Raw genomic sequence first — 55,689 nt, forward strand, 5'->3', positions numbered from 1 at the left:
CGGTGGTCCAGGGCCGCACCACTTGCGTGGAGCCGAAAAACGCCAGGGTGAACAGCGCAATCACGATGTGCGCGCAAAACACCGCCAGCGCATGGCGGCCCAGCAACTCCAGCGCGTGCGGGCGCGGCAGCACCCGCACGAGCCACGGCCCTGCGGACACCAGCACCAGGAACACGCTGGCGAAGTTCAGCACCCGCATCGGGCCCAGCGACCACTTGTCGAGCAGCATGCCCACCGCCGGCAGCCACGGCAGCGGGTCCTGGCCGGCCATGTGCCGCCACAGCAACATGCCCAGCGCATACAGCGATGCCGGCAGCAGCACCCACAGCGGCACGCGCGGCAGCGGTTTCTGGCGCGTGCCCAGCCACAGGCCAACCACCCACAGCATCTGCCAGGCCAGCCAGTGGAAGGCGCCCATGTCCTTGTACGGAACCGGCAGCCCGGTCAGGGCCACGGCCTCGTCGTACAGCAGTTGCCCCAGGCCCCACTGCTGCCCGAGCCAGAGCAGGCCACTGACCGCGAGCACGCCGCGCCAGCCCTGCTGCAAGCCACGCCGCAGCAGCCAGGGGCTGGCCAGCATGAACACGATGTACATCGGCAAGATGTCCAGCAGGGGCGGGTTGTGCAGGAGCAGGGCGGCGCCCACCACCGCCGAGGCAGGATCAATAAAGAAGAACTCCAGCAAACCCGTGACGCCTCCCTGGCGGTTGTGCACGCCGAGCCAGGCAATCGCGGTAAAGGCCAGCAGCAACAGGCCCAGTTGGCAGACGTAGAGCTTGAGCGCCCGGGCATGGAAGGCCGTCTGCATGGCATCGAGGCCGTCGCGTCGGCCGCGCTGGCCGTACACGCGACCGGCCATGTAAGCCGAGAGGAACACAAAGCCCTCCGCGGCCGACACAAAGCCAAACGGCTGACCCGATGGCAACGAATACATCGTCGGCATGTGGGTCAGCGTCATCAGGACGAGCATGAGGCCCCGCAGGGCGTCGAGCTCCCAGCGGCGTTGCGGGGCGTGTGGCATAGGGTTAACCAGTAAAGGCCGCGATCATGCCAGAGCTGCACGCTCGCTGCCGCGTTGCCCCCGCAGCCCTGGCCTACACTCGTTGCATGCCCGAGACGCCCGCACCCGACGACGCCCATTTCATGCGCCTGGCGCTCGCCGAAGCACGGGCCGCCGCCCAGGCTGGAGAGGTGCCCGTGGGCGCGGTGGTGGTGAAAGAAGGCCGCGTGATTGCCACCGGCCGCAACGCCCCGATTGACGGCCACGACCCCACCGCGCACGCCGAAATCGTGGCCTTGCGCGCCGCCGCGCAGGCGCTGGGCAACTACCGGCTGGAGGGCTGCACGCTGTATGTGACGTTGGAGCCTTGCGCCATGTGCAGCGGCGCCATGCTGCATGCCCGCCTCTCGCGCGTGGTGTTTGGCGCACCCGACCCCAAGACCGGCGCCGCCGGCTCCGTGGTCGACCTCTTTGCCGTTCCGCAGATCAACCACCAGACCGCCGTGCAGGGCGGCGTGCTGGCCGACGAGGGCGCCGAGCTGCTGCGTGCCTTCTTCAAGCAGCGCCGCGTCAACCTCCACCCCCTCCGCGACGACGCCCTGCGCACGCCCGATGACCGTTTCGAGCAGCTGCCCGGCTACCCGTGGGCACCCCGCTACGTGAGCGATCTGCCTGCGCTGGCGGGCTGGCGCCTGCATTTTCTGGACGAAGGGCCGCGCGACGCGCTCGTGACCTGGCTGTGCCTGCACGGCAACCCGGCGTGGAGCTACCTCTACCGCCAGATGATCCCGACCTTCCTCGCCAGCGGCGCCCGTGTGGTCGCTCCCGACCTGATCGGCTTTGGCCGCAGCGACAAACCCAAGAAGGAGAGCGCCCACACGTTCACCTGGCACCGGCAAGTGCTGCTGGAATTCATCGAGCGCCTGAACTTGAACAACGTGGTGCTGGTGGTGCAGGACTGGGGTGGCCTGCTCGGCCTCACGCTGCCCATGGCCGCGCCCCAACGCTACCGCGGCTTGCTGGTGATGAACACGACGCTGGCCACTGGCGAGGCGGCGCTGTCGCCGGGTTTCCTGGCGTGGCGCAACATGTGTGCCCAGAACCCGGAATTCGACGTGGCACGGCTGTTTGCGCGCGGCAACCCGCACATGAGCGCCGAAGAATGCGCCGCGTACAACGCGCCCTTTCCCGATCGCGGGCACCGCGCGGCCTTGCGCGCGTTCCCGCCGCTGGTGCCGGAACACCTGCAAGACGACGGCGCGGCCATCAGCCGCCAGGCACGCGACTTCTGGTCGACGCGCTGGGAGGGGCAGAGCCTGATGGCCATCGGCCAGCAAGACCCCGTGCTGGGCGAGCCCGTCATGCGCGAACTGCACCGGCACATTCGCGGCTGCCCACCGCCGTTGTTGTTGCCGAAGGCCGGTCATTTCGTGCAGGAGCACGGACAGAGCGTGGCTCAGGCTGCGGTGAGCCATTTCGCTCGCGCCTCACACGGATAATCAAGCCCTTTTTGCATCGAAGAACATGAGCCAAGGTCACACCAGCAGTCCCTCCTGCAGCCACAGTCACGGTCCGAGGCACATCTACATTTACTCCCCCTCCAGCGCGGTGCGTGACAAGGCTGCGTTTCGCCGGGGCGTGGCACGGCTCAAGGCGCTGGGCCATGAGGTGGAGATCGACGAGGCAGCGCTCTTCAGCCACATGCGGTTTGCCGGCGATGACGCCACGCGGCTGGCGGCGATTGGCCGCGCCGCCGACAGCGGTGCCGACGTCGCGCTCATCTCACGCGGTGGCTACGGGCTCACCCGCATCGTGGGCGAGCTGCCCGTCAAAAAGATCGCCAAGGCCATCGAACGCGGGACGCAGTTCGTCGGCCTGAGCGACTTCACGGCGCTGCAGATGGCGGTGCTGGCCAAGACCGGTGCCACCACCTGGGCGGGCCCGGCGCTGGGTGAAGACTTCGGCGCTGAAACACCCGACGACATCATGGAAGCCTGCTTCGACGACCTTCTGGTGGGACACGGTGAAGGCGCTGGCTGGCGGTTGCCGGTGGGCGATGCCAGCGAGTTGTCAGCCTCTGGTGCCTTCAAGGTCAAGGGCGGCACGCTATGGGGCGGCAACCTGAACGTGATCTGCGCGCTGGTGGGCACGCCGTTTTTGCCGGCCATCAAAGGCGGCATCCTGTTTCTGGAGGATGCCAACGAGCATCCCTACCGGATCGAGCGGCAGCTCACGCAGCTGCTCAACGCCGGCATCATTGGCCAGCAGAAAGCGGTGTTGCTGGGCTCGTTCAACCGGTTCAAGCTGGTCCCCGGTTACGACCGTGGCTTCAACCTGAAAACGGTGGTGGAGTGGATGCGCTCGAAGACCAGGACGCCGGTGTTCACGGGCCTGCCTTTTGGCCACGTGCCGACCAAGGTGCTGTTGCCCGTGGGGCAGAAGGTCGAGTTGATGGTGGAAGGGCGCGATGCCCTGATCTACTGGGGCTGATGCGTCAATGCTGCAAGGCGGCGCTCAGCGGCGCATGCGGCAGGCGTCCACAAGGCTCTTGGGCACAAGACCCTGAAACACGGGAGAAAGGCTTTGCACACGGTGCACGGCCAGCGCCTCACCGTGCAACTGGCTCAGTACCGCCACCATCTCGGCGCGCGCAAACCACAGCGCGTGCGCGTCGTGCATGTATTTCAGCTTGCGGGTGAGTTGCGGATTGGCCTTGGCGCCGTCCTCTCCGAGCACTGCAAGCATGGCTTCGCGCACGGGCTCCAGGGACTCGGGCGAGTCCTTGCGCGCCTCAGGGCTGAGCAGTGCAGAAATGCTGTTGCGGATACCGGGTTTGAACCAGCGCATGGGAGTGGCCTCAACGACTTTGTATTAATTGGTTGCAGGATACGTCCCACATCCTTGCATTTGCAACCGGGAATGTTTGACAGAAGGCAAAAAACAACAAATAAATCATATGTTTACACGTGCTTTTTGAGCGAGCACCTGAGGTAAGTAGTACCTTTTTACGCTTTTGTTGACATTCTTGCGGTGGGTCCAACGACCACACGCACGCGGGCCGCGTGGCCTGGATGGCCGACGTGATGCGTCGTTCATGAAAAACAGGAGCTGTCGCGCTGCGAACAGCATGGCTTTTCACCGCGTCTGGATACCCCGGGTGGTGTGTTGTAATCCGGGCGATATTCCCTCTGTCCTATGGCCGAACTGACTATTGCTTTCGTGGATTTGACCGGCAGCGTCTCGGTGTTTGAAACACTGGGTAACGACCGTGCGACGAAGGCCGTGACCAAACTGACCCAGTGGATCGGCTCCATGGGGGTCGAAAACGGGGGGACGGTGGTGAAGATGCTGGGCGACGGCGTGTTGATGTCGTTTTCCAACAACCGCCATGCGGTCGACGCCATGGTCCTCATCCAGCAGGAACACGCCAAGCGCGTGATGCAATGGCCGGACCGCCTCAAGCTCATGATGCAGATCGGCATGGCGCGTGGGCAGGTGGTGGTGGTCGACGGCGATTGCTTCGGCGACGCGGTCAATGTGGCCTCTCGCTTGAGCGACCTTGCAGGTCCCGAGCAGATCATGGCCACCGACACGGTGATCCGCAAACTCGGCGCGCGCCATGGTGTGCGAAGCCGCAGCCTGGGGCCCATGCGCATCAAGGGCCGGGTCGAACCCTGCGAAGTGTTTCGGGTGGAGTGGCAGCCCGAGATGCTGTCCGAGTTCCTCACATTGCCTGCGGATCTGCACGCGCTGAGCCCGACGAAGGAGTCGGTGTTTGGCGGGTTCGAGCTCACCTGGCTCGACACCACCCACGCCTTCAGCCTGACCGATCTGCCCATGAAGATCGGCCGAGTCCCCGAGGCCGATTTCATCGTCAGCGACCCGCGCGTCTCGCGCATGCACGCCAGCATCGACATCCGCTCGGGCAACTACGTGCTCGAAGACATCAGCAGCTACGGCACGTGGGTGCGTTTCGGTGCGGGTGACAACGTCATCGCACTGCGTCGCCAGGAGTGTTTGTTGCACAGCGACGGTGAGATCGCCATGGGTGCGCCTTTCACCGACTTCACCACGCCCACCGTGAAGTTCAAGCTCGTTGAAGCGAACCTGTCGATCGGCGCGGGCGGCATCCGCAAATAGCGCCTGCGAGAGGGCAGAGGTGGCGTACCGGACGCATGCCTTGCCAGAGATAAAACCAACACCGGAGACCACACATCGTGCGCTGGATCAAACGACTTTTTGCCTTGCTGTCGCTCCTGCTGCTGGCCGCTGCGGCGCTCGCGGCCTTTTACGCGTACCGCAGCCTGCCCAAGATGAATGGCAGCCTTCAGATGGCGGGCTTGTCCGCTCCGGTGAAAGTGCATCGAGACGCCAGCGACGTGACGCACATCCTGGCCACGCAGCCGCGCGACGCCTGGATGGCCATGGGCTACGTGCACGCGCAGGAACGCGGCTGGCAAATGGAGTTCAACCGCCGGGTGATGCGCGGCACCTTGTCCGAGGTGCTGGGCCCCACCACACTGGAAACGGACAAACTCATGCGCACCCTGGGCTTGCGCGAAGCGGCGCGCCGACAGCTGCAAGGGTTGCCCGCCGACGCGCGCGAGGCGCTGCAGGCGTACAGCGATGGTGTGAACGCGTTCTTTGCGCATTCGGAGCAGCTGCTCACGCCAGAGTTTCTGCTGCTGGGCATTCGTCCTCAGGCGGAGGCCGCTGCCGGGCGCTACTGGGACCCGCTGGACAGCGTGGCCTGGTCGCTCATGATGGCGCTGGATCTGGGGGGCAACTGGGGCAATGAGTTTGCGCGCCTCTCCGCCCTGGAGGCCATCGACACCCCGGCGCTCTGGGAGTTGTTTCCGCCGTATCCCGGCGAGCAGCCGGCAGCCACGGCCGATCTGGCCAAGCTGTACCGCGAGTTGGGCGTGTACCGCGGCAAGACGGTTTCCTCATCGGCCGCGCCCCAGCCCGGCGGTCGCGATGGCCTCCTGGCCTCGGTGCGCGAGCAGATCGGAGCCGATCTTCAGCGCTGGGCCGACGAGCTGGGCAACATCGAAGGCAAGGGTTCGAACAACTGGGTGGTCAGTGGTGCTCGCAGCGCCACGGGTATGCCCTTGCTGGCCAACGATCCCCATCTGGGGTTGAGTGCACCGGCCATCTGGTACTTCGCGCGTCTGCAGGCGCCGGATGCGGGCAACACCAAAGGCATGGACGTGATCGGTGCCACGTTGCCGGGCACACCGTTTGTGGTGCTGGGCCGCACGCAGCAGGTCGCCTGGGGCTTCACCAACACCGGCCCCGACGTGCAAGACCTGTTTCTCGAGCAGATCAACCCGGCCAATCCGGCGCAGTACCGCGTGCCGTCCGCCAGCGATGAGCCCGCGTGGACGAACTTCGGCCTGCGCATGGAAACCATCCGTGTGAAAGGCCAGCCCGACATCAGCCACATGGTGCGCAGCACGCGCCACGGCCCGGTGCTCAGCGACGCGCAGGCGCGCCATGGCGAGGTGCTGGACACCAGCCGTTTTGTGCTCTCGCTGCGCTGGACCGCGCTCGACCAGGACAACCGCAACGTGGTGGCGACGATGGAGGCCAACCGGGCGCAAACGGTGGATGAGCTGCTGCGCGCCTTCCGCGACTTTCACTCCCCCATGCAGAGCGTGGTCATGGCCGACCGCAGCGGGCGCATTGCGTACAAGGCGGCAGGCAAGGTGCCGGTGCGATTGCCAGAGAACGACATTCGCGGCGTTGCCCCGGCACCGGGCTGGGACTTGCGCTACGACTGGGCTGGCTGGCTGCCCTACGAAGAAACCCCGCAGGACAGCGGCGCGCGCGGATGGATCGCCACCGCCAACCAGCGCATCCATGGCGCGGATTACCCGCATTTCTTGACGCAGGACTGGGCCGCGCCCTACCGGCAGGAGCGCATCGAAGCCATGCTGGCACAGACGCCCAAGCACACCCCCGACTCGTTTCGCGCCATGCACGCAGACCAGCAGTCGGCCGCCACGGTGCGACTCTTGCCGTTCCTGCAGAAGACCGCGTCCGATCACCCGCTGGCGGCCGCTGCCCAGGCGGCGCTGCGCGACTTCAATGGCGAGATGCGGCTCGGGTCTGCTGCGCCACTGATCTACAGCGCCTGGGTCGACGCATTCACGCGCCGCGTGATTGGCGAGCGCCTTGGGCAGGCGCGTTTTGAAGCCATGTACGGCAAGCGCCTGTTTCGCAACGCGGTGGAAGGCATCCTCGAGCGCAACGACACCAGTTGGTGCGGCGCGGCGGGCTGTGCTGCGGCCAGCAGCCTCGCACTGGCCGATGCGCTCAACCGCCTGAAGGCCGTGCATGGCGACGACGTGTCGACGTGGCGCTGGGGTGACGCCCACCCCGCCATTTCGATTCACCGGCCGTTCAGCAACGTGAAGCCGCTGGCCCGGTTCTTTGAAGTGCGCACGCCCACAGGTGGCGATCCGTTCACCGTCAACGTCGGCCAGTACCACCTCGACAAAGCGGATGCTCCCTACGCCAACCGCCATGCCGCTAGCCTGCGCGCGATCTACGACCTGGAAAACCTGGACAACTCCCGCTTCATCTACCAGACGGGGCAGAGCGGCAACGTGTTTTCCAGCCGTTACCGGGACATGAGCGAAGCCTGGGCTGCGGTGCAGTACCGCACGCTGACGATGAAGCCAGGGCAGTGGCGCTCGACCCTGGAGCTCAGGCCCTGAAGGGCTGCGGCCGCCGGCTACTTGAGGTTGCCGGAGAGGAACTGCGCCAGCCGCTCACTCTTGGGGCGCGCGAGCACTTCGGCGGGCACGCCCTGTTCTTCGATGCACCCCTTGTGCAGAAAGATGAGGTGGGACGACACCTCGCGCGCGAAACCCATTTCATGCGTCACCACGACCATGGTGCGGCCTTCCTCGGCCAGCAGCTTCATCACGCGCAACACCTCACCGACCAGTTCAGGGTCCAGTGCGCTGGTGGGTTCGTCGAACAGCATCACATCGGGCTCGACCGCGAGCGCCCGCGCAATCGCCACGCGCTGCTGTTGGCCGCCACTCATATGGGAGGGGTAGCGGTCTTCGACGCCGCGCAGGCCGACCCGCTCCAGGTAGCGGCGCGCTGTCTCCACCGCCTTGTCTTTGGGAATGCCCAGCACATTCACCGGCGCCTCGATGATGTTCTGCAGCACCGTCATGTGGGCCCACAGGTTGAAGTGCTGGAACACCATCGCCAGCTTGGTGCGCAGGCGTTGCAGCTGCGCGGCGTTCACCGCGCGCAGCTCGCCGTGCCGGTCGGCCTTGAGCTGCAGCTCTTCGCCAGCGAGCACGATGCGCCCGGCGTTCGGGTTCTCCAGCAGGTTGATGCAGCGCAGCAGGGTGCTCTTGCCGGAGCCGGAACTGCCGATCAGGCTGATCACGTCGCCTGCGCGGGCCTGCAGGGACACGCCTTTGAGCACTTCGTTGTTGCCAAAGCGCTTGTGGATGTCATGCACCTCCAGCAACGGGCGGCCGGGCGTTCGGGTGGCGGAGGATTCTGCGGTCATGGTTGTCAGTACCCGAAGAGATGGAAAGGTTCAGGCGCCCAGGAGGTCGCCGGACCGAAACGGGGTCGCGCCGGCGATCTTGCCGACTTCGCCGCCTGCCACGAGGTAGCGCTCGCGCACGGCGGCGTACAACACGCCCGCGACCTCAGCACGCACCGCGTGCACGCGCGCAGGGGCCGCGGTGGGGTCGATGACTTCCGCCACCACATCGCCCACGGACACGCTGTCGCCCGGCCGAGCCAGAAACACCAGCACACCCGGTACCGGCGAGCGCAAGGTTTGGGAGCCCGCCAGCGGCGTCGGTTCACAGGCCATGGGCGGCAGGGGGGTGGAGATCGCGCCACCGAGGGCGCCAACGTGCGCGAGGTACGCCTCGATCGCCTGGGCATCCTGGCGCGCGAGCCCGTGCGACACATCGGCTTCACCGCGCAGCTCCACGGTGGTGCTGGCGCAGGCCTGGGGCAGGGGGGCGTTCACGCCGGCGTCCTTGAGGGCCGCTGCCAGCTGCCACCACAGCCCCGAGAGGCGCTCGTCAAACGGACCGCCGCCCGATTCCCGGGCGAGCAGGACCGCGCGGCAACCCAGCAGACGCGCCAGCGGTTCGAACGGAGGCCAGCACGCTTCTTCACTGTAGAGATGCATCACCGCGTCGGTGTCGCAGTGCAGATCCAGCACCAGGTCGGCATCGTGCGAAAGCAGCAGCAGTTGTCGGCGCAGGCTTTCCAGTTCGGTGGCGGGTTGCCACTGGGTCAGCCACTGGCCCACCAGGCGTCTGACCGTTTCCACGTTGGCTCGTGCATCGGTGCCCATGAGAGGGAGCGCGTCTTCCACCACGGCCGCCGCCATATCGGGGTAGTGGCGGTTGAAGTTCTGGGCGGTGTCAAACTCGAAACGGCCCATGGCCCGATGGTTCAGCCGCTGCGCGAGGCCAACGGGATTGGCCGCGGGCACCAGAATGACTTCGCCGCGCAAGTGCCCAGACTGCTCCGCCGCTTCGAGGCGCTCGCGCAAGTGGTGGGCGACCAACATGCCTGGCAGTTCTTCAGCATGCAGGCTGGCCTGGATGTAGACCTTCGGTCGCGCGCCCTTCACGCCGAAATGAAAGGCCACAAGCGTCTTGTGGCTGCCCAGGCTCGGGCTCAGCAAGGGGTACTCGGTGCGTTGCATGGTCGGAATGCCGCGTTCGGGGTGCTCAGTGGCCGCGCGGCGCGAGGTGAGTCAGGAAGCGACGTTCAGCCAGTTTGAAGAGGCCCACGAGGCTGAAGGTGATCGTGAGGTAGATGGCCGCCGCGAAGATGTAAGCCTCAAAGGGCAGGTAGTAGTCGGAGTAGATGCGACTGGCTGCCGAGGTGACGTCGAGCATGGCGGGAACCGTGCTCGCCAGGCTGGTGGCGTGCAGCATCATCACCACCTCGTTGCTGTAGGCCGGCAACGTGCGGCGCATGGCACTGGGCAGCACGATGCGGCGCATGGCCTGCGCCGGGCTCATGCCCATGGCCTGCGCGGCCTCGATCTCGCCCGCCGATGTCTCGCGAATCGCGCCCGCAAGCATTTCCGCGGTGTACCCGGCGGTGTTCAGGCTGAAGGCGAGCAGGGCGCAGAAAAACGGTTCCTTGAAATGCGTCCATGGCCAGACGTCGTTCCAGCGCGCCTGGATCCAGTCGAGTTGCGCCAGGCCGTAATAAATCAGGTAAAGCTGAATCAGCAGCGGCGTGCCCCGGATCACATAGGTGTACGCCCCCACGATCCACCGCAGCGGCGCCACCGAGCTCGTGAGCGCGAGCGCAAACAGCACCGCCAGCACACTGCCCACCCCCACGGATGACAGCAACAGCCACAGCGTGGTGACCAGGCCCTCGCCGTACATGGCCAGCGTGCTGGGCTGAAAGATGATGTCCCACTTCATGCGCGATGCTCAGGCTTTGGCCCGCTTGACACCGAGGCTGAAACGCCGGTCGAGCCAGCGCAACGCCCACAGCGAGACGGTGGTGTACATCAGAAACAGTGCCGCAGCGAAGAGGAAAAAGGTGAACGGCTCACGTGTGGCCGCGCTGGCCTGCTTGGCCAGGTAGGTCATTTCCTGCAGGCCGATCAAGCTGACAAGGGCCGTGGCCTTGATGAGCACCAGCCAGTTGTTGGTGAAGCCGGGCAGGGCGTAGCGCACCATCTGGGGCGCCGTGATGCGAAAGAAGGTGCGCACAGGACCCATGCCGAAAGCCCAGGCGGCTTCCATCTGGCCCTTCGGAATCGACAAGATGGCGCCTCGGAACGTCTCGGTCATGTAGGCCCCATAGATGAAGCCGATGGTGAGCACGCCCGCCAGGAAGGGGTTGATGTCGGCCGAGGACTTGCTGCCCAGGGCCGCCAGCAGATGATTGAGCCCGATGGTGCCGCCATAAAAAATCAGCAGCATGAGCACCAGTTCGGGGATGCCTCGCACCAACGTGGTGTAGACAGTGGCCAGTCCCACCAGCGCGGGACGGCCTGAGAGCTTGGCCACAGCGCCCAGCAACCCCAGCACGATGGCCACCAGAAGGGCGGCCAGGGAAACGCCCACCGTGAGGAGGGCGCCCTGCAGGATCGAGGCGAAGTAGCCGGACAAAACGCAACGGCTTAGTTGCCGTACACGTCGAAGTCGAAGTACTTCTTGCTCACCGTTTCGTATACGCCGTTGGAGCGGATGGCCTTGATGGCCGCATTCAGCTCATCCTTGAGCGCGGTCTCGCCCTTGCGCAAGGCAACACCCACGCCGGTGCCGAAGTACTTGGCCTCGCTCAGCACGGGGCCAACGAAACCGTAGCCCGCGCCTTCGGGCTTGCTCAGGAAGCCGCCATTGACTTCCACCTGGTCTGCCACGGTGCCGTCCAGACGACCCGACTTGATGTCGAGGTAGACCTGGTCCTGGGCTTCGTAGGGCACCACGCTGGCGCCTGCGGGCTTGAGTTCGCCCATGGCGTACTTCTCTTGCGTGCTGCCCTTGAGCACGCCGATCTTCTTGCCCTTGAGCGAAGCCAGATCGGTGAACGGCGTGCCGGTCTTCACGACGATGCGGCTTGGGGTGAAGTAGTACTTGTCGGAGAAGTCCACCACCTGCTGACGCTCTTCGGTCACCGACATCGAACTGATGATCACGTCGTACTTCTTGGCCTGCAGGCCGGGGATCATGCTGTCCCAGACCTGTTCGACGTACACGCACTTGCGCTTGATTTCCTTGCAGAGCGCGTCGGCGATGTCCACATCGAAACCAGTGGGTTTGCCATCGGCGGTCTTGAAGGTGAAGGGCTCGTAGGTCGGGTCGATGGCCACTTTGAGCTCGGGCATTTCGGCAGGTGCCGGCGCCGCGGCGGGCGCGGGTGCAGCAGGTGCTGCGGCCGTGGGAGGTGCTTCTGTTTTGCCGCAGCCCATCAGGGTGGCCGCGCCGATCAGGCTCAAGGACAAGAGAACATTTTTCATGAACACATCTTTCGTTGGAATGCCGCGTCGTTCGCGGCCATGGACAGGCGTTGCATTGTAAATCTCGGCCCCACCGCTCAAGGGACAGGGATGATGGTGTTTCCCCTATAGGCCATAGCAACATTTGCGCCGGGAGAGGTGGCTGATGGTGCGCCCAATCGTTCTTCTCTCTTAGTTCAATACTTTACATAATATACATCGTGGAAGGTCAAGGCAAGGCGGATCAACACCAGCCGGGACCGCGATCACCGGGCGTCAATAGCCCAGAAATTCAAATCGACCTATGCCAGCCTGGGTCTTTCTGTGGACGACGTGGCGAAGCTTCTTCGCGTGACACCTCGAACCCTACATAACTGGAATTCAGGGCGGCACGACATTCCGTATTCGGCCTACAAGCTGCTGCGAGTGCTGTTGCGCCACGAATTACCCGGTGATGAATGGGTGGGCTGGCATTTCCACCGGGGCAAGTTGTACACGCCAGAGGGCTACGCGATCGCAGCTCACGAGTCGGCTTGGTGGTCGCTGCTGATCCGCAAAGCGCACATGTTCACCACTTTGTACGCCGCCTTCCACGATCTCCAAGACACCCGAAAGGCCGGACGGGGTGTGACGCCAGCGGATGGCGGGGTGCGCAGCGCCTCCCAGCCGCAGGCGGCGCAGACCGGTCCGACCGACGCAGTCGGGCGGGCGGCGAAGCCGCCCGGCCTAGATTTATCCAATAAACACTTTAGAACCATGAGCACGGAAAAGGGCCCTTCTCATAGGGAAGCCGCTGACCTCCTCCAGCCACCCTCTTTCGTTAGTGGACGCTCACAAAAGCAGGGGCACGACCATGAACCAGTCTGACGCCCGCACCCTCCGGCAAGCCACCGACACGCTCGCCCAGGACATCTGGGAGTTCCAAGCTCTGGCCGAACACCTGAACGAGCCCGACAACCCTACCCCCCTCGCCCTCGTCCTCCGGCGCCATGCCGACCGCCTGCAAGCCTCCTACGAGGTCTTGGATGTGCTGCTCTCTGGGGGGATGGGGGCAATGGCCCCCATGGCGACACAAAAGCCTGAATCGCCAATTGATCAATTCGCGGCCCAGGTGCCTGACGGCCAATTACCTCGTTCGTGCCATGGCTGACATTACTCGGCCAATTGATGAATAATCTTCAAAGGAAATAGCATGGCTAATAGATATACATCGTGGAATATCAAAAGACCGAAAGAAACAACGGAGCCCACAAACAAAAACACGCTGCCTGGGCAGCGTGTCGAATCAGTGTGTTCTTCCCGAGATATCCGTCAACGCATCCCGCCGCCAGATGCCAGCTTGAACACGGCCACAGCCTGGACCATTTGCTCAGCGCGCGTCTGCAGGTTGGACGCGGCCGCGGCGCTTTCTTCCACAAGCGCTGCGTTCTGCTGCGTCGCCTGGTCCATTTGCGTGACGGCCTCGCCGACCTGGGCCACGCCAGAACTCTGCTCGCGGCTGGCGGCACTGATCTCGCCCATGATGTCGGTGACCCGGCGGATGGAGCTCACGACTTCGGTCATCGTCACGCCAGCCTGGTCCACCAACGTGGTGCCTTCGGCAACGCGCTCGACACTGGCGGTGATGAGACCCTTGATCTCTTTTGCGGCCTCTGCGCTGCGCTGGGCCAGATTGCGGACTTCGCCGGCCACCACTGCAAAACCACGCCCTTGTTCGCCGGCGCGTGCGGCTTCCACCGCGGCATTCAGGGCGAGGATGTTGGTCTGGAAAGCAATGCCGTCGATCACGCAGATGATGTCGGCGATCTTGCGTGAGCTGTCGTTGATGCCTTTCATGGTGTCGACCACTTGAGCCACCACATCGCCGCCTTGCGTGGCCACCGTCGACGCGCTCATTGCGAGCTGATTGGCCTGCAGTGCGTTGTCGGCGTTCTGCCTGACCGTCGAACTGAGCTGCTCCATCGAAGCGGCTGTTTCTTCCAGCGCACTGGCTTGTTGCTCCGTGCGCGAAGACAGGTCGTTGTTGCCCTGCGCGATCTCGGCACTGGCCAGTGCCACACCTTCCGCGTTGCCGCGCACGTTGGACACCACACGCCCCAGGCTCTCCTGCATGGCTTTGAGGGCCTGTTGCAGCTCGGCGGCTTCGTCCCGGCCTTCGGCGTGGATCGTTCTGGTCAGATCGCCTTCGGCAATGCGCCGGGCGCTTTCGGTGGCTTCGCGCAGCGGCACCGTGATCGACCGGCTCAGCACAAACGCAGCTGCTGCACCCAGTAGCGTGGCCAGCACGCCGCCCAGGATGAGAATCGTGCGACCCATCGCTGCCTTGTCCTCGGCCACATTCAGCGCTTCATCGTAGATGCTTTGCTGGCGCTGTTCGAGCTTCAGGATGGAGTTGATGTAGGCCTCGGCCAGCGGCTTGAGGTCGCGATCCAGCGCGGCACTGACGTCCTCCCCTGCCATGCGCGCTTTCACCACCGCTGCACGCGGTGTGCGGTAGGCCTCGCGCGCGGCATCGATGTCGGCGATGAGCTGTTTGCCCCCCTCCGTCTGCACCAGCTCGATCATGCGCTTGCGCGCTGCCTGCGTGACCTCCGACGTCTTGTCCATTTCCGCTTGCCACATCGGCACCCGACTCAAATCGGCGTCCAGAATCGCGGCGCGTGTGCGTATCCAGTTCAAGTCGATGGTCTGGCGCCAGCGCACCGCCAGTTGCAGCTTTTCGTTGTCCTCCTGGGCCAGCATGCGGGTGGTCTGCACCAGTTCCTGCAGCCGCCAGACGCCGATCCCGGCCATCATGGCGGTGATGAACAGCACCGCGCCAAACGCAATGGCCAGGCGCGTGCCGACCTTGATGTGGTTGAGTTTCATGACGAAAACAGTCTCCTGAGATGGAACGGCATGCGCCGCCGTGCGCATGCTTACCTTGCTGTCATCGGCACAAACAGCGGCTTCTTGAAAAATGGGGGGACGTTTATCGTTCAGCTCGCCAGGGCGTGCAACCCAGAAAAAAGCCCGGGGCGCTTAGCAGCGCCCCGGGCTTTTTTTGTCGTGTGAGGCGCGCAAAGCGCCCGCGCATCAATCTTCCACGAAAGCTTCTTCGCGCTTCTTCTTGATGGAAGGCAGCAGCACGATGAGCAGCAGCAGCGCAGCCACGGCCAGCAGCGATGCCGAAATCGGGCGCGTCACAAACACAGCCCAGTCGCCACGCGAGATCAGCAAGGCGCGGCGAAGGTATTCCTCCATCATCGGACCGAGGATGAAGCCCAGCAGCAGCGGCGCCGGCTCACACCCCAGTTTGATGAACAGGTAGCCGATCACACCAAACGCCGCCACCATCCAGATGTCGAAGTTGTTGTTGTTGGTCGAGTACACGCCGATCGCACAGAACAGCACGATGGCCGGGAACAACCAGCGGTACGGCACGGCCAGCAGCTTGATCCACATGCCGATCAGCGGCAGGTTCAGGATGATCAGCATGGCGTTACCGATCCACATGGAAGCGATCAGGCCCCAGAACAGTTCCGGGTTGGAGGTCATCACCTGTGGGCCAGGCTGAATGTTGTGGATCGTCATCGCGCCCACCATCAGCGCCATCACGGCGTTGGGGGGAATGCCCAGCGTCAGCAGGGGGATGAAGGAGGTTTGGGCACCGGCGTTGTTGGCCGATTCAGGACCTGCCACGCCGCGGATGTTGCCCTTTCCGAACTGGATTTCACCGGGCTTGAGCTTGATCTTCTTCTCGATCGTGTAGGCGGCAAACGCCGACAGCAACGCACCACCACCCGGCAGGATGCCCAGCGCCGAGCCCAGCGCCGTACCGCGCAAAACGGCAGGCGTCATGTGCTTGAAGTCTTCCTTGGTGGGCATGAGGCCGTGCACCTTGGCCGTGAACACTTCGCGCTCGTCTTCGGGCTGCGACAGGTTGTGGATGATTTCGCCATAGCCAAACACACCCATGGCGATCACCACGAAGCTGATGCCGTCGGTGAGTTCGGGCACGTCGAAGCTGAAACGGGCCACGCCCGAGTTCACGTCGGTACCGACCAGACCCAGCAACAGGCCCAGCACGATCATGGCCAAGGCCTTGATCAGCGAACCCGAAGCCAGCACCACGGCGCCGATCAGGCCGACGATCATCAGCGAGAAGTACTCGGCCGGGCCGAAGCTCAGCGCGACTTCCGTCAGGGGTGGCGCAAATGCGGCGAGCACCAGGGTGCCGACGCAGCCGGCAAAGAACGAGCCCAGACCAGCAGCCGCCAGCGCAGGCCCTGCCCGCCCCTTTTTCGCCATCTGGTGGCCGTCGATCACGGTCACCACGGACGACGATTCGCCCGGCAGGTTCACCAGAATGGCGGTGGTGGAACCGCCGTACTGCGCACCGTAATAGATACCCGCAAGCATGATCAGTGCAGCCACGGGCGGCAGGCCGTAGGTGGCAGGGAGCAGCATGGCGATGGTGGCCACAGGGCCGATGCCCGGCAGCACGCCGATCAGGGTACCGAGCAAGCACCCGACGAGGGCGTACAACAGGTTCTGGAAGGTAAAGGCGACGCCAAAACCCAGCGACAAGTGTTCAATGAGTTCCATGGGGTAGGTCTCGATCTCAGGCGGTCAGGAAAGCAGGCCACACCGGGAACTGCAGCTTCAGGGCGTACACGAAGGCAACATAACTGCCGGCAGCGAGAATGGTCGCAAGGATGATCGATTCCTTCAGGCTGCAATTGGGGCGTGCATAGCCCGCAATGATCACCAGCGCGTAGATCGCGATGATCATGCCGAACGCCGGAATGCCCAGGGCGGGCACACCCACCAGCAGGACACCGAAAGCCAGGTTGGCGCCGATGATGAAGCCCAGGGGACGCCAGGCAAATTTGCCAATGAGATCGCCGTCCGGGGCCTTGCTCCTGAACGACTGGGCCGTGATGGCCACGCCCAGAATGATGAGCACGATACCGAGCAACAGGGGGAAGTAACCCGGGCCCATGCGTGCTGCACTGCCCACCGTGAAGTTGGTGGCGCCGACGGCAAAAGCGATGCCGACGGCGGTGAACATGAGTCCAGAGAAAAAGTCTTTTTGGCTTGCCATTTTCACGGCGTCTCCTCAATTTGTGGATATGCGGGCGATTTTGCTGCGGTTACGCGGTTGCGCGCATGTGGGTTACACCTACTTTTTCGCTCACCCCCTGGAACTTTTTGCCGGTCTTGCCAGCGGCTTCACCACTTGCCGCGGGGTTGCTGCGCCCGCACGAAGGCGGCGATGATGTCGGCCGACGCGCCCCGCCCTGCCCGCTGCGCAAAGTCGATGGCTGTCAGGCCGAGCTGGTTCCTGATCAGCGGGTCAGCGCCCTCTTCCAGCAAGAGCTTCACCACGCCCGGGGTGCCGTAGTGCGCCGCCATCATCAGCGGTGTGGTCTTGTTGGGCGACTCGGCGTCGATGTAGGCGTGATGCTCCAGCAGGAGGCGCACCATGGCGGTGCTGCTTTCGCCGGGGTCTGAAGCGGCGTAGTGCAAGGGGGTCCACCCGGGCTTGTTGACCTCGGCATTGCGCGCGATCAGTCGGCGCGCCGCTTCCAGGTGCCCCTTGATGGCCGCCATCATCAATGGGCTTTCACCCTGCGCGTTTCGCGCCTCGACATCCACTGTCGGCTGCCCGATCAGGTATTCGGCCACTTGCGGGGCCTGATCGCGCAGGGCCAGGAACAGAGCGTGGTTGCCCTCCGGGCTGCGGGTGTTGAGGTCAAAGCCGCGCTGCACGAGTTGTCGAATGGTGGGCACGTCATCGCGTTTGACCGCGATAAAAAAGTCGTCGTACGAATTGGCCCATGCGGCGTTCGAGAAGCCCAGGAAAAGGCAAATAAACCATTTAAAAACAATGTGATTTTTCATGAACTGCATGTGTTACATGAGCTAAGCCGGCTGCCCTACGTGGGCAAACAGCACATCAAAGTTGCGGCTGGTCGTGGCAGCAACGGATTCCACCGACAAGCCCTTGAGCTCGGCGATCTGCTTGGCGACCCACGGCACGTACGCGGGTGAGTTGGTTTTGCCGCGGTACGGCACAGGCGCGAGATACGGGCTGTCGGTCTCGATCAGGATCCGGTCCATCGGCACATAGGTGGCCACATCGCGCAAATCGGCCGCATTGCGAAACGTCAGGATGCCGGAAAACGAGATGAAGAAGCCCAGATCCAGCGCGGCGCGCGCCACTTCCATGGATTCCGTGAAGCAATGGAACACGCCGGTGGCCGTGGGCAGCCCCGCTGCCTGTGCAGAAGCAAATCCCCCCTCTTCCCGAAGGATGGCGAGCGTGTCGTCGGAAGCGCTGCGGGTGTGAATCACCAGCGGCAGCGAGGTCTGGCGGGCGGCGCGAATGTGGGTGCGAAAGCGCTCGCGTTGCCAGGCCATGTCCGCCACAGAGCGATCGCCCAGGCGGTAGTAATCCAGGCCGGTTTCACCGATGCCGACCACGCGCGGGCGCGCCGCGCGCTGCAACAAGTCATCGAGCGTGGGTTCCTGAATGCCTTCGTTGTCCGGATGAACACCGACAGTGGCCCAGAGGTGTGCGTGATCGCGCGCCAGGCCGTAGACGTCTTCGAACTCCTCCAGCGTGGTGCAAATGCAAAGCGCCCGGGTGACCTGCGCATCGGACATCGCCTGGAGGATGTCGGGCAGCTGAGACCGGAGCTCGGGGAAATTGAGATGGCAGTGGGAGTCGGTGAACATACAGGGGAGATGCCGGCGCGAAAAAGCCGATGGGCACCGCATTGTGCGCCGCATCGGCCTGCGGGAAAACGAAGGGTCAGAGCGTCTGGGTGGCGCGGTCGGAACCGAGGCTGGAGCCCAGGATTTCTTCAATCTTGAGCTTGAGCTGACGGGATTTTTCGTCGGAAGGAAACCGGATCCCGACGCCCTGGGTGCGCGCGCCCTGCGCCTTGGCGGGCGTGACCCACGCCACCTTGCCCGCCACGGGGTAGCGCTGGGGGTCGTCGGGCAGGCTGAGCAACACATAAACGTCGTCGCCGAGCCGGTACTCGCGCGAGGAGGGAATGAAGATGCCCCCGTCCGCAAACAAGGGAATGTAGGCGGCATACAGGGCGGCCTTTTCCTTGATGGAGAGCTGGATCACGCTCGGCCGCGCCGCGGCGGTCGATGGAGAGGGGTTGGTGCTCATGGCTGCGGAGTTTAGCGGCAATGCGCCAAAAAGCGGGCGGGTTTGTGCGCACCATTCATGCGCGGCGCGGCGCGGACGAGGCGTTGCCCAGCACCTGCCGCGTGCGGGCAGCCCAGGCCTCCTGCATCAGGCCGGCGTTGTACGGATGCTCCACCGTTCGGGCGGTGCTCATCAGCTCGCGCGACCACTGGGCAAGAACGGCCCAGCGCGGCGCAGGCGGGAGTTGATCGGCAGGGAAAAACCGCGTGGGTGCGCCGGACGCACTTGCCATGAGATCGTGGCAAAGCTTCTGCAAAACGGCCAGCTGCTGCGCAGGTGGCCAGCCACTGAGCGTGCCCCAGTCGCCGCGCGCCAGGGCCTGGGGCAGCTGGGCCCAGGTGGCCGTCTGCAGCCCTGTGGAAGCCCAGGCCAGCGCATCGTCTGGCCGCCCCCCGGCCGCTTGCAACCAGGTCGACGCTTGCTCGGGCTCGGGTGCCTTGCCCTTGACTGCAGCCTCCTGGCTCAGCCAGGCCAGTGCCTGGGCCGGGTCGGGCCACACCATGGCGTGCGTCTGACAGCGGCTCCGGATGGTGGGCAGCAGTTGGTGGGCCGCCTCGGTCGCCAGGACAAAGCGCACCTCGCCGACCGGTTCTTCGAGCGTCTTGAGGAGCGTGTTGGCCGACTCGATGTTCATGCGCTCGGCGGGGTACACCAGGATCACCTTGGTGCGGCCCCGGGACCGGGTGAACTGCGTGAATGCGACGGCTTCACGCGCCGCCTCCACGCGGATCAGCTTGCTGGCCTTGCGCTTCTTGTCGTCGATGTCTTTCTGCGCGGACTCGTCCAGCGGCCAGCCCAGCTCCAGGCTCAGTGTCTCGGGCATGAGCACACACAGGTCTGCGTGGGTGCGCACATCGATGGCATGGCAACTGCCGCAAACACCGCAGGCGCCATCGGCGGTGGGCTGCTCACAGAGCCAGGCGCGCGCGAGCGCGAGCGCGAGGTCGTACTGGCCCAGGCCCGACGGACCCGACAACAGCAGGGCATGGCCGCGCTGTGCGAGCAGCCGCTGCAATTGCGCCTGAAGCCATGGGGCCAGCGCCGTCACGCGTGCGCCCCGTTCTGGCCCAGCCAGCCGCGCAGCTCGAACGCTTGCCGCACCTGATGCCACACCGCGTCGCGAGACAGGTTGGAGTCGATACGGGCAAAGCGGGCTGGCGCGGCATCCATGCGCTGGGCGTAACCCGCTGCAACGCGTTCGAAAAACGCCTGCGACTGCGATTCGAACCGGTCGGGCACACGCGCTGATGCCAGGCGCTGTGCCGCCACAGCCGGGGGCACATCGAACCAGACGGTGAGGTCGGGTTGGCGAAGCTGGTCGGTGCCCGGCAGGGCTTGCACCCAGCGCTCGAGCTGTCGGAGCACGTCGAGATCGAAACCCCTTCCGAAACCCTGGTAGGCAAAGGTCGCGTCGGTGAAGCGGTCGCACAGCACGACGTCGCCACGCTGCAGCGCCGGCTCGATCACTTGCTGCAAGTGATCTCGTCGGGCGGCGAACATGAGCAGGGCTTCGCACAGCGGGTCCATCGCGTCGTTCAACACGAGCTCACGCAGCTTCTCGGCCAGCGGTGTGCCACCCGGTTCGCGTGTGAGCGTGACCGCCCGGCCCGCCGCGCGAAACGCGTCTGCCAGCGCGGCGATGTGGGTGGACTTGCCCGCGCCGTCGATGCCTTCGAAGGAAATGAAGAGTCCGGCCGGGGGCATGGAATGGGTCAAGAGAGCGCGGTGGGGGAATCAGCGGCGCAGGATGTAGCGCTGCACCGCCGCATTGTGCTCTTCGAGCGTGGCGCTGAACTGGCTGGAGCCGTCACCGCGCGACACGAAATAGATGGCGTTGGTGTTCATGGGCTGCACCGCTGCCATCAGCGAGGCGACGCCGGGAATGGCAATGGGCGTGGGCGGCAGGCCGGCGCGGGTGTAGGTGTTGTACGCGGTGTCGTTTTGCAGGTCGACCCGCCGCAGGTTGCCATCGAAGCGCTCGCCCAATCCGTAGATGACGGCGGGATCGGTCTGCAGGCGCATGCCGATGCGCAGGCGGTTGGAAAACACGCCCGCAATGCGTCGGCGGTCGCTCTCCAGGCCGGTTTCTTTCTCGATGATGCTCGCGAGCACCAGCGCTTCGTCTGCGGAGCGCAGGGGCGAGGCGGGGTCGCGTTGTTCCCAGGCTTTCGCCAGGCGCTGCTCCATGGCCTGGGCCGCCTGCTTGAGCACGCTGGACGCGGGCGCGCGCGTCACCACGCGGTATGTGTCGGGAAAAAAGCGGCCTTCCGGGTGGCGCCCGGGGTAGCCGATCAGCGCCATGATGTCGCTCGGACTCATGCCATTGACGTCTTGCGTGAGGTCGGGCGAAGCGCGCACGGCCTGCAGCACCTGGCGAATGTTCCAGCCTTCAACCAGGGTGATGCTGCGCAGCGCCTGCTCGCCCCTGGCCAGCTTGGACAGCAGCGTCCGAGGTGTGATGCCCGGCGCAAATTCATACGTGCCGGCCTTGATGTCGCGCGCCTGGCCAGACAGCCGGAACCACGCATACAGAAAGACAGCAGGCGTGTTCACGCCCGATGCGCTCAGGGTGTCCGCCACGGTTTGGGCCGATGAGCCGGGGTCGATCGTGACCAGCAGCGGTTCTTTGTCGGATGCGCCCGCCGCCAGTGGCAGAGGCTGTTGCAGCCACCACAGGCCGCCAGCGGCGGCCAGCATGGCCAGGAGCAGGGGCACGACCACCAGCAGTTTCAACAGACGCATCACAGGCTTGGGCTCGACAGGGTCAAGGAAGGAGGGGTCGGTGGGGATTCGGGCCGGCCATGATAATCGACACCATGAGCAACTCGACCATGCCGAACAGCACACCACAGGGGCTCGCCACCGCTGGCGTGGCGCCGCTTTCCCACCTTGGCGTCATTCGCGTGGAAGGCGAAGAAGCCGCCAAGTTTCTGCAGGGCCAGCTCACGCAGGACTTCGCTTTGCTGGGTTTGTCAGAGGCCCGCCTCGCGGCTTTCTGTTCGGCGAAGGGGCGCATGCAGGCCAGCTTCGTCGGCTTCAAACGCAGCCACGACGAGATCTTGCTGGTGTGCAGCCGGGACTTGCTTTCCGCGACGCTCAAGCGGCTCTCGATGTTTGTGCTGCGCGCCAAGGCCCGGCTCAGCGATGCGAGCGACGCATTCGCCGTGTTTGGACTGGTGGGCCAGGCGGTGCCAGCGGCATTGCCCGCCCCCAGCTGGAGCCAGTGGCGCGATGGCGATGCCAGCGTGGTGCGCCTGTACCCCGCCGAAGGCCTGGCGCGCGCCCTGTGGGTGGCGCCTGCAAACAGCGATGCCCCCCAGGGTGAAGCGATGGCGGAGCCGCTCTGGCAGTGGCTCGACGTGCGCAGCGGCGTGGCCACGGTGAGTCAGCCCGTGTTTGAGGCCTTTGTTCCGCAGATGCTCAACTACGAATCGGTCGGTGGCGTGAACTTCAAGAAGGGCTGCTACCCCGGCCAGGAAGTGGTGGCCCGCAGCCAGTTCCGCGGCACGCTCAAGCGCCGCGCTTACCTGGCGCACGGACCGGCGCCCATGGCCCCGGGTGACGAGGTGTTCCACGAGAGCGACGCCGAGCAGCCTTGCGGCACCGTGGTGCAGGCAGCGGCCAACCCGGCTGGCGGCTGGGATGCCATCGTGTCCCTGCAGACCAGCGCCGCGGCGCAGGGCACCGTGCGGGCGGGCCGTGCCGATGGCCCGGCGTTGCAATGGCTCCCCCTGCCCTACCCCTTGCTCGACGACATCTGAACCGTTTCGGGAGGTGCGCCGATGTGCCTGATCGCCTTTGCGCTGCATGCCGATCCGGTCTGCCCCTTGCTCATCGCCGCGAACCGCGACGAGTTCCTGGACCGTCCCACCGAAGGTCTGCACCGCTGGGCGCTCGCCGACGGAACGCTCATCGTGGCGGGCCGTGACCTGAAAGACGGTGGCACCTGGCTGGGCGTGAGCCCAAACGGCCGTGTGGCCATGCTCACCAATGTGCGTCAGCGGTTGGCAGGACCGGGATCGCGCAGCCGGGGTGAACTCGCCACCCGTTGGCTGCAGGGCAGCGCCAGCGAAGAGCAGCTGGCTGCCGCGATCGATCCCGCCGCCTACGGCGGGTTCAACCTGGTGGTGGGCGACTTCCACCGGCGGCGCTGGAGCTGGCTGAGCAACCGCCGGCCCGACGCTCCCCACGAATCGCACCCGCCGGCCCTGCATCACCGGGCGCTGGAGCCCGGCATCTACGGCCTCTCAAACGCCAGCCTGGACACGCCGTGGCCCAAGACGCTGCGGCTCAAGCAAGCGGTGGCCGATGCACTGGCGGGGCGGCGCGAGCACGGTGACGGCGCGCGGTGGACCGAACCGCTTGCCGGTGCGCTGGCGGACAGCACCGCTGCCGCCGACGCCGATCTGCCACACACCGGCGTGCCCGACGACATGGAGCGCGCCCTGTCCAGCCCGTTCGTGCTCATGCCGGGGCGCGCCTATGGCACGCGCAGCAGTCTGGTGGTGTGTGCCACGCAGGCCACCGCTGGTTGGGACGTCGAGATGCACGAGTGGACGCACGACCACACCCAGGCCGTTGCCGGTGGCTTTGAACGGTCTGTGCGGCGCAGCGAGTCGCTGGCCTGGTAAGCCGCGGGCCTACAGCTGGATCACCATTTCCTGGTGTCCGATGCCGGCCTCTTCAAACGGTTCGCCGCGCCGTTCGTACCCCTGGCGCGCATAGAACGCTTCGGCGCTTTGCTGCGCGTGCAGCATCACCTCGCGGTCACCGCGCTCGCGTGCGGCCTGCATGAGCGCCTGCAACACATCGCGCCCCAGGCGCCCGCCGCGCAAACCGCGCTCCACCGCCATGCGGCCAATGCGCGCCACGCCAGGCCCGTGCGGCAGCATGCGGCCAGTGGCCACCGCACGCCCGAGGCGGTTGTAGGCCACGGCGTGCACCGCCTGCGCATCGGCCTCGTCCCATTCCAGTTCTTTCGGGATCTTCTGCTCCTGCACGAAAACGGCCGTGCGCAGGCGTTGCGCATCGGGACCCAGTTCGGCCCACGTGCCCACGCGCAAGGCGGTCATGGTTTCGCCGGCTTCGTAGCCCTGAAGGATCTCGCGTAGCGCAGGGGGCACCGGGCGCGACCTCTGCGTGGCGGGGTCGGCGAAGACGTACACGATCTCGCCGCTGATGAGATGCTCGTCGCCACGGAAGATGGCGCCTGTGAAGGTCAGCGATGACGTGCCGATGCGGCTGCACTTCATGGCCACTTCGATCTGGTCGTCCACCCGGGCCGAGGCGTGAAACTCCACCGTGGCCTTCACCACATACAGGTCGCCCTGCAAATGTTCCATCGACTCCTGGTAAGGCAGCGCCAGTGCGCGCCAGTAGTCGCTGATGGCGGTGTCGAAGTACATCAGGTAGTGCGCGTTGAACACGATCTTCTGCATGTCCACCTCGGCCCAGCGCACGCGCATGCGGTGAAAGAAGCGGAAGTCGGATCGGGCGAGGCTCATGTCAGGGGGCTCCAAAGGCGTTGCGCAGCGCCAGGGCTGCGTGTTGGTGGGCGGTGCGGGCTTCGGGGATGGCGCGGCCGAAGTTGATGAAGCCGTGGACCACGCCGGCGTAAATCTCCAGGTCCACCGCCACGCCGGCATGGCGCAGGCGGTCGGCGTACATCACGCCTTCGTCGGTCAGCGGGTCGCATTCGGCCAGACCGATCCACGCGGGGGCCACGTCTTCGAGCTCTCGCAGGTGGCCGTGCTCGTCCACCCCATCCAGCGGGGCAAAGCGCCAGTCGTCGCGGTCGGCGGGGCTGCGCAGGACCTGGCTGAAGAAGTACGTGATGTGCGGCTCTTCCAGCAGAAAGCCCTGCGCAAAGGTGGCGTGTGTGGCGGTGTCCTGGTGCCCTGCGCAACCCGGATAGAAGAGGCACTGCAGCGCAATGGGCCAGCCGGCATCGCGCGCGGCAATGGCAGTGACAGCCGCCAGCGTGCCGCCGGCGCTGTCACCGCCCACGGCGATGCGTGTGCCATCGAGCCGCAACGCTGCGGCGTGTTCCCTCAGCCAGGCCAGGCTGTCCCAGGCGTCGTTCACGGCGGTGGGAAACTTCGCCTCGGGCGCGAGCCGGTAGTCCACCGACACCACCGCGCAGGCCGCCAGGTGCGCGAGCTGCCGGCACAAGGGTTCGTGGGTGGCGATGCTGCCCACGGTGAAACCGCCCCCGTGAAAGTACAGCAGCACGGGCAACGGTGCGTCGCTCTGCGGTGCGAAAAGGCGGGCGGCCACGCTGGCGCCATCGCGCGTGGGCATGCGCAGGTCTTCCACCCGGGCCAGGGCTTGCGGCGGGATCTCCAGCACGCCGGCACCGGCTTCGTAGGCGGCTTTGGCCTGCGCGGGCGGCAGCGCGTGCAGGGGCGGATGCCCGGCGCGTGCAATGCGGTCGAGCACGCCCCGCATGGTGGGCGTGAGCAGGGTTCGTGGGTCGGCGGGATGGCGCATGGGGAGGCATTGTGGCTGTCTTTTGCGCGACCCGTGCAGCCTCGGGTTTGGTAGGCAACGGGGCCACGCGCCCGTATAGTTTTTCCCCACAGGGGCGCCGCGCTCCGACCCTACAAACACGGAGACACGCATGGCCCAGATCCTCTACGTCACGAACATCCTGATCGACTTCGGCGCGCTCGCACAGTTGCAGGCCGAGTGCGAGCGGGTGGGCATCACCCGGCCGCTCATCGTGACCGACGCCGGCGTGAAAGCGGTGGGCTTGCTGGACAAGGCCATCCAGGCCTTGCCTGCGCTGGCGCCCGCCGTGTTCGACCAGACCCCCTCCAACCCGAACGAGGCGGCCGTGCGCGCGGCGGTTGCGGTGTACCGGCAGGCGGGCTGTGACGGGCTCATTGCGCTGGGCGGTGGCAGCGCCATCGACTGCGCCAAGGGCGTGGCGATTGCGTCCACGCACGAAGGCCCGCTCAAGACCTACGCCACCATCGAAGGCGGCTCGGCCAAGATCACCGACCGCGTGCCGCCGCTCATTGCCGTGCCCACCACGGCGGGCACCGGCAGCGAGGTGGCGCGCGGTGCCATCGTGATCGTGGACGACGGCCGAAAACTTGGCTTCCACAGCTGGCACCTGGTGCCCCGGACGGCGCTGCTCGACCCCGAGCTCACGCTGGGCCTGCCGCCCATGCTCACCGCCGCCACCGGCATGGACGCCATGGCCCATTGCATGGAAACCTTCATGGCGCCGCTCTTCAACCCGCCCGCCGATGGCATTGGTCTGGACGGTCTGCAACGCGGTTGGGCGCACATCGAGCGCGCCACGAAAAACGGGCAGGACCGCGAGGCGCGCCTCAACATGATGAGCGCGTCCATGCAGGGGGCCATGGCCTTCCAGAAGGGCCTGGGCTGCGTGCATTCGCTCAGCCACAGCCTGGGTGGCCTCAACCCGCGCCTGCACCACGGCACGCTCAACGCGGTGTTCCTGCCGGCGGTGATTCGCTTCAACGCCGAGACCGACTCGATGAAGAAAGACCAGCGCCTGCAACGCATGGCGCATGCCATGGGTCTGGCCGACGGCGGCGATGTGGCGGAGGCCGTCAAGGACATGAGCGCGCGGCTGGGGCTGCCTTCGGGTCTGGCCGCCATGGGCGTGACACCCGACTTGTTCGACCGCGTGATCGAGGGAGCGCTGGCGGACCACTGCCACAAGACCAACCCGCGCCTGGCCAGCGCGGACGACTACCGCGCGATGCTGCACGCATCGATGTAAACCGCAGGGCGCAAGCCCTGCACCCCGCCGCTTTCTGGCGCCATCGTGTGAACACACGAGGCCTGGCCGTGCGCAGCTGAAACCGCAGCTGCCGCGCGCGTTTTGCGTCAGCCATACCGGGTCATGGATTCATGAGATTTTCATGATCCGTCCATCACGCGCGCCCGGGGGCTTCGCTCCACACTGAATTCGTCATCGCGCCAAGGGCCTACCCGGCGCAGTGACCGACCCCAGGGGAGCCCATTGCCTGGCGCGGGCTGTCAGCACAAGGACGCTGATATTGGCGCGGGCGCATCAACACGGGAGATCCAGAAATGATTGCCACATCTGCCACCGCCGCCGACGCGGCACTGACGGCTCGCGAGGCCGAGATTCTGCACTTCATCGCGCACGGTTTGACGTCCAAGCAAATCGCCCGTGAGCTCAACATCAGCCCCTACACGGTGAACATCCGCCTTTGCGAAAGTGCGAAAGCCGACAACCCCGCGCAGGCCATTGCCCACGCACTGCGCGATCAGGGGCAAGACACGGGCGTGGTCGGCAGCCAGCTCAGCGGCGTGGCCGGGCACTACCAGCTCGACTGGCAGCTGTACCTGGATGGCCAGTGCCACGCCAACCGCGTCAAGGGCGAATCGCCCGCCGAGATGGCGCTGGTGGCCGCGCAAGAGATCGCCTTCCTCGCACGGCTGCATGCCTTGCAGGCGTCCCCCCTGTCACCCAACGCGTCGTTCTGGGGGCACATCGACGCCCTGCTCACGCTGGCCGAATCGCTGAACCAGGTCGACCGCATGGCGCCGCTGCTGGCGCAATGTGCCGAGCTGCCCCAGTGCCCGGTGCAGGTGCTCGCCGCGCTGGTGGAGGTGCTGGCGCAGCGCACGGACCGCAGCACGCCCGGCATGGCCGAGCGACTGAGCCAGCGCGCACGCCAGAGCTGCGACAGCGCCTACGAAGGGTGGGCGCGGTTGTGCCTGGCCAAGTTTCATCTCTATGTCGGCGAGGCTGCGGTGGCGCGCCAGCAGGCAATGGGTGCGCTGGATGTGTTGCGGCGCCATGCCAGTGGCGCGCTGCTGTCGCGGGGGCTGATGCTGGCCACGCACGTGCTCGGCATGCTCGGGCAACACGGCGACGCCCAGGCGCTGCTGCGGGAGGCGCAAGGCACTGTGGACACCACGCTTCACGCCAGCCTGTCGTGTGAGGTGCAACTGCGCCGTTGCGAACTGGCCTGCCTGCAGGCCGACATCGCGGCCACCGGCCAGCCCTTCCAGGAAGCCCTGGAGCTCGCCCAGCGCCTGGGATTCCAGTCCACCGAGTCGTGGCTGCGCGTGTTTTGCGCCATGCAGTGTCTCGCTGCGGGCCGCTTCACCGACGGCCACCAGCACCTGGAGGCGGCGCGCGAGGCCAGCGAGCAGCGGGGCGTGGCCCGTGCCCTCATCTACGCCACGCTGCAAACGGGGTGCTTTCACGCCCGCAATGGCAACCTGGCTGGCCTGGAACAGTGCCTGTCCCGGCTGGGCGATCCGCAGCTGCGCGACACCGCCCTGGGCACCGCCGCCTGGCGCTGGTTGCGCGCCCGGCACCTGGTGCTATCAGGCCAGGCGCGAGACGCCTTTGCGCTGGCCGAGCAGGCCATGCGTGAGCTGGCCCACCTGGGACTCTGGTGGGGTGAAGACAACTGGTTGTTCATGGCCCAGGTGGCGCTGCTGGGCGGCCACCGCGCCATGGCCGACAACGTGCTGGCCGAGCTCGAGGCGCGCCAGCTGCTGCACCCTGCCGCCCCGCGGCGCGCGGTGCTCCTGGCGGTACAGGGCATGCTGGCCCACCACGATGGCGCGCAGGCCCAGGCGCACCGCCTTTTCGAACAGGCGCACGAACTGGCGCGCCACACGCTGATGGCGCAAGTGCTGTTGCCGGGTCTGGTGTGGTTGTCGCTGGTCAATGGGCGCCAGCCCGGCGCGAACCCGCTGGCAGCCGCGGGCGACTGGGCTGAGCTCACGCCCGAAGGACGCCACGTTCAGGCCGTGGTGTTGAGGCAGTCGCAATGGGGCGATGCGCTGCAGCAGACGGCGCTCATGCTGGGCACAGGCACCGACAACCCCGTGCCGGTGGTGGCGGACGCCGGCGACGCCGCGCTGATCCGGTACGTGCAGTGCCTGCCACTGCCGGTCTGAGCTGCCGGCTCAGCCGCCTTCGCGTTCGGGCATGCGCGCGCCCACATGCTGTGCGCCGCGTTGCTCGGCCAGTTCGACCTGGCGCTGGCGCTCGGCCAGGGCCGCCTTCTCCTGCGGGCTGCGCTGGTCGTGGCAGTGCGCACAGCTCACGCCCTTCACGTAGTGCGGCGAGGCCTTGTCTTCGGGGCCGAGCGGCCAGCGGCATGAACGGCACAGCTCGTGGGGGCCAGGTGCCAGCCCATGCCCCACGCTCACGCGCTCGTCAAACACGAAGCACTCGCCTTGCCAGGTGCTCTGCTCGGGCGGCACTTCCTCCAGGTACTTCAGGATGCCGCCTTCAAGGTGATACACCTCGTCGAAACCCCGCATCTTCATGAGCGCGGTGGACTTTTCACAGCGGATGCCCCCGGTGCAGAACATGGCCACCTTGGGCTTGCGGCCCTCGCCCTGCAAGGCGGGCTGCGCATCGAGCCACGCCGGCAGTTCGGTGAAGGTCTTGATGTTCGGGTTCACTGCGCCCTGGAAGGTGCCGATGGCCACCTCGTAGTCGTTGCGTGTGTCGATCAGCAGCACATCGGGGTCGGCCAGCAGCGCGTTCCACTCTTGCGGCTTCACGTATTGCCCCACCGTCTTGCTGGGGTCCAGACCAGGCACGCGCAGCGTGACGATCTCCTTCTTCAACCGCACCTTCATGCGATGAAACGGCGGATGCCCGCTCCACGATTCCTTGTGCGGCAGGCGCGCCAGGCGGGGGTCGGCGCGCAGGTGGTCCAGCACCGCACGGACGCCGGCTTCGGGCCCGGCAATGGTGCCGTTGATACCCTCGCGCGCCAGGAGCAGCGTGCCCTTCACCCCGTTGGCCTCACAGCACGCCAGCAGCGGGTCGCGCAGGTCGGCGAAGTCCGGCAGGTCGACGAACTGGTACAGGGCGGCGGTGAGAAAGGCGGCTTGCATGGGACGCAATTATCCCGCCTCGCCCTCAAAGGGGCTCGACGCGGGAGAGGTCCGGCTTTTCCAGCCACTGCGCGAACTCGTCGGCCAGCTGCGTGGCGGCGCTCGTGGCGGCGTGCCATACCTTCATGCGGGCGGGCAGGTCCTGGCCAAAACGCACAAAGTCGTTGCGATCGGGCAGCTTGGCGTTGGGCAGGCCGCGCACCCATTGCGGACTGGGCGCGAGCACCAGCATGGCGTCCAGCGCAGGGCTGCTGCGGTGGCGGCCCTTCCACGATTTGTCGAGCCAGCCCGGCACCACCGCCTTCTGAAAGTGCGGATACAGCACGATGGGCGACTCGGCGGGCGGCTGGTACTGCAGGTGCAGGTGGTAGTCGGTCAGCCCGCCGTCCCAGTACGTTCCGGGCGGCGCGCCGGCAATGTGGCGCACCGGGCGCAACATGAACGGGATCGAGCAGCTGGCCTGCAGCGCGTCCATGAAGTTGTCCGCCGCCATGCTCACCTGGCGGGTGCGGTAGTCGTGCGTGGCAAAGGGCAGCGGGCTCACCGCGCCACCGCCGGCCATGCCCGACGAAAACACCACCCGCTCCAGCCAGGCGCCCAGCGCCTTGCGGTGCACCGCGTTGGCGGCGAAGGCGCCGAGGTAGCCCAGCGGTGTGCGAAGGCGGCCGTCTTGCTGCAGCAGGAGCCGCCCGCGCGCGGTGACGATGTGCAGGCGGTAGCGCGGATGGCGCAGCGTTTCGTCCACGCGGCCGCCATAGAACAGGCGCAGGTTGTCGGCGAACCGCTCGCTCACCTGCGCGGCCGTGGGCCGCTTTTGCCCGGGGGGCAGCTCGTAGTGCTGGGCGATGTAGTCGCGCTCAAGCCGTTCGAAGGCGGCGCGGGGCTCGTTCAGGCAGGCCGTGGCCATGCGCCAGGCGCCGATGGACGCGCCCACAAGGTGCACGGGCTGCGTGCTTTGCGGCAGCCAGTCGCCAAAAAGGAATCGGTCCAGAGGACCGAGGATCAGGCCCTTGGGGCCACCCGCTGCGGCGGGGATCACACCCACGTCCTGCGGGCGCAGGCCGTGGCGTTCGATGTGCTGGCGGGCCCTGGGGCCGGCGTAAAGGCGAAGCGCTTGCATAGGGCTGCGATTGTGGCGCAGCCCCAAGGCCTTCAAGGCGCTGCGGTCAATGCGATTCGGACGCCTCGGTGACGTCGGAGTGGCGCGAGATCGACGGGATTTCTTCGGCCACCACGGTGTCGGGGTCGATGCCAAGCACCAGGCCCACGGGGTCCGGGTAGGTGTTGATCAGCAGCTCCGAGCGCATGGACTGCTCTTCCGCGCGGGCGCGCCAAGAGCCGATGTGGATCACGCCGGCAATCGGCTCGTACACGTCGTTGTCAAACGGCGCCGTCTGGTGCTGGATGGCGTTGATCATGCGTTTGGGGAAGTTCCAGTCGCGCGCCAGGGCGGCACCCACTTCGGCGTAGCTGTAGCCAAACAGGCCTCGCTCGGCCTTGGCGCGCTTGAGGTCGAGCATGGGCACGCTGCGGTCGAGGTCGATCATGGCTTCGGGCATGCCGACATGCATCACCAGCTCGCCAATGCCGTGGATCAGCCCGGCCGTGAACGCGGTGTTCTCGTCCATCTTGATCGGCAGCGCGATGTAGCGCGACAGGTTGGCGGTGTTCAGGCTGTAGCGCCAGAACTGGTTGAGGTTGACGCCACCCACGGTGTGAAAGCCCTCGCCCAGCGAGGCGGCAATGACCAGCGCGCGCACCTTGATGAGGCCCAGCACGTTGATGGCTTCGCGCGCGGTGCTCACCGAGCGGTTCAGGCCGAAGAAGGCGGAGTTGGCGGTCTTGAGCAGCTTGGCCGTCAGGACGGGGTCGTCTTCGATCAGGGACGCGGCGAGCATCGCGTCAACGTCTTCCTGGTCAAAAGTCTCGATCAGCTTGCGCACCACTTTGGGAGCTGAAGGAAGTGCATTCGGTTGCTTGAGTAGCTTTTCGATTTGCATGGCGGTCTGCCCTTCGGTTGTGCGCTTCGGTTTGCGAGTCGCTTTCCATTTCATCGTCAGGCACCACCCACACTTGAGAACTTTCTGGGCAACGCGTGTAAGGAAAACATGTCAGTCGATGAACGCCGTCAGGGCAGAGCTGAATGACCACTCCGTGGGGTCCTTGCCGAGCACGCTGTCCAGGTCCAGGCCAAGCGTCAGACCGATCATGTCGGGGAAGGTGGCGGCCAGGCCGCGCTCGTCGAGCTGGATCTCTTCTGCCCGGGCGCGCCAGGAAGCCAGGTGCAACACACCGCCGAGGGCGTCGTAGACCTCACCCTCAAAAGGCGCGGTCTGGTGTTTCAAGGCCGAAACAATGTCGGTCGGGAATTGCCACTTCTCGGCCATGCCGGCGCCCACCTCGGCGTACGTGTAGCCCAGCACCAGGCGCTCGGCGTCCGCGCGGCGCAGGTCCAGTGGCGGCGTGCCCATGTCGATGGGGCCGATCACATCCGGCATGGCGATGTGCATGATCAGGTCGCCGATGGCGTGCACGAGGCCCGCCGTGAAAGCGTTGCCCTCGTTCTGGCGCAGCAGGCTGGCCAGGGAACGCGAAATGTCGGCCACGCGCAGGCTGTAGCGCCAGAACTGCACCATGTCCACGCCGGGTACGTTCTTGAAGCTCGAGCCCAGCGCGGCGGCCATCACCAGCGAGCGCACGTGCGTCATGCCCAGCAGGGCCACTGCTTCTTCGGCATTGCCAATCTGGCGGCTGACGCGGAAAAACGCGGAGTTGGACAGGCGCAGCACGCGGGTGGTGAGCGCCGGGTCGCGGGACACGAGGTCGGCCACCCGCTTGGGGCTGGGGTCGTCCTTGTTCATCTCGGCCAGCAGGTCCGAGACGGTGCGCGACATCGCGGGCAGTGCCCGTGGGTAGTTCAGTAGGGCTTCGAGTTCCATGGGGCTGTGAAGTCCGGTAAGAGAGAGGATGTCCGGTTCCTCACCTTATCGGCGTGCCCATGCCCGACTTGAGCGCCCTGCCCGACCGTTCAGCGTGGGTTTTTCAGTTTCGCAAAGGCCGACGCCATGGCCGATGGCGCGGGGGCGTTCGCCGGCCCCGCGCCGCCGCCGCGCGCGGGCCGCTGGCCGGGCGCACGCGCGGGCTCGAACCGGTTGTCGCGCGGGCCGTCGCGCCGGGCGGGCGCGGCGTCCAGCTTCATGGACAGGCCGATGCGCTTGCGCGCCACGTCCACTTCCATCACCTTGACCTTCACGATGTCGCCCGTCTTGACGATTTCGCGCGCGTCGTTCACGAACTTGTGCGACAGCTGGCTCACGTGCACCAGGCCGTCCTGGTGCACGCCCAGGTCGATGAAGGCGCCGAACTGGGCCACGTTGCTCACGGTGCCCTCCAGAATCATCCCCTCGCGCAGGTCGCTGATGTCGTCCACGCCCTCGTTGAAGCGCGCCACCTGGAAGTCCGGGCGCGGGTCGCGGCCTGGTTTTTCGAGCTCGCCCAGGATGTCCTTGACGGTGATCACGCCAAACCGCTCGTTGGCAAACAGCTCGGGTCGCAAGGTTTTGAGCATGTCGGCGCGCCCCATGAGCTCGGCCACGGGTTTGCCGGTTTTTTCCATGATCTGCTCGACCACCGCGTAGGTCTCGGGGTGGACGCCGGTCATGTCCAGCGGGTTGTCGCCACCGCGAATGCGCAGGAAACCCGCGCTTTGCTCGAAGGTCTTGGCGCCCAGGCCAGACACTTCCATCAGCTGCTGGCGACTCTTGAAGGCGCCATGCGTTTCGCGCCAGCGCACCACGGCCTTGGCCACACTGCCCGAGAGGCCGGACACCCGCGAGAGCAGCGGCACGCTCGCGGTGTTCAGGTCCACGCCCACGCCGTTCACGCAGTCTTCCACCACCGCGTCCAGGGTGCGCGCCAGTTCGCTCTGGTTCACGTCGTGCTGGTACTGGCCCACGCCAATGCTCTTGGGGTCGATCTTCACCAGCTCGGCCAGCGGGTCTTGCAGGCGCCGCGCAATCGACGCCGCGCCACGCAGGCTCACGTCCACGTCGGGCATTTCCTGGCTGGCGAATTCGCTCGCGGAATACACCGAAGCGCCCGCCTCGCTCACCACCACTTTCTGAATCGCATCCGTTCGCCCTGAGCCAGAGTCCGTTCGGGCTGAGCCTGTCGAAGCCGTCGCAAGCCCTTCGACAGGCTCAGGGCGAACGGGCTCGCGCTCAGCCCGAACGGCAGGGTGCTTCTCCAGCAGCTTGATCAGGTCCGCCGCCAGTTTGTCGGTCTCGCGGCTGGCCGTGCCGTTGCCAATCGCAATCAGGTTCACGCCGTGCTTGCGCGCCAGCTGGGCCAGGGTGTGCAGCGAGCCGTCCCAGTCGCGCCGGGGTTCGTGCGGGTACACGGTGGCGGTGTCCACCAGCTTGCCGGTGGCGTCAACCACGGCCACCTTCACCCCGGTGCGGATGCCGGGGTCCAGGCCCATCACCACCTTGGGGCCGGCAGGCGCGGCCAGCAGCAGGTCGCGCAGGTTGTCGGCAAACACCTTGATCGCCACGCCCTCGGCGCCCTCGCGCAGGCGGGCAAACAGGTCGCGCTCGCTGGAGAGCGAGAGCTTCACGCGCCACGTCCAGGCCACGCACTTGCGCAGCAGGTCGTCGGCCTTGCGGCCCTGGTGGCTCCAGCCCAGGTGCAGGGCAATGCGGCCTTCGGCCAGGCTCGGCCCAACCGTTCGGGCTGAGCCTGTCGAAGCCGCCGTGACCTCGGGTTCCGGCAGCACCAGCTTCGCGTCCAGGATTTCGAGAGCGCGGCCACGGAACACCGCCAGCGCGCGGTGCGAAGGCACGCGCGAAATCGGCTCGTCGTAGTCAAAGTAATCGCGGAACTTGGCCACTTCGGGCGCGTTCTCGTCCTTGCCCGCCACCAGCGTGCTCTTGAGCAGGCCTTCCGCCCAGAGCCATTCGCGCAGGTTTTGCAGCAGCGCGGCATCTTCGGCCCAGCGCTCGCTCAGGATGTCGCGCACGCCGTCGAGCACGGCGGGCACGGTGGAGAAGTCGGCGCCCGGCTTGCCATCGTCCAGCACTTCGGGCGGTTTCGTGAAGGCTGCGGCTTCGGTGGCCGGGTCCAGCGTGGGGTCGGCAAACAGCTTGTCGGCCAGCGGCTCGATGCCGAATTCGCGTGCGATCTGGCCCTTGGTGCGGCGCTTCTGCTTGAACGGCAGGTACAGGTCTTCCAGCTCTTGCTTGGTCGGTGCGGCGGCGATGGCCGCGCGCAGCGCGTCGGTGAGCTTGCCCTGCTCGTCAATGCTCTTGAGCACCGCGGCGCGGCGGTCTTCCAGCTCGCGCAGATAGTCCAGCCGGTAGGAGAGTTCGCGCAGCTGGATGTCGTCCAGCCCGCCCGTGGCTTCCTTGCGGTAGCGCGCAATGAAAGGCACCGTGGCCCCGCCGTCGAGCAGCTCCACCGCCGCTCGGACCTGATGTTCCCCAACCCTGATTTCCGTGGCGATCTGCCGGATGATCTGCTGCATTCGAACCGATGTGAAAACAAGAAGCGCGCGAGTTTGCCACAGGCCTACTGGCTACCATTTGACGCTTTCCACCATGCAAGACGACCTCTTCGGCGCCCCGCCGCCACCTGCCCAACCACCCGCGCCGGCACCGCCCCGCGCGCCGGCGCGCAAGAGCCTGTCCAGGGTGAACGCTGCCCCACAGGACGACGCGCTGCGGGCACTGGCCAGCGCCTTGCCGCCGCGGGTGCGCCTGGGCACTTCGTCCTGGACCTACCCCGGCTGGGCGGGGCTGGTGTGGGACACCGAATACCCCGACGCCCTGCTCTCCAGAGAAGGCTTGCGCGCCTACGGCGAACACCCCTTGCTGCGCAGCGTCAGCGTGGACCGCAGCTTCTACCGCCCCCTCACGCAAGACCAGTACGCGCGCTACGCCGCCCAGGTGCCCGACGACTTCCGCTTCGTGGTGAAAGCGCCCAGCCATGTCACCGACGCCCTGGTGCGCGGCGAAGACGGTCGGGGCATGCAGCCCAACCCCGCGTTCCTTGACCCTGACCTTGCCACGCAAGACTTCGTGGCCCCCGCCCTGGCCGGCCTGGGCCACAAGGTCGGCGCGCTGGTGTTCCAGCTCAGCCCCCTGCCCCGCCACCTGCTGCACAACCTGCCCCTGGTGCTGCAGCGGCTGCGCCGCCTGCTGCTGGCCCAGCCCGCGCTGGGCCCCACCGCACCCGACGGCGTGCTGGCGGTGGAAGTGCGCGACCCGCAATGGCTGGACCCGCTCTTCATGCCCGAGCTGGCCGCCGTGCTGCGCGAAACCGGCGCCACCTGGTGCCTGTGCCTGCACGCCAAAATGCCGCGCCTGGCCGACCAACTGCCCCTGCTGCGCATGCTCTGGCCCGGCCCCATGGTCTGCCGCTGGAACCTCAACCCGCTGCACGGCGCCTACGGCTACGAAGACGCCCAACGCGAATACGAACCCTATGACCGCATCCACGACGTGGACGAAGAGACTCGCGAGTTGCTCGTGCGCACCATCAGCGGCATTGCCGGTGCCGGGCAAAACGTGTTCGTGACCATCAGCAACAAGGCCGAGGGGTGTGCGCCGCTGTCGGTGCGGGCGTTGGCGCAGGGCTTGGCGCGCTGTTGAGTTACAGCGGCCCGATCACGCGCACCAGCCCCCACGCCAGCACGACATAACCGGCCACCGCAGCGCCGGCCCAGGCAACGGACTTCGTTCGGTGCCGAAGCAAGGCCAGCATCGCCAGGCACGACATGGCATACATCGTCGCGGCAATGAAGTAGGCGTCTGGGGCGGGTACGAACACCGGCGTGCCACCTCGGCGTGGCGAGGTTTCGAAGCCTGAGTAGGCAACGACCAGCGTGCCCCCAATCAAACCGAGGATGAACAGGGCGGCGATGGACAGGCGCAGTGGCAGATTCAACGACGGGGTTTCGCTCATGGGCTCAGCATCCGGTGCATGTGGACCTTGGCGTGCGCCCGCCCATTCACCACGATCGCGCGCGGCTCCGTGCCGAAGGCGATGAAGCCCGCCTCGCGGTACAGGTGGATGGCGGGGGCGTTGCCTTCGGTGACGGTGAGCACGAGGTCGGTGAGGCCGATGTCTGTGGCATGCGCCATCAGCGCCCGCAGCAGCTCGCGCCCCAGGCCACGGCCCGCCGCCTCCCGCGCCACGTACATCGCCACCACCACACCCTTGTGCCGTTCCTTGGCGCGTGCCGCGCATTCGAGGCCGACCATGCCGACCAGCGCGCCGCTCTCGTCAAACGCGCCCCAGAAGGACACCAGCGCGGACGCCAGCCGCGCCCGGGACTCCGAGGGTGGCCTTGCGCTGGCGTCTTCCCAGTCCGAGGTGAACGCCTGCGGATGCTCACTCAGCGCGCGCAAGCGCAGTGCGCGGTACGCGGGCGCGTCGTCGGGCGTGAGGCGGCGAATGGGCGGCTGCATGCTCAATGCCTCACCCGCAGCGAGCTGCTCACGCCGGCCAGCAAGGCAAAGCCTGCGGCCAGACACAGTGCAATCGTCTCGCCGCGCCCGTCGTGCTGGTTCCACACCGCGTAGATGGCGGCCAGCATCACCGCGCCCAGGGTCTGGCCGGTGAGGCGCGCGGTGCCGAGCATGCCGCTGGCCGCGCCGCTGCGGTGTGCGGGGGCGGTGGTGACGATGGTGTGGTTGTTGGGCGACTGGAACAGCGCAAAGCCGGCGCCGCACAGGGCCAGGCGCCAGGCCATGTCGAAGCTGGTGGCCTGCTCGGGCCGCAAGCCCACCAGCAGCAGGCCGCTGGCAAACACCACCATGCCGATGCCACCCAGCCAGCCCGCCGGGTAGCGCCCGATGAGGCGCCCGGCGACGGGGGCCACCAGCACCGTGGCCATGGGCCACGCGGTCATGATCAGCCCGGCCTGCATGTGCGTGCGGCCCTGCACGTCCAGCAGCAGAAACGGCAGGCTCAGGAACGCCAGCATCTGCGCGCAGAACGCGCCCAGCGATGAGCCCATGGACAGCGCAAACACAGGAATGCGCAGCAGATCGAGCGGGAACAGCGGCGCGGCCAGGTGCCACTGCCGGCGCAGGTACACCGCGCCCACCAGCACACCCGCGCCCAGCATGGCCCAGCCCAGCAGCGGCACGCTGTGCACCGCACCACTGCGCACGCCCAGGTAGTCGGCCCCCACAAAGAGCAGCGTGAACATGAGCACATTGAGTGCCACGTCGACCAGCGAAAACTGCGGCGCGGCGCTGGTGCGCGGCGGGTTGGTGGGCAGCGCGCGGCGGCCCAGCCAGAGCGTGAGCAGGCCCAGCGGCACGTTGATCGCAAACAGCCAGGGCCACGACGCCACCGACAGGATGGCCGCCGCCACCGCCGGCCCGGCCATGGTGGAGGTGGCCACCACCATCGAGTTGACCGCGATGCCGCGGCCCAGCCGGTGGCTGGGGTAGATCAGGCGCACCAGCGCGGTGTTCACGCTCATGATGCCGGCCGCACCCAGGCCCTGCAGGGCGCGCGCGGCCGTGAGCATGGCCAGCGAATTCGCCAGCATGGCGGCCAGGGACGACACCACAAACAGCGCCATGCCCACGAGGTACACGCGGCGGTAGCCCAGCCGGTCGCCCAGCGCGGCCAGGGGCAGCAGCATCACGAGCGAGGCAATCTGGTAGGCGTTGACGACCCAGATGGCTTGCGAAGCGGGCGCGTTCATCTCGCGGGCGATGCCGGGCAGCGCCAGGTTGACGATGCTGCCGTCCATGACCGACATGGCAATGCCCAGCACGATCACCAGCACGGCCTTGCCGCGCTGGGGCAAAGGCAGACCGTCGGCCACGCTCATCGGTGTGCCTCGGCCGCCACGTGTTTGTGGGGATCGCCGCCGAGCGTGATCCAGGTCAGCGCCACGCCGATCAGCGCGCCACTGGCCATGCCCACCACCATGGGCAGGGGCTTGCCGTTGGCAAACAGGCTCACGATGCCCATGGCGGCCGCGCCACCCAGCATCTGCAAGGTACCCAGCAGCGCCGACGCCGTGCCCGCAATGGCGCCGTGCTGCTCCAGCGCGAGCACCGAGGTGGTGGGAATCACCAGGCCCATGAAGCCGCTGGCGATGAAGTACAGCGCAATGAGCACCCACAGCCCGTCACCACCGGCGAGGTAGTACGCCAGCAGCGCCGCCATCGTCAGACCCGAGGCGGTGGCCGCCGCTTTCACCAGCCGCACCAGACCCAAGCGCTGGCCCAGCATGCCGGTGAACTGCGAGGCGCCGATGAAGGCAAAGGCGTTGAACCCGAACGCCAGGCTGTACTGCGTGGGTGTGAGCCCGTAGTGGTTGATCAGCACAAACGGCGAGCCCGCCAGGTACACAAAGAAGCCGGCCATGGCGGTGGCGCCAATGCCCACCAGGCCCAGGTAATGCGCGTCGCGCAGCAGCACGCCGTAGGCGCGCACAGCGCTGCCCAGGCTGCTTTCCACCCGCTCGGCCGCCGAGCGCGTTTCCTGCAGCGCGCCGTACACCAGCGCCAGGCCCGCCACCGAAGCCACGGCCACCGCCCAGAACACGCCGCGCCAGCCGGTGAGCGCGATCACCCCACTGCCCGCCAGCGGCGCCAGGATGGGCGAGACGCTGAAGACCAGCATCAGCAGCGACATGAGGCGCGCGGCGTCGGCGCCGGTGTGCAGGTCGCGCACCACGGCGCGCGGAATCGCCATGCCCGCCGCGGCGCCCAAGCCCTGCAGAAAGCGCAGGGCCACCAGCGTCTGGATGTCGTTGGCGAGCGCACAGCCGATGCTCGCCAGCGTGAACAGGCCCAGGCCAAAGTACAGCGGCGGCTTGCGCCCCACCATGTCGGACACCGGGCCATACAGCAGCTGGCCCACGCCCAGCGAGAGGAAGAACGCCGTCAGGCTGAACTGCACGGCCCCCACGTCAGCGCCCAGGCTCTGGCCGATGGCTGGCAGAGCGGGCAGGTACATGTCGATGGCAAAGGGGCCGATGGCCGAGAGCAGGCCCAGGATCAGGGCCATCTTGAGGTAACGGGATACAAACATCCGCTTATTGTCGTCAGCGGGCGAAGGCATTGCCGGGGCGCGGTTGGCGCGTTGTGGTGTAGGCGTGCGCCGCGTGCGTCACAATTTCGCCTCCCGACGCCCCACTCATTTCACTGGAGAAACCCCCATGGCCGTTGAAGGCAGCGCAGGCGACCTGCTCAAAGTCGTGACCCTGCTCGGCGCCGCCGTGGTGGCTGTGCCTCTGTTCAAGCGCATCGGCCTGGGCTCGGTGCTGGGTTATCTGGCGGCAGGCCTGGCCATCGGCCCTTTCGGCATGGGCTTGATCAGCGACCCCGCCACCATCCTTCACACGGCCGAGCTCGGGGTGGTGATGTACCTCTTTGTGATCGGGCTGGAGATGCAGCCCTCGCACCTGTGGAGCCTGCGCCGCGCCATTTTCGGCCTGGGCAGCCTGCAGGTGGTGGTGTGCGGCCTGCTGCTCACGGGCGTGGGCCTGGCGTTTGGCTTCTCGTTGCCGGTGTCCTTTGTCAGCGCCATGGGCTTTGTGCTCACCTCCACCGCCGTGGTGATGCAGCTGCTGGGCGAGCGCGGCGACATGGCGCAGCCGCGCGGCCAGAAGATCGTGGCCATCCTGCTGTTTGAAGATTTGCTGATCGTGCCGCTGCTGGCGGTGGTGGCCTTCATGGCGCCCGCCGACGTGGGCAGCACCGTGGCGGCCACGTCGTCGCGCTGGAGCTCCATCGGCCTGGCCCTGGGCTCGCTGGTGGCGCTGGTGGCCGCGGGCGTGTGGCTGCTCAACCCCCTCTTCCGCATTCTGGCCAACGCCAAGGCCCGCGAGGTCATGACCGCCGCCGCGCTGCTGGTGGTGCTGGGCGCGGCGCTCCTGATGCAGGTGGGCGGCCTGTCCATGGCCATGGGCGCGTTTCTGGCCGGCGTGCTGCTCTCGGAATCCACCTTCCGCCATCAGCTGGAGGCCGACATCGAGCCCTTCCGCGGCCTGCTGCTGGGCCTGTTCTTCCTGAGCGTGGGCATGTCGCTGGACCTGGCCGCGGTGGCGCGCAACTGGCCGATCATCGTGGCGGGCGTGGTGGCCATGATGATCGTCAAGGCGCTGTGCATCTACGGTGTGGCGCGTTTCGCCAAGAGCTCGCACGCCGACGCGCTCGACCGCGCCGTGCTCATGGCCCAGGGCGGTGAATTTGCCTTTGTGCTGTTTTCCGCCGCGCTGGGCGCGAAGGTGATCGACCCGGTGGTCAACGCCAACATGACCGCCATCGTGGTGCTCTCCATGGCGCTCACGCCGCTGGTGGTGCTGGTGCACCGGCGCCTGGCGGCCAAGCCCGGGGTGTCGATGGAAGGCATCGAGGCCGTGAACGGCCAGGCCGCCAGCGTGCTCGTGATCGGTTTCGGGCGCTTCGGGCAGATTGCCAGCCAGGGCGTGATCGCACGCGGCGCGAGCATCACCATCATCGACAACAACGTGCAGATGATCCGCGACGCCGAAACCTACGGCTTCAAGGTGTACTACGGCGACGGCTGCCGCGCGGACGTGCTGCATGCCGCCGGCGCCCACTCGGCCAGCGCCATCCTCGTGTGCCTGGACAACAAGGAAGCCGCCACCCGCATCGCCGAGCTGGCCAAGGCCGAGTTCCCGCACGCGCAGCTGCTGGTGCGCGCTTTTGACCGCCAACACGTGCTCGAACTGCGCAAGGCCGACGTGCGCTACCTCGTGCGCGAAACCTTCGAATCCGCCATGTCCATGGGCCGCGAGGCCTTGTTGACCCTGGGCGCGGCCGAAGAAGAAGCCGACGAAGTCATGGAACATCTGCGCCGGCGCGATGCCGAGCGCATGGACCTGGAGGCGGCCGGCGGGCCGTTTGCGGGCCGCGCGCTGGTGCTGGGAAACCAGGTCAAGCCGGCGGAGGACAGCGCGGACGCGCACTCGCCTGCCTGAGCACAGACACGACCTGAGTCGTTCGCAAAACCCGCCCGCCCCGGATGCCCCCCGAGGGTATATGTAGTTCCAATTAACTACATTTTCCCCTTCGCATGGTGAAGGGGCACCTGATGTCTGGTGCACATGCCGCAAGGCATGGACCCGCACCGCAAAACATCAGGGAAGCACCACATGAACACACGCTCGGCAGTGCGCCGTGGCTTGCTCGCGCTCAGCTGCGCGGCCTGGCTTTTCACAACCGCCACGCAAGCCCAGCTGGTCAGCACCCCGCCCACGTCTGGCGGGGGCGGCTTCAGCCCCGTGCCCGGTGGGGGCTCGGGCGGCATCTCCATCGGCGACCTGATCAGCACACCACCGGCCAGCGGCGGTGGAAGTTCACCCGGTAGTACGTCGAGCGGTGGCGGCGGAGCCATGTGCAGCGCTCCCCTGGGCGGCGCCACCTGCGGCGGCGCAGGCCCGGCCTCGCAGGGCAACACCAGCGGCGTGAACACTGGCGCGGGCAACCCCATCAACCTCACCAACGGCAACAAGTTCCAGACCGAAGTCGACATGCCCGCCCTGCCCGGCGAACTCGGCCTGGAGATCGTGCGCCACTACAACAGCACCCACCGCTACGTGCTCGGCCAGCTCGGTGTGGGCTGGCGCCTGTCTTACGAGACCGACCTGTACGTTATTGGGCGCACCGTGCAGATCCTGCAGGCCGACGGCGCCCGCCTCGTCTTCAACATCGACCCGCGCAACCCCAGCCTGTGCGCCGGCGCCGACCCCGCCCAGGGCTGGGTGCAGATCCTCACCCGCGACAGCGGCAAGAAGGAATACCTCTGGCACTGGACCCACGGCGAGCACGCCGGGCGCCGCCTGCGCTTTGACGAACGCGGCAAGCTCGTGCAGATCATCGCCGCCAGCGGCGCCGTGCTCTCCATCGAGCACGGCCCCAAGGGCGAGCTCCTCAAGGTGACCGACCCGCAAGGGCGCACCCTGAGCTTCAACCACGGCGGCCTGGCCCACGCGCGCCAGGTGGAAGCGGCGCAGCAACAGCAGCGCCAGGCCAGCGGCGCCGCTCCTCTGGCCGGCAGCGCAGGCGCCATCGCCGTCTTCACCGGCATCCAGAGCATCGACAGCCCCTTGGGCCGCTTCACCTACGAGCAAGGCGTGCCCGTGCCTGCCGGTGTGAACACTCCCGAAGCTCAGGCCCTGGCCCGCGCCCAGGCCGCCAACCTCGTCCAGGTGAGCCTGCCCACCCACGTGGACCCCCGCCAGAGCGCCCACCCCTTTGCCAACCGCCCGCTGAGCACCAGCGCGCTGCGCCGCCAGTACCACTACGAAGACCCCCGCCACCCCCAGGCCCTCACCGGCATCAGCGTCGTCGGCTCGGGCAGCGACGGCCAGGTGATCCAGCAACGCCTGGCCACCTACCAGTACAACGAGCGCGCCCAGGCCACCCTCAGCGTGCGCGGCGAGGCTGAGGGCACCACCGAGCGCGTGCAGGTGCAGATCCTCAAGCCTTCGCTGCAGGGGGTGCGCCCGGACAACCCCACCGGCCAGACCCTGCTCACCAACAGCCTGGGCCAGCAAACCCTCTACACCCACCAGATCATCGACGGGCAGTACCGCCTGCTGCAGGCCGTGGGCGCGGGCTGCTCGCAGTGCGGCCCGGTCAACCTGCGCTGGGGGTACGACGCGCGCGGGCGCCTCATCGAGCAAACCGCCTTGAGCCCGGTGGCGGTGGTCAACGGCCAACCCCAGGGCACACCCCACCCGCATCGACGGCCCCGCAGGCCCAAGAACGCTGCACCACAACGCCATGGGACAGATCGGCGCGGTGGAACACAACGGCCAGCTGCTGGCGCACTACGCCTACAACGGCGCCCGCCAGCGCGTGGCCAAAACGGTGGAGAGAGCGGGCCAGCCGCACACCACCTACTTCACCTGGCACGCCGGGCTGCTCGACGCCGAGCTCGACGGCCAGGGGCGCGTGCAGCGCAGAACGATCTACATCAACCTGCGCCCCGTGGCGCTGATCGACTACGGCTACGCCCCTGGCGACAACAGCGCTGCGCCACACAGCACCCAAAGCTTTGCTATCCACAGCGACCACCTGGGCACGCCCCAGGCCATCACCGATGAGCAGCAGCGCGTGGTCTGGATGGCTCAGTACGACGCCTTTGGCAGGGCATCGGTGCAAGGCCTGCCGAGCAACTCGGGCGTGCCCTTTGCGTTCCACCTGCGCTTTGCAGGACAGTACGAAGACACAGAAACCGGCTGGCACTACAACTGGCACCGCTTCTATGATCCCGACACGGGGCGGTATCTCACGCCCGACCCGATCGGGCTGCGTGGTGGGGACAATGCGTTTGGGTATGCGGGCGGGGATCCGCTGGGGGCGGTGGATCCTTGGGGGCTCTACACGGTCTATTGGGGTGGAGCCGGGCTCAATGGTGCATATATAGAAGATCAAATTGGCCAATTTGAAAATGCTGGAATTTCAAACATTGCTGCCGGCGGAGGGGGGAATGGCAACACGATCTTGGATGCAACCAATGTGTTGACTGTTCGTTATCAGGGCAATGGCAGTAGATACTTCGATAGCGATCCTGAATCCAGAAAAATGATGTGTCCAGAGCAGACAAACTATATCGGATACTCCTATGGGTCTTTGCTCGCTGCGCACACAGCCATGTATTGGGCCAACCAAGGTCGAATGATAGATAACTTGGTGCTTATTGGGTCGCCTATTGATGCGGATTTTCTGGCAGCCCTCCGGACCAATTCAAACATAAGAAATCTACTTGTGTATGACTTGACGTTATACGGGGATCCAATACACGCAGGGATGACGCTCGCCGAGTTGACTGCGAGCGTGCCCGTACTTGGCCTCCAAATTTCGCAGGATCCTCGATCTGGACATTTTTATTACAATCCAGATGACGCTGCAACATCTAGCACAGGCATAGCAAGAAGAGGCTCACTTGCCACCAACCTAGCTCGAAGTGGATTGAGATAACATTATGCTGTTTGTTCTTTCGATTTTGCTCTCACTTGGTTCGCTAATTTGGTCGTTCTATCTTATGTACTTCTGGCTCGTTACCTCCGGGCAAAGCCCTGGGGCGGCCTTTCCTCTGGGTGTGGGGTGGCTATTTTCTGCACAGTTGCAACTTTTGTCGTTGGCTTTTGCGGCGATGAACTACACAAGAAGGGTTGCATTGCTTCTTGCGGGACTTTCCCTGCTGGTGTTTATACTAACCACTGGATACTTCATTCTCTTCATGTAGATAAAGCCTGGTAGTGGCCGCAATCTTGCAATACATTGTATTTCACGTCGGGTGGCGGGATGTTATGAATTGCACCAATAAATTCGCGAGAGATTGGAAGAAATCCCTCTGCGTGTGGATGCCGGCGAGGTCTAAAAGGTCTCAATTGCTTGTCTTCACAGCTGTCATCTTGATGGTGTTTTTTGTTCGCTACCTTTTTTCGGACTAAGGTATATTTACTACAACCAACAAAATGACTATCAATTTCTTCAGAATGGGCGCATGATCTTTTTGAGTGTTATGGTCTTGATGATATTGGTCTACCCAATCCAAATTGATTGCTCTTTTGGCAGTTCCTGCCAGTTTGTTGTTTCCACCCATTTTTAGACCTGAAACCTTTGCACCGATTGACTCTGCAATGTTGATCGTCACAGCCATTCTGACGTTGGTCTTCGTCATCTTGGTCCTGTGGCGACAACGGCTCTAAGACAACTGCGCGTAGATAGTGCAGGCGAAATCGAATAGAGAGTTATGCAGCGGCGTCGTGTCTTTGGCTGCCCGCCCTGATCTATCACGGCCAAACAGACGCCCTTGGCAGCATCAACATATCGCCCTGCACCCCCTGGAGACACCGGCGGCGACAAATTGTTTAATGAGTGCGGGGCAGAAACGGCGCGGTGACCGCGCAAACTCCAACAAGCGACGTAGTCACCAGCGAAAAGTCAACAAAAGCTGGCGCAAGTCCAATTTGTTTAACCTCAATTTATGACACCAAGACATAAGCAAAGAAGTATTTTGGGCGCCGTGCTGGCCGGTGCTGCATATGGGCTTTTGGTTAGGGTCGCTTTTGAATGGAAGGTGCTGCACGCATTCCTTCAAATTGTCTCCATTGCCTTCTTGATTGTCTGCCCGTTCTCTGTCGGTGCAATCGCTGTTCTGCGAAGCGCAGGACAACAATCAATTTCACTCTATAGACAATTTATAGTTGCTTTGCTGGCCATGAGCATCTTCTTGGTCGCCATGTTTGCAACGCTGCTTGAAGGGTTGATTTGCTTGGTGTTGGTTGCGCCTGTGTTTATCGTTGCCGCATTGATCGGGGGCTTTATTGCAGGCATTTTTCATAACTATTTTCGTGCAACGAAATCAACTGTGGCTGCCTTTGCGCTCCTGCCACTCCTCTTGGCACCGGTAGAGAGCTTTATGCCGCCAGTCGAAAGTGTGCAGAGCGTTACAAACACCATTCACATTTCTGCCTCGCCCGAGCGAGTCTTTTCCCAGATCGGAAATGTACGCGACATTCGACCGGAGGAACTGGGGACGACTTTTGTTCACTTTATAGGTCTGCCAAAGCCTGTTGCAGCGGACATGCGTTGCAATACTGCGGGATGTGTCAGAACCAGTCACTGGGAAAAGAACGTGTGGTTCCAAGAGGTCATCACCGAATGGGATGAGCCGAATGCCATGCATTATCGATTCGTTATTCCAAGCGGAGGCGTCCCGCGAGAGGCGCTTGATCGGCATGTTGAGATAGGAGGCGAGTACTTCGATTTGATCGACGGTGGGTATGATCTGACTCGAATGCGGGATGGAAGCACCAAGTTGAGTTTGACAACGCGCTTTGTGAATAAATCGCAATTGAGGGTGTACGGCGATCTGTGGGGAAAAATGGTGTTGAAAGACTTTCACCGGTCCATTCTTCATCTGATGAAGTTAAGGTCAGAACGCGCGTAGAAGTGTTCTGCGCAGCGTCGCCGATTGCCACGCTCAAACGTCTTCAGCCGTCAAACAGCCCAGGCTCGCGCCCGATGCGCACGCGCTCGATCTGCAGCATGCGCAGCTTGGTGGGCACGCCATTGCCCCCCGAGAAACCACCGGATCGCCCACCCGCCGCCAGCACGCGGTGGCAGGGCACGATGGGGGCGAACGGGTTGTGGCCCAGGGCCTGCCCCACGGCGCGGGCCAGGCTAGGGTCGCCCAGCGCGTTGGCCACCTCGCCGTAGGTGAGCGTCTGCCCGGGCGGGATGGCGCGGGCGATGGCGTACACATCGCGCTGGAAGGGCGTGACGCGGTCCATGTCCAGCGGCACCTCCAGCAGGTCGCGCGGCTCGCCGTTGAGCAGCGCCTGTATGCCCTCGATGGCGGCTTGCACCGCGGCAGGCGGCGAAGCCGATTCGGCCGATCGCGGCAGGTCATTCAACAGGCGTGCGCGGGTGCGTTCGGGCGTGGCTTCGGGCAGTTGCACGGCGATCACCGTGCCCTGCGCCCAGGCGATGCCACACATGCCGATGGCGGTGGAAAACAGCGTGTGGCCGGGCGCGTAAGCGCCCTCGCCCATCGCCGCCTCAGGCATCACACCGCGCGCAGTGCTGCGCGCAGGCCCACGCCGATCTCGGGGCGCTCGTGGAATGGGTCGGCCGGGTTGGTCTGGTTGACGATGCCTTCCATGCGCGCGCGCACGTTGCCCAGCGCGCGGGGGTGGCTGAAGATGTAGAAGCGGTCGGCGGTGATGGCGTCAAACACCAGCTGCGCCACTTCGGTGGCGGTCACCTTGCCGGAGCTCACAGCCTTGTCGCTCATGGCCTGGCCGATCATCTGGCTTTGCGTGGGCTTTTCGTCGGCCATGCTGGCCGGGCGGTTGCGGTGGCTCTGGCTGATGCCGGTGGGCACGAAGTACGGGCACAGCACGCTGGCGCTGACCTGGTCGCTCACCAGCTTCAAGTCCTGGTAGAGGGTCTCGGTGAGGCTCACCACGGCGTGTTTGCTCACGTTGTAGATGCCCATGTTGGGCGGTGTGAGCAGGCCGGCCATGCTGGCGGTGTTGACGATGTGGCCGCGCCAGCCCGGGTCGGCCTTGGCGGCGGCCAGCATCATGGGCGTGAACAGGCGAACGCCGTGGATCACGCCCCAGACGTTCACGCCCATGACCCATTCCCAGTCCTGCACGGAGTTTTCCCAGATCAGCCCGGCCGAGCCCACGCCCGCGTTGTTGAAGACGAAGTGCGGCGCGCCGAAGGTCTTTTGCACGTCGGCGGCCAGGGCTTCCATCTGCGCCTGGCTGGACACGTCCACCCGGCGCGACAGCACCTGGACGCCGCTGGCCTCGATCTCGGCGGTGGCTTTGTCCAGCGCGTCTTGCTGAACGTCGACCAGCACGAGGTTCATGCCCAGCTTCGCACCGATGCGCGCGCACTCCAGCCCGAAGCCCGAGCCCGCGCCGGTGAGCACGGCCGTTTTGCCTTTGAAGTCCTGAATCATGGTTTTGTCTCCTGTGTGTGGAATGAAAAGCTCAGGCGGCCCGAACCATTTCGATGTGGTCGATGCCGTCTTCGATGTAAATGGGCCCCGCGGGCGCAAACCCGTGCTGGCCGTAAAACGCTTGCAGGTGCGCCTGCGCGCCAATGCGGATGGGCTGCGCGCCCCACAGGCTGGTCAAGGCCCGCACCGCCTCGCTCATGAGCGCGTGCCCCAGACCGTTGCCACGCGCAGCCGGCAGCGTGACCACGCGGCCGATGCTGGCCTCGGGGTACTTCAGGCCGGGGGGCACGAGGCGCACGTAAGCCTCCAGGCCCCGGGCACCTTCGCCCAGCAGGTGAAAGCACTGGGCGTCGGCACCGTCCATGTCCTGGAACACGCAGGTTTGCTCGACCACGAATACCTCGGTGCGCAGTTGCAGCAGGGCATACAGCGTGCGGGCGTGCAGGGCATCAAACGGCAGGCAGCGCCAGGTCAGGGTCGAAGAGCTCAAGCGCGCACTTCCCTCAGCACGAAACCGATGCGCGGAAAGTGCACGTGCACCCGGCCGGCGCGTTCGTCGGTGCGCTCCAGCGTGTAGCGGGTGCGCGTGGCCGCGCGCAAGATGCCTTCGGTGGGCTCCTGGCCAAACACCTCGGCGGCCACCGTGACGCGGCTGCCCAGGGCGATGCCGTGGTCGTCCTGGAACGTGTCGTCGGTGAGCGGCGCGGGCTCTGCGGCGGCGGCCACGGCAATGGCTTCTGTCGAGGTGAGCTTGCTCATCTGGCCGTGGCCGAGGGCGGCCATGCGATCCATCCAGGCGAGCACGTGCGGCGTGGCGTCCAGCACACCGGCCATGGCGGGGTTCACCACGCGGCTGAACCACAGCGGGTGGTAGGCCGCGAAGTCGGCCACGCAAGGCGCATCGCCCAGCAGGAAGTGCTGCGTTTCCACCATGGTCGAGAGGCGGCGCAGGTAGCTCTTGTAGGCGGCGGTGGCGTCGCCCGGGCGCAGGCTGGTCATGCCGCTGCGCATGGCGCCACGGTCGGCGGCGAAGGCCTGCGCGGCTTCAGGCGGCTGGCCGGCAAAGAGCGCGGCCGCGCCTTTGGGGCTGAGGTTGTGGCCCATGGCCGCCCAGAACAAGGTGCTGTCGGCCCACTGGGCGAGCACGCGCGCCGCGCCCTTGAGGTGGTCGGGGTAGAGCGTGGGCGCGGGCTGGCGGTGCTCGAGCACGTCGCTGATGAGCGCGGTGTCGCAATAGATGTCGGCACCGATCTGCAGGAACGGCGTGCGGCGGTAGCCGCCGGTGAGCGCGATCACGTCGGGCTTGGGCATGATGCGCGGGATGTTCACGCTCTGCCAGGCGAGCTGCTTGTGGCCCAGCATCAGGCGCACTTTTTCGGAGAACGGGGACGTGGCGTAGTGGTGAAGGATGAGGTCTTGCATGGTTCAGCGGTCTCCGTGTGATGTGATGTCCGTTCGCCCTGAGCTTGTCGAAAGGTTCAACCAGGCGTTGGCAAGGGCTTCGACAGGCTCAGCCCGAACGGTGTGCTGGGCTGCAATCATCGTGGGCTGGTCGAAGGATGCGGCATGGCGCGCTCGAGTATGGCGTCGAAGTCCACGCCGGCGCCGAGCGAGCCAAAGCTGTGGCCCCATTCGCCACCGAGGCGCGAATCGCAGAACGCGCTGAACACGGCAGCGGGCGCGGTCTGGGCCAGCAGCGCGGCCTGCACGGCCAGGGCCACGTCTTGCGCGAGGCGCCGCGCTTCCATTTCGGTGGCCATTTCCTCGACGCGCGCGGGCAGGCGCTCGGCCAGGTGGTCCAGCGCGCGGTGCATGCCGCGCGCGGGGGCGAGTTCTTGTGCGAGCGCGGCGGCGGCGTCGGCCTTGCGCAGCGCGCGCAGCAGGTCGAGCGCCATGATGTTGCCCGCGCCTTCCCAGATGGAGTTCAGCGGCATCTCGCGGTAGATGCGCGCCATCACGCCTTCGCCGCCCTCTTCCACATAGCCGTTGCCACCCAGGCACTCCATGGCTTCCTGGGCGAAGTGGCTGCCGCGTTTGCAGATCCAGAACTTGGCCACGGGCGTGAGCAGGCGCGTCATCACCTGCTCGTGCGCGTCGCCTGCGCGGTCAAAGCTGCGCGCCAGGCGCAGGGCCAGTGCCGTGGCCGCCTCAGACTCCAGCGCCAGGTCGGCCAGCACGTTTTTCATGAGCGGCTGCTCGATCAAGCGCTTGCCAAACGCCATGCGTTGCGTGGTGTGGTTCAGCGCGAGGCTCAGCGCCTGGCGCATCAGGCCGCTGGTGCCCAGTGCGCAGTCGAGCCGTGTCATGGTGCCCATGGCCAGGATCTGCGGCACGCCGCGGCCTTCTTCGCCCACCAGCCAGGCGGTAGCGTCGACGAACTCCACCTCGGAGCTGGCGTTGGCCTTGTTGCCCAGCTTGTCTTTCAGGCGCTGGATGAAGAGCTGGTTCGGCGAGCCGTCGGGCAGCACGCGCGGCAGGAAGAGGCAGCTGAGCCCGCTGGCCGTCTGCGCGAGGATCAGGAACGCATCGCACATCGGGGCCGAGAAGAACCACTTGTGGCCGGTGACGCTGAAGCGCTGGCCCCAGGCGTCGGTGCCGTCGGCCACGGCGCGGGTCGTGTTGGCGCGCACGTCCGAGCCGCCCTGCTTCTCGGTCATGCCCATGCCCATGGTGAGGCCGGTTTTCTCGCGCCACACCTTGAGCTCGGGGTCGTACTGTCGGCTGGTGAGGCCGGGCGCCCAGTCCTGATAGATGGCCGTGTTGTCCCTGAGCGCAGGCGTGACTGCGTAGCTCATGGAGATGGGGCACAGGATGGACGGCTCGAGCTCGGTGAAGAGCATGAAGCCGGCGGCGCGCAGCTGGTGCGCGTGGCCGGTGACCTGCTGCTGGGCCGAAAACGCGGTGCCGTGCAGGCCGGCACCCACGGCCTGCGCCATGAGCGCGTGGTAGCTGGGGTGGAACTCCACCTGGTCGATGCGGTGGCCGAAGCGGCTGTGCGTCTTGAGCTGCGGCGTGTGCACGTTGGCCAGGCGCGCGTGACGCTGCATGTCGGCGCTGCCGACGGTGGCGCCCAGTGCGAGCAGCGGCGCGGTATCCAGCCCGGGGGCGTTGAACGTCAGCGCGGCCTGCAGAGGCCGGTTGCCGGCAAACAGGTTCACATCGGCCAGCGGCTCGGGCTGGTTGAAGACGTCATGCGTGGCGGGCATCGCGGGTCCTCCTCGGGGCAAAGATCAGCGTCCAGGTGTCGGCCAGGTCGCGCACTTCGGCCGCGTCCAGCGCGCCTTTTTCGAGCAGCAACCGGTGCAGGCGCGGTAGGTGGTAATGCGGCACCGCCGGGTACAGGTGGTGTTCGAGGTGGTGGTTCACATGGTGCGGAAACAGCACGGCGCGGCCCAGCCAGTTGGCCGGTGTGCCCCAGGTGCGGTTGCAGCGCGCGGCCGTGAGCGGCGACGACAGGTCGGTCACGCCGCCGTGTTCGCAGATCGCCCGCAGCCGAAGGATGGGCTGGAGCACCGTGAGCAGCGGCAGCCACCACAGCACGGCCCACATCAGCACGCCCTGCCAGCCACCGGCCGCCCACGCCAGCAGCGGCGCCACGGCATGAAACGCCACCACCAGCCAGCGGTCTTGCCGGGCGGCGGCGCGCAGCTGAGGCGAGGTGTCGTCCAGCGGGCGGATCTCGCGGCGCGTGTCGTCGTTGATGGCGGGCGTGCCGAAGAAATAGGCGTAGGTCTTCCAGGCGTTGAGGCCCAGCAGGTCTTCGCCCAGCTTGCGCAGCAGGTAGGTGCGCCCGCGCGGGTAGCCGCCGTGGATGGCGGTGTCCGGGTCTTCTTCGGTGTAGAGGTGGTTGTGGTGCAGCCGGTGCGTGACACGGTAGGTGCACATGGACAGGCCGGCGGCCATGCCCATGAAGCGGCCCAGGCCGTCGTTGGCCCAGCGCGCGGCAAAGAGGCGGTAGTGCGCCGCCTCGTGCACGAGGATGAACACCCCATGCTGCGCCACGCCGATCACCAGCACGCTCAGCAGCATCCAGGCGCTGGGCCAGGTGAGCACGGCGAGCGCCACGGCCGCCGCGATCAGCCCGAAGGTCTGGCCCACCGCCAGCAGGGAGCGCGGCGTGGACAGCGCGGTCAGTGGCGCCAGCTCTTCGGCGCTGAGCAGGCGCCGCGCCTGCGCGTTGCGCGCGCCGGGGGCGCGCAGGTCCTGGCGGAACTCTTCACCACGCGGGCTCGCGGCGCTCATGGCGGGTCCGCGTCAGATCAGCTTGACCAGTTGCTTGCCGAAGTTCTTGCCTTTGAGCAAGCCCATGAAGGCTTCGGGCGCGGCGGCCAGGCCTTGTGCCACGGTTTCGCGCGGGCGCAGCTTGCCGCTGCCCACCAGCGTGCCCAGCTCGGTGAGCGCCTCGGGCCACACTTCCATGTGCTCGCTGACGATGAAGCCTTCCACCTTGAGGCGGTTCACCAGGATCAGCGCGGGATTGGCCAGTGGCAGGGGCTGGCCGTCGTAGCCGGCGATCATGCCGCACACCGCGATGCGGCCGAACGCGTTCATGCGCAGCAGCACGGCGTCGAGCACCATGCCGCCCACGTTCTCGAAGTAGCCGTCGATGCCCTTGGGGCAAACGTCCTTGAGCGCCTTGGCCAGCGACCAGGCGTCCTTGTGCAGCTTGTAGTCGATGCAGGCGTCAAAGCCCAGCTCTTCCACGGCGTACTTGCATTTGTCCGGGCCGCCGGCAATGCCCACCGCGCGGCAGCCGCGTGCCTTGGCCAGCGCACCAAACGCGCTGCCCACGGCACCGGTGGCCGCGCTCACCACGACGGTGTCGCCGGCCTTGGGGTTGATGATTTTCACCAGGCCGTACCAGGCGGTCACGCCGGGCATGCCGACCGCGCCCAGGTAGTGCGAGAGCGGCACATGGGTGGTGTCGACCTTGCGCAGCGCGCCGGGCTGGGTCGCGTCGACCACGCTGTATTCCTGCCAGCCGCCCATGCCCACGACCTTGTCACCGGGCTGGAATTTGGGGTGCTTCGATTCGGCCACTTCGCCCACCGTGCCGCCGATCATGACTTCACCGAGCGGCTGCGACGCCGCGTAGCTCTTGCTGTCGTTCATGCGCCCGCGCATGTACGGGTCCAGGCTCAGGAAGTGGTGGCGCACGAGCACTTGGCCGTCGGCCAGCGCAGGGGTCTGGGTGGTGACCAGCTTGAAGTTGGCCACGGTGGCCTCGCCCTGGGGGCGGTTGTCGAGAAGGATCTGCTGGTTGGCGGGCATGAGGGGTCTCCTGAAAAAGTCAGTCGGTGGAAATGCGGTTGAGGGGCTGGGCGCCCCCGGGGCCCACGGGGAGTCGGGCCACGAACTTGAAGGTGCCGGTGGCGTGCGCACACAGCTTGCCGGACGCGTCAAAAATGCGGCCCTCGGTGAAGGCCATGGTGGCGCTGCGGTGCAGCAGTTGGCCTTTGGCCAGCAACGGGCCCTTGGCCGCACACATGAAGCTGGTCTTCATCTCGATCGTGACCACGCCCATCGAGGCTTCCACCGAGCGGGCCGCGTGCGCCATGACCACGTCCAGCAGCGTCATGCTCGCGCCACCGTGCACCACGTCGAACGAGTTCAGGTGGTCCTCAGACGGGTTGAACGTGATCTCGGCTTCTCCGCCTTCGAACTTCTGGAGTTCGAAGCCGAGCAGCTCGACGAAAGGAATGCGAACGCTGAATTTCATGGGCAAACGATACAACTGGCAGAAAGAAGTGTCTTGTCCCAGGGCACCGCGGGTCCGGCTCTTCCGGCCCGCAGGTGCCGCCCCCTTGAGGGGGTCGCGCGCAGCGCGGCAGGGGTGGGCCGTGTCTAGCCGCCGGTGATGACGGACACGCCGCCGTCCACCGCCAGCCACTGGCCGGTGATGTGCTTGCCGGCGTCGGAGGCGTAGAGCACCGTCAGGCCTTTCAGGTCTTCGTCGTCGCCCAGGCGGCGCAGCGGTGCGTGCGAGGCCAGCTTTTCTTCGCCCATGGCCTTGAGCGTGCCCACGGTCATCTTGCTCGGGAAGAAGCCCGGGCAGATCGCGTTGACGGTGATGCCGTACTTGCCCCACTCGGCGGCCAGCGCGCGGGTGAAGTTGATCACCGCACCCTTGGAGGTGTTGTACGCAATGGTGTTCATGCCCGACGGGTTGCCGCCCAGGCCGGCGATGGAGGCGGTGTTGATGATGCGCCCGCTCTTGCGCGCGATCATGCTGCGCTTGGCGATCAGCTGGCTCAGGATGAAGTAGCTGCGCACGTTGAGGTTCATCACCTTGTCCCAGGCGTCCACCGGGTGGTCTTCGGCCGGTGCGCCCCAGGCGGCGCCGGCGTTGTTCACCAGGATGTCGATATCGCCCAGGCGCTGCAGGCTCTCGTCGGCCAGACGCTGGATGTCGGCCTCTTTCGAGCAGTCGGCGGCGATCCAGCGCGCGTCGATGCCTGCGGCCTGCAGTTCGGCGGTGGCGCTCTCCAGGTCTTCGGCCTTGCGCGAGCTCACCAGCACGCGCGCACCGGCCTCGCCCAGCGCATGCGCCATCTGCAGGCCCAGGCCGCGCGAGCCGCCGGTGATCAGGGCGGTCTTGCCCTTGAGGTCGAAGAGTTGGGGAATGGTGCGGGTCATGTGTGGTCTCCTGTAGGGGTCGAAAGTGGGCGAAGCGCGTGGCTCAAAAGGCGTCTTCGGGCAAGGCGGCGCAGGTCTGGTCGCGGCTGCTCACCACCTGCAGCCAGGCGCCGATCTTGGGCAGCTCGTAGTGAAAGAAGAAGCGCATGGCGGCCAGGCGGCCGGTGCGCGCGGCGGACTCGCTCGCGCTGTGCGCGGCCAGCGCCACGTCGAGCCACACCCAGGCCAGCACCGTGTGGCCAAAGGCCTGCAGGTAGGGCACGGCGTTGGCCAGTGCGTCGGTGGGTTCGCCCGTGGCCCAGGCGGCCTTGGTGGCGGCGCCCACTTGGGCGAGCGCCTGGCCCAGCGCATTGGCGTGGGCAGCGAACTCGGGGAGGTGGATGGCGCGTTGAATCGTGTCGTTGATGCGCCCGGCCAGCAGGCTCAGGCCCTTGCCACCTTCCATGAGCACCTTGCGGCCCAGCAGGTCCATCGCCTGGATGCCGTGTGTGCCTTCGTGGATCATGTTCA

At 66.1% G+C, this 55,689-nt stretch carries 54 protein-coding genes (1 of these 54 only partly in view); 16 read left to right on the forward strand and 38 right to left on the reverse strand.

Translation table 11 applies throughout. The annotated features are described in order from the left end of the window. A partial coding sequence (opgC, locus tag KXJ60_RS03130; RefSeq protein ID WP_291124019.1) for an OpgC domain-containing protein occupies positions 1-1,021 on the reverse strand: 1,021 nt, incomplete at its 3' end. 86 nt (positions 1,022-1,107) lie between these two features. Here opgC and tadA point away from each other — a divergent pair. After that, the gene (tadA, locus tag KXJ60_RS03135) at positions 1,108-2,499 is read left to right on the forward strand and encodes a tRNA adenosine(34) deaminase TadA (RefSeq protein WP_291124021.1); all 1,392 of its coding nucleotides are present in this window, start codon (positions 1,108-1,110) and stop codon (positions 2,497-2,499) included. 25 nt (positions 2,500-2,524) lie between these two features. Next, positions 2,525-3,490, forward strand: coding sequence for an LD-carboxypeptidase (locus tag KXJ60_RS03140; protein ID WP_291124022.1), 966 nt, complete (start codon positions 2,525-2,527; stop codon positions 3,488-3,490). A 24-nt stretch (positions 3,491-3,514) separates the two neighbouring features. Here the strand turns inward: KXJ60_RS03140 and KXJ60_RS03145 are convergent, their stop codons facing one another. Next, the gene (locus tag KXJ60_RS03145; protein WP_291124024.1) at positions 3,515-3,847 is read right to left on the reverse strand and encodes a hypothetical protein; all 333 of its coding nucleotides are present in this window, start codon (positions 3,845-3,847) and stop codon (positions 3,515-3,517) included. A gap of 348 nt (positions 3,848-4,195) precedes the next feature. Between KXJ60_RS03145 and KXJ60_RS03150 the strand changes: the two genes are divergently transcribed. Both KXJ60_RS03150 and KXJ60_RS03155 read left to right on the forward strand, forming a co-directional pair. Beyond that, on the forward strand, positions 4,196-5,140 hold the full coding sequence (locus KXJ60_RS03150) for an adenylate/guanylate cyclase domain-containing protein (protein ID WP_291124026.1): 945 nt from the start codon (positions 4,196-4,198) through the stop codon (positions 5,138-5,140). 77 nt (positions 5,141-5,217) lie between these two features. Further along, positions 5,218-7,722 carry a penicillin acylase family protein gene (locus KXJ60_RS03155; protein WP_291124028.1) on the forward strand — a complete coding sequence of 835 codons (2,505 nt, stop codon included), beginning with the start codon at positions 5,218-5,220 and terminating at the stop codon, positions 7,720-7,722. 17 nt (positions 7,723-7,739) lie between these two features. On the opposite strand, the gene KXJ60_RS03160 is transcribed toward KXJ60_RS03155, so the two are convergent. Genes KXJ60_RS03160 through KXJ60_RS03180 form a run of 5 tightly spaced genes read right to left on the reverse strand, consistent with a single transcriptional unit; the run spans position 7,740 to position 11,993 of the window. Beyond that, the gene (locus KXJ60_RS03160; RefSeq protein WP_291124030.1) at positions 7,740-8,540 is read right to left on the reverse strand and encodes an ATP-binding cassette domain-containing protein; all 801 of its coding nucleotides are present in this window, start codon (positions 8,538-8,540) and stop codon (positions 7,740-7,742) included. Between the two features lie 30 nt (positions 8,541-8,570). Further along, positions 8,571-9,707, reverse strand: a complete 1,137-nt coding sequence (locus tag KXJ60_RS03165; protein WP_291124031.1) for a M14 family metallopeptidase — start codon at positions 9,705-9,707, stop codon at positions 8,571-8,573. A 25-nt stretch (positions 9,708-9,732) separates the two neighbouring features. After that, on the reverse strand, positions 9,733-10,446 hold the full coding sequence (locus KXJ60_RS03170) for an ABC transporter permease (protein WP_291124033.1): 714 nt from the start codon (positions 10,444-10,446) through the stop codon (positions 9,733-9,735). A 9-nt stretch (positions 10,447-10,455) separates the two neighbouring features. Continuing rightward, positions 10,456-11,142, reverse strand: coding sequence for an ABC transporter permease (locus KXJ60_RS03175; RefSeq protein WP_291124035.1), 687 nt, complete (start codon positions 11,140-11,142; stop codon positions 10,456-10,458). Positions 11,143-11,153: 11 nt separating this feature from the next. After that, positions 11,154-11,993: an ABC transporter substrate-binding protein gene (locus KXJ60_RS03180; RefSeq protein ID WP_291124037.1), complete on the reverse strand. Its 840-nt coding sequence runs from the start codon at positions 11,991-11,993 to the stop codon at positions 11,154-11,156. Positions 11,994-12,251: 258 nt separating this feature from the next. Between KXJ60_RS03180 and KXJ60_RS03185 the strand changes: the two genes are divergently transcribed. After that, entirely contained in the window at positions 12,252-12,839 is a 588-nt protein-coding gene (locus KXJ60_RS03185) for a VC1465 family Xer recombination activation factor (protein ID WP_291124164.1), read from the forward strand. Then, positions 12,826-13,122, forward strand: a complete 297-nt coding sequence (locus KXJ60_RS03190; RefSeq protein WP_291124038.1) for a hypothetical protein — start codon at positions 12,826-12,828, stop codon at positions 13,120-13,122. The genes KXJ60_RS03185 and KXJ60_RS03190 overlap by 14 nt, the downstream gene beginning before the upstream one ends. Before the next feature lie 161 nt (positions 13,123-13,283). On the opposite strand, the gene KXJ60_RS03195 is transcribed toward KXJ60_RS03190, so the two are convergent. From KXJ60_RS03195 to mltG, 9 genes are all read right to left on the reverse strand, one after another. Continuing rightward, positions 13,284-14,840 (reverse strand): methyl-accepting chemotaxis protein, encoded by a 1,557-nt coding sequence (locus KXJ60_RS03195; RefSeq protein WP_291124040.1) that lies wholly within the window; start codon positions 14,838-14,840, stop codon positions 13,284-13,286. Between the two features lie 207 nt (positions 14,841-15,047). Then, positions 15,048-16,559, reverse strand: a complete 1,512-nt coding sequence (locus KXJ60_RS03200; RefSeq protein WP_291124041.1) for a tripartite tricarboxylate transporter permease — start codon at positions 16,557-16,559, stop codon at positions 15,048-15,050. Between the two features lie 16 nt (positions 16,560-16,575). Then, complete coding sequence (locus KXJ60_RS03205; protein WP_291124043.1) at positions 16,576-17,064, reverse strand: tripartite tricarboxylate transporter TctB family protein; 489 nt, start codon at positions 17,062-17,064, stop codon at positions 16,576-16,578. 122 nt (positions 17,065-17,186) lie between these two features. Next, positions 17,187-17,858 carry an ankyrin repeat domain-containing protein gene (locus KXJ60_RS03210; RefSeq protein WP_291124045.1) on the reverse strand — a complete coding sequence of 224 codons (672 nt, stop codon included), beginning with the start codon at positions 17,856-17,858 and terminating at the stop codon, positions 17,187-17,189. Positions 17,859-17,879: 21 nt separating this feature from the next. Then, on the reverse strand, positions 17,880-18,695 hold the full coding sequence (locus KXJ60_RS03215) for a TatD family hydrolase (RefSeq protein WP_291124047.1): 816 nt from the start codon (positions 18,693-18,695) through the stop codon (positions 17,880-17,882). A gap of 76 nt (positions 18,696-18,771) precedes the next feature. Beyond that, positions 18,772-19,143 (reverse strand): PilZ domain-containing protein, encoded by a 372-nt coding sequence (locus KXJ60_RS03220; protein WP_291124049.1) that lies wholly within the window; start codon positions 19,141-19,143, stop codon positions 18,772-18,774. A gap of 55 nt (positions 19,144-19,198) precedes the next feature. Further along, positions 19,199-20,230: a DNA polymerase III subunit delta' gene (locus KXJ60_RS03225; protein ID WP_291124051.1), complete on the reverse strand. Its 1,032-nt coding sequence runs from the start codon at positions 20,228-20,230 to the stop codon at positions 19,199-19,201. Then, positions 20,227-20,886 (reverse strand): dTMP kinase, encoded by a 660-nt coding sequence (gene tmk / locus KXJ60_RS03230; protein ID WP_291124053.1) that lies wholly within the window; start codon positions 20,884-20,886, stop codon positions 20,227-20,229. Before tmk ends, KXJ60_RS03225 begins: the two co-directional genes overlap by 4 nt. A 30-nt stretch (positions 20,887-20,916) precedes the next feature. Then, positions 20,917-21,924 (reverse strand): endolytic transglycosylase MltG, encoded by a 1,008-nt coding sequence (gene mltG / locus KXJ60_RS03235; RefSeq protein ID WP_291124055.1) that lies wholly within the window; start codon positions 21,922-21,924, stop codon positions 20,917-20,919. 74 nt (positions 21,925-21,998) lie between these two features. Here mltG and KXJ60_RS03240 point away from each other — a divergent pair, with 74 nt between their 5' ends. Both KXJ60_RS03240 and KXJ60_RS03245 read left to right on the forward strand, forming a co-directional pair. Continuing rightward, a complete protein-coding gene (locus tag KXJ60_RS03240; RefSeq protein WP_291124057.1) occupies positions 21,999-22,943 on the forward strand; it encodes a folate-binding protein in 945 nt (314 codons plus the stop codon). A 21-nt stretch (positions 22,944-22,964) separates the two neighbouring features. Further along, positions 22,965-23,813 carry an NRDE family protein gene (locus KXJ60_RS03245; RefSeq protein WP_291124059.1) on the forward strand — a complete coding sequence of 283 codons (849 nt, stop codon included), beginning with the start codon at positions 22,965-22,967 and terminating at the stop codon, positions 23,811-23,813. Between the two features lie 9 nt (positions 23,814-23,822). On the opposite strand, the gene KXJ60_RS03250 is transcribed toward KXJ60_RS03245, so the two are convergent. Together KXJ60_RS03250 and KXJ60_RS03255 are read right to left on the reverse strand one after the other, a co-directional pair. After that, positions 23,823-24,686: a YbgC/FadM family acyl-CoA thioesterase gene (locus tag KXJ60_RS03250; RefSeq protein ID WP_291124061.1), complete on the reverse strand. Its 864-nt coding sequence runs from the start codon at positions 24,684-24,686 to the stop codon at positions 23,823-23,825. A 1-nt stretch (position 24,687) separates the two neighbouring features. Then, positions 24,688-25,671 (reverse strand): alpha/beta hydrolase, encoded by a 984-nt coding sequence (locus KXJ60_RS03255; protein WP_291124063.1) that lies wholly within the window; start codon positions 25,669-25,671, stop codon positions 24,688-24,690. Positions 25,672-25,801: 130 nt separating this feature from the next. Here KXJ60_RS03255 and KXJ60_RS03260 point away from each other — a divergent pair, with 130 nt between their 5' ends. Continuing rightward, positions 25,802-26,938: an iron-containing alcohol dehydrogenase gene (locus KXJ60_RS03260; protein ID WP_291124065.1), complete on the forward strand. Its 1,137-nt coding sequence runs from the start codon at positions 25,802-25,804 to the stop codon at positions 26,936-26,938. A 314-nt stretch (positions 26,939-27,252) separates the two neighbouring features. After that, positions 27,253-29,106 carry a LuxR C-terminal-related transcriptional regulator gene (locus tag KXJ60_RS03265; protein ID WP_291124067.1) on the forward strand — a complete coding sequence of 618 codons (1,854 nt, stop codon included), beginning with the start codon at positions 27,253-27,255 and terminating at the stop codon, positions 29,104-29,106. Between the two features lie 9 nt (positions 29,107-29,115). Here KXJ60_RS03265 and KXJ60_RS03270 read toward each other — a convergent pair whose 3' ends face one another. The 5 genes from KXJ60_RS03270 to KXJ60_RS03290 all read right to left on the reverse strand — a co-directional run bounded on the left by KXJ60_RS03270 (position 29,116) and on the right by KXJ60_RS03290 (position 35,581). Then, on the reverse strand, positions 29,116-30,060 hold the full coding sequence (locus tag KXJ60_RS03270; RefSeq protein ID WP_291124069.1) for a rhodanese-related sulfurtransferase: 945 nt from the start codon (positions 30,058-30,060) through the stop codon (positions 29,116-29,118). A 25-nt stretch (positions 30,061-30,085) separates the two neighbouring features. After that, a complete protein-coding gene (locus KXJ60_RS03275; RefSeq protein ID WP_291124070.1) occupies positions 30,086-31,180 on the reverse strand; it encodes a patatin-like phospholipase family protein in 1,095 nt (364 codons plus the stop codon). A gap of 46 nt (positions 31,181-31,226) precedes the next feature. Next, positions 31,227-32,060 carry an HDOD domain-containing protein gene (locus KXJ60_RS03280; RefSeq protein ID WP_291124072.1) on the reverse strand — a complete coding sequence of 278 codons (834 nt, stop codon included), beginning with the start codon at positions 32,058-32,060 and terminating at the stop codon, positions 31,227-31,229. A 111-nt stretch (positions 32,061-32,171) separates the two neighbouring features. Then, entirely contained in the window at positions 32,172-32,999 is an 828-nt protein-coding gene (locus KXJ60_RS03285) for an HDOD domain-containing protein (RefSeq protein WP_291124074.1), read from the reverse strand. An 89-nt stretch (positions 33,000-33,088) separates the two neighbouring features. After that, positions 33,089-35,581, reverse strand: coding sequence for a Tex family protein (locus KXJ60_RS03290; protein ID WP_291124076.1), 2,493 nt, complete (start codon positions 35,579-35,581; stop codon positions 33,089-33,091). A 73-nt stretch (positions 35,582-35,654) separates the two neighbouring features. Between KXJ60_RS03290 and KXJ60_RS03295 the strand changes: the two genes are divergently transcribed. Continuing rightward, complete coding sequence (locus KXJ60_RS03295) at positions 35,655-36,707, forward strand: DUF72 domain-containing protein (protein WP_291124078.1); 1,053 nt, start codon at positions 35,655-35,657, stop codon at positions 36,705-36,707. A gap of 1 nt (position 36,708) precedes the next feature. Here the strand turns inward: KXJ60_RS03295 and KXJ60_RS03300 are convergent, their stop codons facing one another. Genes KXJ60_RS03300 through KXJ60_RS03315 form a run of 4 tightly spaced genes read right to left on the reverse strand, consistent with a single transcriptional unit; the run spans position 36,709 to position 40,119 of the window. Then, positions 36,709-37,020 (reverse strand): hypothetical protein, encoded by a 312-nt coding sequence (locus KXJ60_RS03300; RefSeq protein WP_291124080.1) that lies wholly within the window; start codon positions 37,018-37,020, stop codon positions 36,709-36,711. Beyond that, a complete protein-coding gene (locus KXJ60_RS03305; protein WP_291124082.1) occupies positions 37,017-37,526 on the reverse strand; it encodes a GNAT family N-acetyltransferase in 510 nt (169 codons plus the stop codon). The genes KXJ60_RS03300 and KXJ60_RS03305 overlap by 4 nt, the downstream gene beginning before the upstream one ends. A 2-nt stretch (positions 37,527-37,528) precedes the next feature. Beyond that, positions 37,529-38,908: an MFS transporter gene (locus KXJ60_RS03310; RefSeq protein WP_291124084.1), complete on the reverse strand. Its 1,380-nt coding sequence runs from the start codon at positions 38,906-38,908 to the stop codon at positions 37,529-37,531. After that, the gene (locus KXJ60_RS03315; RefSeq protein ID WP_291124085.1) at positions 38,905-40,119 is read right to left on the reverse strand and encodes a multidrug effflux MFS transporter; all 1,215 of its coding nucleotides are present in this window, start codon (positions 40,117-40,119) and stop codon (positions 38,905-38,907) included. The genes KXJ60_RS03310 and KXJ60_RS03315 overlap by 4 nt, the downstream gene beginning before the upstream one ends. A 127-nt stretch (positions 40,120-40,246) precedes the next feature. Here KXJ60_RS03315 and KXJ60_RS03320 point away from each other — a divergent pair, with 127 nt between their 5' ends. The 4 genes from KXJ60_RS03320 to KXJ60_RS03335 all read left to right on the forward strand — a co-directional run bounded on the left by KXJ60_RS03320 (position 40,247) and on the right by KXJ60_RS03335 (position 45,309). Beyond that, positions 40,247-42,034, forward strand: a complete 1,788-nt coding sequence (locus KXJ60_RS03320; protein ID WP_291124087.1) for a monovalent cation:proton antiporter-2 (CPA2) family protein — start codon at positions 40,247-40,249, stop codon at positions 42,032-42,034. A gap of 174 nt (positions 42,035-42,208) precedes the next feature. Further along, positions 42,209-44,164, forward strand: a complete 1,956-nt coding sequence (locus KXJ60_RS03325) for a DUF6531 domain-containing protein (RefSeq protein WP_291124089.1) — start codon at positions 42,209-42,211, stop codon at positions 44,162-44,164. Next, a complete protein-coding gene (locus KXJ60_RS03330; protein ID WP_291124091.1) occupies positions 44,049-45,041 on the forward strand; it encodes an RHS repeat-associated core domain-containing protein in 993 nt (330 codons plus the stop codon). Before KXJ60_RS03325 ends, KXJ60_RS03330 begins: the two co-directional genes overlap by 116 nt. Before the next feature lie 4 nt (positions 45,042-45,045). Continuing rightward, positions 45,046-45,309, forward strand: a complete 264-nt coding sequence (locus KXJ60_RS03335; protein ID WP_291124093.1) for a hypothetical protein — start codon at positions 45,046-45,048, stop codon at positions 45,307-45,309. A 204-nt stretch (positions 45,310-45,513) separates the two neighbouring features. Here KXJ60_RS03335 and KXJ60_RS03340 read toward each other — a convergent pair whose 3' ends face one another. Then, on the reverse strand, positions 45,514-45,747 hold the full coding sequence (locus tag KXJ60_RS03340) for a hypothetical protein (protein WP_291124095.1): 234 nt from the start codon (positions 45,745-45,747) through the stop codon (positions 45,514-45,516). 306 nt (positions 45,748-46,053) lie between these two features. Here KXJ60_RS03340 and KXJ60_RS03345 point away from each other — a divergent pair, with 306 nt between their 5' ends. Further along, the gene (locus KXJ60_RS03345) at positions 46,054-47,019 is read left to right on the forward strand and encodes a hypothetical protein (RefSeq protein WP_291124096.1); all 966 of its coding nucleotides are present in this window, start codon (positions 46,054-46,056) and stop codon (positions 47,017-47,019) included. Between the two features lie 43 nt (positions 47,020-47,062). On the opposite strand, the gene KXJ60_RS03350 is transcribed toward KXJ60_RS03345, so the two are convergent. The 10 genes from KXJ60_RS03350 to KXJ60_RS03395 all read right to left on the reverse strand — a co-directional run. Next, on the reverse strand, positions 47,063-47,623 hold the full coding sequence (locus KXJ60_RS03350; protein WP_291124097.1) for a methylated-DNA--[protein]-cysteine S-methyltransferase: 561 nt from the start codon (positions 47,621-47,623) through the stop codon (positions 47,063-47,065). 14 nt (positions 47,624-47,637) lie between these two features. Beyond that, positions 47,638-48,543, reverse strand: coding sequence for an SDR family oxidoreductase (locus tag KXJ60_RS03355; RefSeq protein WP_291124099.1), 906 nt, complete (start codon positions 48,541-48,543; stop codon positions 47,638-47,640). A gap of 31 nt (positions 48,544-48,574) precedes the next feature. Next, positions 48,575-49,033: a GNAT family N-acetyltransferase gene (locus KXJ60_RS03360; RefSeq protein WP_291124101.1), complete on the reverse strand. Its 459-nt coding sequence runs from the start codon at positions 49,031-49,033 to the stop codon at positions 48,575-48,577. After that, positions 49,030-49,965, reverse strand: a complete 936-nt coding sequence (locus KXJ60_RS03365) for a glutathione S-transferase family protein (RefSeq protein ID WP_291124102.1) — start codon at positions 49,963-49,965, stop codon at positions 49,030-49,032. The genes KXJ60_RS03360 and KXJ60_RS03365 overlap by 4 nt, the downstream gene beginning before the upstream one ends. Before the next feature lie 116 nt (positions 49,966-50,081). Then, a complete protein-coding gene (locus KXJ60_RS03370) occupies positions 50,082-51,749 on the reverse strand; it encodes an isovaleryl-CoA dehydrogenase (RefSeq protein ID WP_291124104.1) in 1,668 nt (555 codons plus the stop codon). Continuing rightward, entirely contained in the window at positions 51,733-52,785 is a 1,053-nt protein-coding gene (locus KXJ60_RS03375; protein ID WP_291124106.1) for a fatty acid desaturase, read from the reverse strand. Before KXJ60_RS03375 ends, KXJ60_RS03370 begins: the two co-directional genes overlap by 17 nt. A 12-nt stretch (positions 52,786-52,797) precedes the next feature. Further along, positions 52,798-53,814 carry an NADP-dependent oxidoreductase gene (locus KXJ60_RS03380; protein ID WP_291124108.1) on the reverse strand — a complete coding sequence of 339 codons (1,017 nt, stop codon included), beginning with the start codon at positions 53,812-53,814 and terminating at the stop codon, positions 52,798-52,800. Positions 53,815-53,833: 19 nt separating this feature from the next. Beyond that, complete coding sequence (locus tag KXJ60_RS03385; protein WP_291124110.1) at positions 53,834-54,262, reverse strand: PaaI family thioesterase; 429 nt, start codon at positions 54,260-54,262, stop codon at positions 53,834-53,836. Between the two features lie 125 nt (positions 54,263-54,387). Further along, positions 54,388-55,179 carry an SDR family oxidoreductase gene (locus KXJ60_RS03390; RefSeq protein WP_291124112.1) on the reverse strand — a complete coding sequence of 264 codons (792 nt, stop codon included), beginning with the start codon at positions 55,177-55,179 and terminating at the stop codon, positions 54,388-54,390. A 43-nt stretch (positions 55,180-55,222) separates the two neighbouring features. Then, a protein-coding gene (locus tag KXJ60_RS03395; protein ID WP_291124114.1) for an acyl-CoA dehydrogenase crosses the window boundary here: on the reverse strand, positions 55,223-55,689 show its 3' end. The gene runs 1,357 nt beyond the window's last position; the window shows 467 of its 1,824 coding nt (coding positions 1,358-1,824); the start codon falls outside the window, past its right edge; its stop codon occupies positions 55,223-55,225.

It is taken from the genome of Hydrogenophaga sp., assembly GCF_019264445.1.
In the GTDB taxonomy this organism is placed as follows: domain Bacteria; phylum Pseudomonadota; class Gammaproteobacteria; order Burkholderiales; family Burkholderiaceae_C; genus Hydrogenophaga.

Excerpts from the sequence above, each read along its gene's own strand:
- tadA (WP_291124021.1), top strand. The coding sequence starts at position 1,108 with ATGCCCGAGACGCCCGCACCCGACGACGCCCATTTCATGCGCCTGGCG.
- KXJ60_RS03140 (WP_291124022.1), top strand. The coding sequence starts at position 2,525 with ATGAGCCAAGGTCACACCAGCAGTCCCTCCTGCAGCCACAGTCACGGT.
- KXJ60_RS03145 (WP_291124024.1), bottom strand. The coding sequence starts at position 3,847 with ATGCGCTGGTTCAAACCCGGTATCCGCAACAGCATTTCTGCACTGCTC.
- KXJ60_RS03150 (WP_291124026.1), top strand. The coding sequence starts at position 4,196 with ATGGCCGAACTGACTATTGCTTTCGTGGATTTGACCGGCAGCGTCTCG.
- KXJ60_RS03160 (WP_291124030.1), bottom strand. The coding sequence starts at position 8,540 with ATGACCGCAGAATCCTCCGCCACCCGAACGCCCGGCCGCCCGTTGCTG.
- KXJ60_RS03165 (WP_291124031.1), bottom strand. The coding sequence starts at position 9,707 with ATGCAACGCACCGAGTACCCCTTGCTGAGCCCGAGCCTGGGCAGCCAC.
- KXJ60_RS03170 (WP_291124033.1), bottom strand. The coding sequence starts at position 10,446 with ATGAAGTGGGACATCATCTTTCAGCCCAGCACGCTGGCCATGTACGGC.
- KXJ60_RS03180 (WP_291124037.1), bottom strand. The coding sequence starts at position 11,993 with ATGAAAAATGTTCTCTTGTCCTTGAGCCTGATCGGCGCGGCCACCCTG.
- KXJ60_RS03190 (WP_291124038.1), top strand. The coding sequence starts at position 12,826 with ATGAACCAGTCTGACGCCCGCACCCTCCGGCAAGCCACCGACACGCTC.
- KXJ60_RS03195 (WP_291124040.1), bottom strand. The coding sequence starts at position 14,840 with ATGAAACTCAACCACATCAAGGTCGGCACGCGCCTGGCCATTGCGTTT.
- KXJ60_RS03200 (WP_291124041.1), bottom strand. The coding sequence starts at position 16,559 with ATGGAACTCATTGAACACTTGTCGCTGGGTTTTGGCGTCGCCTTTACC.
- KXJ60_RS03210 (WP_291124045.1), bottom strand. The coding sequence starts at position 17,858 with ATGAAAAATCACATTGTTTTTAAATGGTTTATTTGCCTTTTCCTGGGC.
- KXJ60_RS03215 (WP_291124047.1), bottom strand. The coding sequence starts at position 18,695 with ATGTTCACCGACTCCCACTGCCATCTCAATTTCCCCGAGCTCCGGTCT.
- KXJ60_RS03220 (WP_291124049.1), bottom strand. The coding sequence starts at position 19,143 with ATGAGCACCAACCCCTCTCCATCGACCGCCGCGGCGCGGCCGAGCGTG.
- tmk (WP_291124053.1), bottom strand. The coding sequence starts at position 20,886 with ATGCCCCCGGCCGGACTCTTCATTTCCTTCGAAGGCATCGACGGCGCG.
- mltG (WP_291124055.1), bottom strand. The coding sequence starts at position 21,924 with ATGCGTCTGTTGAAACTGCTGGTGGTCGTGCCCCTGCTCCTGGCCATG.
- KXJ60_RS03240 (WP_291124057.1), top strand. The coding sequence starts at position 21,999 with ATGAGCAACTCGACCATGCCGAACAGCACACCACAGGGGCTCGCCACC.
- KXJ60_RS03245 (WP_291124059.1), top strand. The coding sequence starts at position 22,965 with ATGTGCCTGATCGCCTTTGCGCTGCATGCCGATCCGGTCTGCCCCTTG.
- KXJ60_RS03250 (WP_291124061.1), bottom strand. The coding sequence starts at position 24,686 with ATGAGCCTCGCCCGATCCGACTTCCGCTTCTTTCACCGCATGCGCGTG.
- KXJ60_RS03255 (WP_291124063.1), bottom strand. The coding sequence starts at position 25,671 with ATGCGCCATCCCGCCGACCCACGAACCCTGCTCACGCCCACCATGCGG.
- KXJ60_RS03260 (WP_291124065.1), top strand. The coding sequence starts at position 25,802 with ATGGCCCAGATCCTCTACGTCACGAACATCCTGATCGACTTCGGCGCG.
- KXJ60_RS03265 (WP_291124067.1), top strand. The coding sequence starts at position 27,253 with ATGATTGCCACATCTGCCACCGCCGCCGACGCGGCACTGACGGCTCGC.
- KXJ60_RS03270 (WP_291124069.1), bottom strand. The coding sequence starts at position 30,060 with ATGCAAGCCGCCTTTCTCACCGCCGCCCTGTACCAGTTCGTCGACCTG.
- KXJ60_RS03275 (WP_291124070.1), bottom strand. The coding sequence starts at position 31,180 with ATGCAAGCGCTTCGCCTTTACGCCGGCCCCAGGGCCCGCCAGCACATC.
- KXJ60_RS03280 (WP_291124072.1), bottom strand. The coding sequence starts at position 32,060 with ATGCAAATCGAAAAGCTACTCAAGCAACCGAATGCACTTCCTTCAGCT.
- KXJ60_RS03285 (WP_291124074.1), bottom strand. The coding sequence starts at position 32,999 with ATGGAACTCGAAGCCCTACTGAACTACCCACGGGCACTGCCCGCGATG.
- KXJ60_RS03290 (WP_291124076.1), bottom strand. The coding sequence starts at position 35,581 with ATGCAGCAGATCATCCGGCAGATCGCCACGGAAATCAGGGTTGGGGAA.
- KXJ60_RS03295 (WP_291124078.1), top strand. The coding sequence starts at position 35,655 with ATGCAAGACGACCTCTTCGGCGCCCCGCCGCCACCTGCCCAACCACCC.
- KXJ60_RS03300 (WP_291124080.1), bottom strand. The coding sequence starts at position 37,020 with ATGAGCGAAACCCCGTCGTTGAATCTGCCACTGCGCCTGTCCATCGCC.
- KXJ60_RS03305 (WP_291124082.1), bottom strand. The coding sequence starts at position 37,526 with ATGCAGCCGCCCATTCGCCGCCTCACGCCCGACGACGCGCCCGCGTAC.
- KXJ60_RS03310 (WP_291124084.1), bottom strand. The coding sequence starts at position 38,908 with ATGAGCGTGGCCGACGGTCTGCCTTTGCCCCAGCGCGGCAAGGCCGTG.
- KXJ60_RS03315 (WP_291124085.1), bottom strand. The coding sequence starts at position 40,119 with ATGTTTGTATCCCGTTACCTCAAGATGGCCCTGATCCTGGGCCTGCTC.
- KXJ60_RS03320 (WP_291124087.1), top strand. The coding sequence starts at position 40,247 with ATGGCCGTTGAAGGCAGCGCAGGCGACCTGCTCAAAGTCGTGACCCTG.
- KXJ60_RS03325 (WP_291124089.1), top strand. The coding sequence starts at position 42,209 with ATGAACACACGCTCGGCAGTGCGCCGTGGCTTGCTCGCGCTCAGCTGC.
- KXJ60_RS03335 (WP_291124093.1), top strand. The coding sequence starts at position 45,046 with ATGCTGTTTGTTCTTTCGATTTTGCTCTCACTTGGTTCGCTAATTTGG.
- KXJ60_RS03340 (WP_291124095.1), bottom strand. The coding sequence starts at position 45,747 with ATGACGAAGACCAACGTCAGAATGGCTGTGACGATCAACATTGCAGAG.
- KXJ60_RS03345 (WP_291124096.1), top strand. The coding sequence starts at position 46,054 with ATGACACCAAGACATAAGCAAAGAAGTATTTTGGGCGCCGTGCTGGCC.
- KXJ60_RS03350 (WP_291124097.1), bottom strand. The coding sequence starts at position 47,623 with ATGGGCGAGGGCGCTTACGCGCCCGGCCACACGCTGTTTTCCACCGCC.
- KXJ60_RS03355 (WP_291124099.1), bottom strand. The coding sequence starts at position 48,543 with ATGATTCAGGACTTCAAAGGCAAAACGGCCGTGCTCACCGGCGCGGGC.
- KXJ60_RS03365 (WP_291124102.1), bottom strand. The coding sequence starts at position 49,965 with ATGCAAGACCTCATCCTTCACCACTACGCCACGTCCCCGTTCTCCGAA.
- KXJ60_RS03370 (WP_291124104.1), bottom strand. The coding sequence starts at position 51,749 with ATGCCCGCCACGCATGACGTCTTCAACCAGCCCGAGCCGCTGGCCGAT.
- KXJ60_RS03375 (WP_291124106.1), bottom strand. The coding sequence starts at position 52,785 with ATGAGCGCCGCGAGCCCGCGTGGTGAAGAGTTCCGCCAGGACCTGCGC.
- KXJ60_RS03380 (WP_291124108.1), bottom strand. The coding sequence starts at position 53,814 with ATGCCCGCCAACCAGCAGATCCTTCTCGACAACCGCCCCCAGGGCGAG.
- KXJ60_RS03385 (WP_291124110.1), bottom strand. The coding sequence starts at position 54,262 with ATGAAATTCAGCGTTCGCATTCCTTTCGTCGAGCTGCTCGGCTTCGAA.
- KXJ60_RS03390 (WP_291124112.1), bottom strand. The coding sequence starts at position 55,179 with ATGACCCGCACCATTCCCCAACTCTTCGACCTCAAGGGCAAGACCGCC.